The sequence below is a fragment of the Bradyrhizobium australafricanum genome, assembly GCF_020329495.1.
GTDB classification, from domain to species: domain Bacteria; phylum Pseudomonadota; class Alphaproteobacteria; order Rhizobiales; family Xanthobacteraceae; genus Bradyrhizobium; species Bradyrhizobium australafricanum.
Window position 1 is genome coordinate 1 of the sequence record NZ_JAGKJL010000060.1, and the last position, 51,376, is coordinate 51,376.

General features: G+C 61.9%; 51 protein-coding genes and 1 pseudogene. 19 read left to right on the forward strand and 33 right to left on the reverse strand.

Going from position 1 to position 51,376, the window contains the following annotated elements; translation table 11 throughout:
- Nucleotides 1–281, forward strand: a 281-nt coding sequence (locus tag J6525_RS36280) for a transposase (RefSeq protein ID WP_225648221.1), incomplete at its 5' end; no start/stop codon positions are given.
- Nucleotides 282–452: 171 nt separating this feature from the next.
- Here the strand turns inward: J6525_RS36280 and J6525_RS36285 are convergent.
- From J6525_RS36285 to J6525_RS36320, 9 genes and pseudogenes are all read right to left on the reverse strand, one after another.
- A complete protein-coding gene (locus J6525_RS36285; protein WP_225648222.1) occupies nt 453–1,523 on the reverse strand; it encodes a threonine aldolase family protein in 1,071 nt (356 codons plus the stop codon).
- 17 nt (nt 1,524–1,540) lie between these two features.
- Nucleotides 1,541–2,080 carry an ABC transporter permease gene (locus J6525_RS47605; protein WP_376708606.1) on the reverse strand — a complete coding sequence of 180 codons (540 nt, stop codon included), beginning with the start codon at nt 2,078–2,080 and terminating at the stop codon, nt 1,541–1,543.
- A 345-nt stretch (nt 2,081–2,425) separates the two neighbouring features.
- Nucleotides 2,426–3,178: pseudogene (locus tag J6525_RS47610) on the reverse strand (ABC transporter permease); the annotation flags it as partial.
- On the reverse strand, nt 3,175–4,236 hold the full coding sequence (locus tag J6525_RS36295; protein ID WP_225648224.1) for an ABC transporter ATP-binding protein: 1,062 nt from the start codon (nt 4,234–4,236) through the stop codon (nt 3,175–3,177). The gene J6525_RS36295 and the pseudogene J6525_RS47610, both read right to left, overlap by 4 nt.
- A gap of 4 nt (nt 4,237–4,240) precedes the next feature.
- The gene (locus tag J6525_RS36300) at nt 4,241–5,215 is read right to left on the reverse strand and encodes an extracellular solute-binding protein (RefSeq protein WP_225648225.1); all 975 of its coding nucleotides are present in this window, start codon (nt 5,213–5,215) and stop codon (nt 4,241–4,243) included.
- Nucleotides 5,216–5,279: 64 nt separating this feature from the next.
- Entirely contained in the window at nt 5,280–6,350 is a 1,071-nt protein-coding gene (locus J6525_RS36305) for a pyridoxal-phosphate-dependent aminotransferase family protein (RefSeq protein ID WP_249796278.1), read from the reverse strand.
- Between the two features lie 104 nt (nt 6,351–6,454).
- Complete coding sequence (locus tag J6525_RS36310) at nt 6,455–6,952, reverse strand: LeuD/DmdB family oxidoreductase small subunit (protein WP_225648227.1); 498 nt, start codon at nt 6,950–6,952, stop codon at nt 6,455–6,457.
- Nucleotides 6,949–8,211 (reverse strand): 3-isopropylmalate dehydratase large subunit, encoded by a 1,263-nt coding sequence (locus J6525_RS36315; RefSeq protein WP_225648228.1) that lies wholly within the window; start codon nt 8,209–8,211, stop codon nt 6,949–6,951. Before J6525_RS36315 ends, J6525_RS36310 begins: the two co-directional genes overlap by 4 nt.
- Before the next feature lie 2 nt (nt 8,212–8,213).
- Entirely contained in the window at nt 8,214–8,894 is a 681-nt protein-coding gene (locus J6525_RS36320) for an RraA family protein (protein ID WP_225648229.1), read from the reverse strand.
- Nucleotides 8,895–8,985: 91 nt separating this feature from the next.
- Here J6525_RS36320 and J6525_RS36325 point away from each other — a divergent pair, with 91 nt between their 5' ends.
- Complete coding sequence (locus J6525_RS36325; RefSeq protein ID WP_225648230.1) at nt 8,986–9,720, forward strand: IclR family transcriptional regulator; 735 nt, start codon at nt 8,986–8,988, stop codon at nt 9,718–9,720.
- 342 nt (nt 9,721–10,062) lie between these two features.
- On the opposite strand, the gene J6525_RS36330 is transcribed toward J6525_RS36325, so the two are convergent.
- The 5 genes from J6525_RS36330 to J6525_RS36350 all read right to left on the reverse strand — a co-directional run bounded on the left by J6525_RS36330 (nt 10,063) and on the right by J6525_RS36350 (nt 15,281).
- Entirely contained in the window at nt 10,063–10,644 is a 582-nt protein-coding gene (locus J6525_RS36330) for a hypothetical protein (protein ID WP_225648231.1), read from the reverse strand.
- Nucleotides 10,645–10,858: 214 nt separating this feature from the next.
- Nucleotides 10,859–12,208, reverse strand: a complete 1,350-nt coding sequence (locus J6525_RS36335) for an IS701 family transposase (protein ID WP_225648232.1) — start codon at nt 12,206–12,208, stop codon at nt 10,859–10,861.
- Nucleotides 12,209–12,247: 39 nt separating this feature from the next.
- Nucleotides 12,248–12,652, reverse strand: coding sequence for a M48 family metalloprotease (locus J6525_RS36340; protein ID WP_225648233.1), 405 nt, complete (start codon nt 12,650–12,652; stop codon nt 12,248–12,250).
- A 234-nt stretch (nt 12,653–12,886) separates the two neighbouring features.
- On the reverse strand, nt 12,887–14,098 hold the full coding sequence (locus J6525_RS36345; RefSeq protein ID WP_225648234.1) for an ABC transporter substrate-binding protein: 1,212 nt from the start codon (nt 14,096–14,098) through the stop codon (nt 12,887–12,889).
- A 43-nt stretch (nt 14,099–14,141) separates the two neighbouring features.
- On the reverse strand, nt 14,142–15,281 hold the full coding sequence (locus J6525_RS36350; protein ID WP_225648235.1) for an acyl-CoA dehydrogenase family protein: 1,140 nt from the start codon (nt 15,279–15,281) through the stop codon (nt 14,142–14,144).
- A gap of 81 nt (nt 15,282–15,362) precedes the next feature.
- Here J6525_RS36350 and J6525_RS36355 point away from each other — a divergent pair, with 81 nt between their 5' ends.
- The 4 genes from J6525_RS36355 to J6525_RS36370 are packed head-to-tail and all read left to right on the forward strand — an operon-like array spanning nt 15,363 to nt 20,551.
- Nucleotides 15,363–16,229, forward strand: a complete 867-nt coding sequence (locus J6525_RS36355) for a FadR/GntR family transcriptional regulator (RefSeq protein ID WP_225648236.1) — start codon at nt 15,363–15,365, stop codon at nt 16,227–16,229.
- A 57-nt stretch (nt 16,230–16,286) separates the two neighbouring features.
- Nucleotides 16,287–17,096 (forward strand): enoyl-CoA hydratase/isomerase family protein, encoded by an 810-nt coding sequence (locus tag J6525_RS36360; RefSeq protein WP_225648237.1) that lies wholly within the window; start codon nt 16,287–16,289, stop codon nt 17,094–17,096.
- A 13-nt stretch (nt 17,097–17,109) separates the two neighbouring features.
- Nucleotides 17,110–19,347 (forward strand): acyl-CoA dehydrogenase family protein, encoded by a 2,238-nt coding sequence (locus tag J6525_RS36365; RefSeq protein WP_225648238.1) that lies wholly within the window; start codon nt 17,110–17,112, stop codon nt 19,345–19,347.
- A gap of 10 nt (nt 19,348–19,357) precedes the next feature.
- On the forward strand, nt 19,358–20,551 hold the full coding sequence (locus J6525_RS36370; protein ID WP_225648239.1) for a CaiB/BaiF CoA transferase family protein: 1,194 nt from the start codon (nt 19,358–19,360) through the stop codon (nt 20,549–20,551).
- A 21-nt stretch (nt 20,552–20,572) separates the two neighbouring features.
- On the opposite strand, the gene J6525_RS36375 is transcribed toward J6525_RS36370, so the two are convergent.
- Nucleotides 20,573–20,983: a MarR family winged helix-turn-helix transcriptional regulator gene (locus J6525_RS36375; protein WP_225648240.1), complete on the reverse strand. Its 411-nt coding sequence runs from the start codon at nt 20,981–20,983 to the stop codon at nt 20,573–20,575.
- A 290-nt stretch (nt 20,984–21,273) separates the two neighbouring features.
- Here J6525_RS36375 and J6525_RS36380 point away from each other — a divergent pair, with 290 nt between their 5' ends.
- The 7 genes from J6525_RS36380 to J6525_RS36410 all read left to right on the forward strand — a co-directional run bounded on the left by J6525_RS36380 (nt 21,274) and on the right by J6525_RS36410 (nt 28,161).
- A complete protein-coding gene (locus J6525_RS36380) occupies nt 21,274–21,600 on the forward strand; it encodes a hypothetical protein (protein WP_225648241.1) in 327 nt (108 codons plus the stop codon).
- 13 nt (nt 21,601–21,613) lie between these two features.
- Complete coding sequence (locus J6525_RS36385; protein ID WP_225648242.1) at nt 21,614–22,933, forward strand: Rieske 2Fe-2S domain-containing protein; 1,320 nt, start codon at nt 21,614–21,616, stop codon at nt 22,931–22,933.
- Nucleotides 22,930–23,895, forward strand: a complete 966-nt coding sequence (locus tag J6525_RS36390; RefSeq protein WP_225648243.1) for a PDR/VanB family oxidoreductase — start codon at nt 22,930–22,932, stop codon at nt 23,893–23,895. Before J6525_RS36385 ends, J6525_RS36390 begins: the two co-directional genes overlap by 4 nt.
- Before the next feature lie 27 nt (nt 23,896–23,922).
- A complete protein-coding gene (locus J6525_RS36395; protein ID WP_225648244.1) occupies nt 23,923–25,146 on the forward strand; it encodes an ABC transporter substrate-binding protein in 1,224 nt (407 codons plus the stop codon).
- A gap of 53 nt (nt 25,147–25,199) precedes the next feature.
- Nucleotides 25,200–26,483 carry a CaiB/BaiF CoA transferase family protein gene (locus J6525_RS36400; protein ID WP_057017215.1) on the forward strand — a complete coding sequence of 428 codons (1,284 nt, stop codon included), beginning with the start codon at nt 25,200–25,202 and terminating at the stop codon, nt 26,481–26,483.
- Entirely contained in the window at nt 26,480–27,676 is a 1,197-nt protein-coding gene (locus J6525_RS36405) for a thiolase C-terminal domain-containing protein (RefSeq protein WP_225648245.1), read from the forward strand. The genes J6525_RS36400 and J6525_RS36405 overlap by 4 nt, the downstream gene beginning before the upstream one ends.
- A gap of 83 nt (nt 27,677–27,759) precedes the next feature.
- On the forward strand, nt 27,760–28,161 hold the full coding sequence (locus J6525_RS36410) for a Zn-ribbon domain-containing OB-fold protein (protein WP_225648246.1): 402 nt from the start codon (nt 27,760–27,762) through the stop codon (nt 28,159–28,161).
- A 219-nt stretch (nt 28,162–28,380) separates the two neighbouring features.
- Here the strand turns inward: J6525_RS36410 and J6525_RS36415 are convergent, their stop codons facing one another.
- Entirely contained in the window at nt 28,381–28,890 is a 510-nt protein-coding gene (locus J6525_RS36415) for a ParB N-terminal domain-containing protein (RefSeq protein WP_225648247.1), read from the reverse strand.
- 189 nt (nt 28,891–29,079) lie between these two features.
- On the opposite strand from J6525_RS36415, the gene J6525_RS36420 reads away from it, so the two are divergent.
- Nucleotides 29,080–29,874 (forward strand): enoyl-CoA hydratase/isomerase family protein, encoded by a 795-nt coding sequence (locus tag J6525_RS36420; RefSeq protein ID WP_225648248.1) that lies wholly within the window; start codon nt 29,080–29,082, stop codon nt 29,872–29,874.
- Between the two features lie 209 nt (nt 29,875–30,083).
- On the opposite strand, the gene J6525_RS36425 is transcribed toward J6525_RS36420, so the two are convergent.
- The 10 genes from J6525_RS36425 to J6525_RS36470 form a co-directional block, all read right to left on the reverse strand.
- On the reverse strand, nt 30,084–30,503 hold the full coding sequence (locus J6525_RS36425) for a DUF2000 domain-containing protein (RefSeq protein WP_057017218.1): 420 nt from the start codon (nt 30,501–30,503) through the stop codon (nt 30,084–30,086).
- Nucleotides 30,504–30,587: 84 nt separating this feature from the next.
- Nucleotides 30,588–31,406 carry an SDR family oxidoreductase gene (locus tag J6525_RS36430; RefSeq protein ID WP_225648249.1) on the reverse strand — a complete coding sequence of 273 codons (819 nt, stop codon included), beginning with the start codon at nt 31,404–31,406 and terminating at the stop codon, nt 30,588–30,590.
- 4 nt (nt 31,407–31,410) lie between these two features.
- Nucleotides 31,411–32,205 carry an enoyl-CoA hydratase/isomerase family protein gene (locus J6525_RS36435; protein WP_225648250.1) on the reverse strand — a complete coding sequence of 265 codons (795 nt, stop codon included), beginning with the start codon at nt 32,203–32,205 and terminating at the stop codon, nt 31,411–31,413.
- 108 nt (nt 32,206–32,313) lie between these two features.
- Entirely contained in the window at nt 32,314–33,516 is a 1,203-nt protein-coding gene (locus J6525_RS36440; RefSeq protein ID WP_225648251.1) for an ABC transporter substrate-binding protein, read from the reverse strand.
- A 93-nt stretch (nt 33,517–33,609) separates the two neighbouring features.
- Entirely contained in the window at nt 33,610–34,380 is a 771-nt protein-coding gene (locus tag J6525_RS36445) for an enoyl-CoA hydratase/isomerase family protein (RefSeq protein ID WP_225648252.1), read from the reverse strand.
- Between the two features lie 31 nt (nt 34,381–34,411).
- On the reverse strand, nt 34,412–36,412 hold the full coding sequence (locus tag J6525_RS36450; RefSeq protein WP_225648253.1) for an ATP-binding protein: 2,001 nt from the start codon (nt 36,410–36,412) through the stop codon (nt 34,412–34,414).
- A gap of 15 nt (nt 36,413–36,427) precedes the next feature.
- Nucleotides 36,428–38,035: a carboxyl transferase domain-containing protein gene (locus J6525_RS36455; protein WP_225648254.1), complete on the reverse strand. Its 1,608-nt coding sequence runs from the start codon at nt 38,033–38,035 to the stop codon at nt 36,428–36,430.
- 167 nt (nt 38,036–38,202) lie between these two features.
- Nucleotides 38,203–38,619, reverse strand: a complete 417-nt coding sequence (locus tag J6525_RS36460; protein WP_225648255.1) for a Zn-ribbon domain-containing OB-fold protein — start codon at nt 38,617–38,619, stop codon at nt 38,203–38,205.
- A complete protein-coding gene (locus J6525_RS36465) occupies nt 38,619–39,800 on the reverse strand; it encodes a thiolase C-terminal domain-containing protein (protein ID WP_225648256.1) in 1,182 nt (393 codons plus the stop codon). The genes J6525_RS36460 and J6525_RS36465 overlap by 1 nt, the downstream gene beginning before the upstream one ends.
- Nucleotides 39,797–41,338, reverse strand: a complete 1,542-nt coding sequence (locus J6525_RS36470) for a class I adenylate-forming enzyme family protein (RefSeq protein ID WP_225648257.1) — start codon at nt 41,336–41,338, stop codon at nt 39,797–39,799. Before J6525_RS36470 ends, J6525_RS36465 begins: the two co-directional genes overlap by 4 nt.
- A gap of 132 nt (nt 41,339–41,470) precedes the next feature.
- On the opposite strand from J6525_RS36470, the gene J6525_RS36475 reads away from it, so the two are divergent.
- The gene (locus J6525_RS36475) at nt 41,471–42,280 is read left to right on the forward strand and encodes an enoyl-CoA hydratase/isomerase family protein (RefSeq protein WP_057017228.1); all 810 of its coding nucleotides are present in this window, start codon (nt 41,471–41,473) and stop codon (nt 42,278–42,280) included.
- Nucleotides 42,281–42,382: 102 nt separating this feature from the next.
- Here the strand turns inward: J6525_RS36475 and J6525_RS36480 are convergent, their stop codons facing one another.
- Nucleotides 42,383–44,329, reverse strand: coding sequence for an AMP-binding protein (locus J6525_RS36480; protein WP_225648258.1), 1,947 nt, complete (start codon nt 44,327–44,329; stop codon nt 42,383–42,385).
- A gap of 69 nt (nt 44,330–44,398) precedes the next feature.
- Between J6525_RS36480 and J6525_RS36485 the strand changes: the two genes are divergently transcribed.
- Nucleotides 44,399–45,211, forward strand: a complete 813-nt coding sequence (locus J6525_RS36485; RefSeq protein WP_225648259.1) for an enoyl-CoA hydratase/isomerase family protein — start codon at nt 44,399–44,401, stop codon at nt 45,209–45,211.
- Between the two features lie 7 nt (nt 45,212–45,218).
- Here the strand turns inward: J6525_RS36485 and J6525_RS36490 are convergent, their stop codons facing one another.
- The 4 genes from J6525_RS36490 to J6525_RS47070 form a co-directional block, all read right to left on the reverse strand.
- Entirely contained in the window at nt 45,219–45,983 is a 765-nt protein-coding gene (locus J6525_RS36490) for a TetR/AcrR family transcriptional regulator (protein WP_225648260.1), read from the reverse strand.
- A gap of 471 nt (nt 45,984–46,454) precedes the next feature.
- The gene (locus J6525_RS47065; protein WP_312010025.1) at nt 46,455–46,823 is read right to left on the reverse strand and encodes a recombinase family protein; all 369 of its coding nucleotides are present in this window, start codon (nt 46,821–46,823) and stop codon (nt 46,455–46,457) included.
- 1,059 nt (nt 46,824–47,882) lie between these two features.
- Nucleotides 47,883–48,044 (reverse strand): DUF2934 domain-containing protein, encoded by a 162-nt coding sequence (locus J6525_RS36500; RefSeq protein WP_225648262.1) that lies wholly within the window; start codon nt 48,042–48,044, stop codon nt 47,883–47,885.
- Between the two features lie 134 nt (nt 48,045–48,178).
- Complete coding sequence (locus J6525_RS47070; protein WP_283848663.1) at nt 48,179–48,301, reverse strand: hypothetical protein; 123 nt, start codon at nt 48,299–48,301, stop codon at nt 48,179–48,181.
- Between the two features lie 155 nt (nt 48,302–48,456).
- Between J6525_RS47070 and J6525_RS36505 the strand changes: the two genes are divergently transcribed.
- On the forward strand, nt 48,457–48,831 hold the full coding sequence (locus J6525_RS36505) for a hypothetical protein (RefSeq protein ID WP_225648263.1): 375 nt from the start codon (nt 48,457–48,459) through the stop codon (nt 48,829–48,831).
- Between the two features lie 769 nt (nt 48,832–49,600).
- Here J6525_RS36505 and J6525_RS36510 read toward each other — a convergent pair.
- Entirely contained in the window at nt 49,601–49,810 is a 210-nt protein-coding gene (locus tag J6525_RS36510) for a hypothetical protein (RefSeq protein ID WP_225648264.1), read from the reverse strand.
- 197 nt (nt 49,811–50,007) lie between these two features.
- Here J6525_RS36510 and J6525_RS36515 point away from each other — a divergent pair, with 197 nt between their 5' ends.
- The gene (locus J6525_RS36515) at nt 50,008–50,181 is read left to right on the forward strand and encodes a hypothetical protein (protein WP_225648265.1); all 174 of its coding nucleotides are present in this window, start codon (nt 50,008–50,010) and stop codon (nt 50,179–50,181) included.
- 129 nt (nt 50,182–50,310) lie between these two features.
- The gene (locus J6525_RS36520; RefSeq protein WP_225648266.1) at nt 50,311–51,063 is read left to right on the forward strand and encodes a TetR family transcriptional regulator C-terminal domain-containing protein; all 753 of its coding nucleotides are present in this window, start codon (nt 50,311–50,313) and stop codon (nt 51,061–51,063) included.
- Between the two features lie 125 nt (nt 51,064–51,188).
- On the opposite strand, the gene J6525_RS36525 is transcribed toward J6525_RS36520, so the two are convergent.
- On the reverse strand, nt 51,189–51,376 hold a 188-nt coding region (locus tag J6525_RS36525; RefSeq protein ID WP_225648267.1), incomplete at its 5' end, for an ATP-binding protein.

A 51,376-nucleotide genomic window follows, 5' to 3' on the forward strand; every position in this document is an offset into this window, starting at 1 on the left:
AGGGATTACCTGCCCAGGTCGTCATGGCGGATACGGCTTATGACGCCGATCACTTGCGCCAGGCGATCGCTGCCAAAGGCGCGCTCGCCGTCATCCCCAACAACCCGTCACGTGCGCTCAAATATCCGCTGGACAAGCATCTCTATGCCCAGCGTCATCTCGTCGAATGCTGCTTCTCAAAACTCAAGCAGTTCCGCCGCGTCGCAACCCGCTTCGAAAAGACCGCCCGAAATTACCTGGCCGTCGTTACTCTCGCAGCCATCGTCTTATGGATGCGATAAATGTCCACACCACCTAGTGTTCCTCACGGCATTCGGCCGTTCGGGAGAAGCTGAACCAACTACAGTCGACGATAGAGTTAATGTGGGGTTTGGGTCGCTCCCTGTTCGCATGGGCTGCACTTTGTCCGCCACACTGCTCTTTTATGTTCATCAACAGGGGGCGCGCAGGCGTCACAAGTCAGCTGATGTTAGTCCCGTGACCGCGTGACGGACGAGGGCAATGACCTCATCGGCCTCCTGCTCGGTGCTGTCAAAGCGGGCGACGAACCGGATCACCTCGTCGCCTCGTCGCGCGAATTGCAGCCCGTTCGCCGCGAGCCGGTCGATGGCTAGTGCGGGCAGCTTGGCGAAAATCAAATTGGCTTCCACCGGAGCGACGAGCCGAACGTCAGGCAGTGCGGCGAGTCCTGCTCCAAGGTAGGTAGCCACGGAATTGGCCTTTGCCGCGAGTCGTAGAAAAAGGCGATCCTCGACATAAGCGAGCAGCTGTGCGGACGCATAACGCATCTTCGACGCGGTCTGTCCGGCGCGGCGAAGCCGATAGGACAGGGGTTCAACAAGGTCGTGGTCGAAGACCACGATCGCATCCGCTGACATCGCCCCGTTCTTGGTTGCTCCAAACGACAGGATGTCGACGCCCGCTCGCCAGGTCATATCGGCCGGGCTGCAGCCGAGCCGCGCCAAGCCGTTGGCGAACCGGGCGCCATCCATGTGCAGCGACAGATTCTTGTCACGGGCGATTTCGCCGATCGCGGCGATCTCGGCGAGAGGGTAGACCGTCCCATATTCGCTGGCCTGAGTGATCGACACCGCATCGGGCTGGGCGCGATTGCGGACTCCCCAAGCCGCCCCGGTAACCGCCTCGCGCAGGATTGGTGGCTCGATCCGAAAATGCCGGCCGGGCAACGTGAGAAGCTTTGCGCCACCTGTAAAGGCTTCGGTCGCGCCGCCTTCCGCCGTGTCGATATGTGCTTCCTTGTGACAATAGATCGCGCCGTAGGGCCGCACGCAGGCTGCGAGCGACAAAGCATTGGCTGCCGTGCCGGTCGAGACTGGGAACACCGCGACCTCGGTCTCGAACAGCGTCGAGAAGCGCTGATTCAGCAATTTCGAATAATCGTCGTCGCCATAAGCGGCGGCTGAGCCACGATTAGCCTCCTCGATCGCTCGCAGTATCTCAGGGCTGACCGGCGCGACGTTGTCGCTGCGAAAATTCGGGAGCGCTTTGGTTGCTTCGTTCATGCCGTCCTCGGCCGCCGTCAGATCACGGTCGTTTCGTGTTTGCTTATGCGCCAGTTGATCAGGAGCAACGGGAGTGCGGTGACCAGGATGAGCACCGCGGCTGCGGCGGCTGCGAGTCCCGCGCCAGTGCCCTCGATGGCATGGTACATCACGACGGTTGTGGTGACCCAGCCGCTCGCATAGAGCACGATAGTTGCGCTCAACTCGGAGGCTGCGGTGATCCAGACCAGCACCAGCCCGCCGACAAGACCCCTCGCCATCAGCGGCACCGTCAGAGTCGCGAAGGTTTTGCTCGGCGAGACCCCGAGATTGATTGAGGCTTCCTCGAGCGAGGGATCGAGTTGATGCACGATCGCTGAGGACGACCGGATCGCGAAGGGCAATTTGCGGACGACGTAGGCGATGACCAGGATCAGCCAGCCGCCGGTCAAGATCAAAGGGCCGCTGTTGAACGCGATGATAAGTCCGATCGCCAGGATCGTACCGGAAACCGCAAACGGCACCATGCCGACGAAATCGAGCAATCCTGACAAGCGCGAGCGGTGCCGGGCCACCACGTAGCCGATCGGAGCGCCGATCAGCATAGTGGCGATGGCCGCAATGCTGGCGAGTATCAGCGTGTTGAGCAGCGGCCGATAGGAGCCCGACAACAAGGTCGCGTAATTGCCCAATCCGAACTCCCAGGTCAGCACGGGGCCACGGAAGCGCAGGACGGAGATCATCAACACGGCTGCAAAAGGCAGCAGCGAGGCAATCACAATGCCCCAACTCACGACCGTAGCCACCAGCCGCGGTCCCGGTGTCAGCGGCAGCTTCGCGGCCGCACTGCGGGCATTGGTTGAGAAGCGGCGCTTGCCGAGATAGTGCCGTTGAACGACAAGCGCGAGCGCCGTGCAGGCGATCAGGAGCACGCTGAGCACACCCGCAGCAGCCGGATTGGCGTCAGATTCGCCGGCGAACAGCTTGAAGATGTCGACGGCCAGGAACGGGCGGTCCTCAGCCAGCACCGCTGGCACGCCGAAATTCTCCAGCGCCTCAATGAACACCAAAATTCCGCCGGCAAGTATCGCCGGCATCACGATCGGCAGCAGCACGGTGCGGATCACATAGGACCGTGAACCGCCGAGATTGCGGGCTGCCTCCTCCATCGAAGCATCGACGGCCTGGAAGCCGGCCATCACGGGCATGACGACGTAGGGATAGAGAGTCAACGTGAACACGATGACGATGCCGGGTAGGCCATAGATCGAGCCGATCGGGATGCCGAGTCCGCGCAAGGCGCTAGTGATGACGCCGGCATGACCGAACAGCAGCACGAGCGCATAGGCGCTGACGAAGGAGGGCAGGACCAGCGGCAGGGAGGCAAGCGTTAGCAGCAGTGCGCGGCCCGGTATGTCGATCCGGGCAAGACAGAAGGCGAGCGGGATGCCGATCGCGCATGTGAAGGCCGTCGCGAGCGCGGCGCAGAGCAGACTATTGCCGATGCCGCCAAGGTAGTATCGGCTCTTCACAATCGCCGCAAAATTCCCAAGCGTCAGCCCGCCTGTGCCGTCGATCCGTATGCTCGCATCCAGAACGAGAGCCAGCGGGTAGAGCAGAAAGACCGCGAGCAGCACCAGCGCCGCCAGCGCCACGATGGTGGCAAAGCGTTTCATGGCGCCGGATACGCCGTGATCTGGGCAGGATCGTAGGCAAGGGTGAGCGGCGCGCCGGGCAAGACATCAAGTACCTGGCCGCCGAGCGCTGTGATCCGTAGCTGGGTGCCGTCCGGCAAGGTTGCGTGGAGACGCTGCATCGGGCCCAGAAATTCGCGTAGCGCCAGACGTGCCTGGACGAGCGGACCCTCGGAACTGCTTCCCAGCCGCAGGGCCTCCGGCCTGACCGACAGCAACACCGGTGCGCCCGGTGACGCTACCTCGCCTCTGACCGAGAACTCCGTTCCGGCCGCCGCGACAGGGGTGTTGCGGCCATCGAAAGCGCCGGCGATGCCCGGCACCACATTGGTCGAACCGAGGAACTCGGCGACGAACGCAGTCTGCGGCATCCGATAGATGCGTTCGGGCGTGTCCACTTGCTCGATCTTGCCGCGACGCAAGACGGCGATGCGGTCGGAGATGGCGAGCGCCTCCTCCTGATCGTGCGTCACGTAGATCGCAGTGAGGCCGAGCGCCTGCTGGAGCTGTCGGACCTCGATTCGCATTTCGGTGCGCAGTTGCGCGTCGAGATTGGAGAGAGGCTCGTCGAACAGGAGCACGGCGGGTTCGATCACGAGCGCGCGGGCGATCGCCACGCGTTGAAGCTGGCCACCGGAGAGCTGGTGTGGCGAGCGTGGACCGTAACCTGCTAGGCGCACCCGCTCGAGCGCTTTGTCGACACGCGATGCGATCTCGGCAGCCGGGACCTTCCTGGCCTTCAGCCCGTAGGCCACGTTTTCGGCGACGGTGTGATTCGGGAAGATCGCGTAGTTCTGAAACACCATGCCGGTGTTGCGGCGATGCGCGGGTACGGCATCGATGCGCCGGTCGTCGAAGGAAATGGATCCGGATTCGACATCCACGAAGCCGGCGATCATGCGCAGCAGCGTCGTCTTCCCGCAGCCCGAAGGCCCGAGCAGCGTGAACAGCTCGCCGTGCCTGATGTCGAGCGAAATGTCGTCCACGGCCCGCACCGCGCCGAAGGTGCGGGTCAGACTTTCAATCCGAATCCTGGTCATGGGATCAGCGCGTGTTCTGGATCGTGGTCTTCAGACGCGCGAGGGTGTCGCGCCGGGCCGCTTCCCATTTGGCGTCGTCATAAGGCAGCACCTTGATCGCCCGGAAGGGCAGCATCCCGGGTGCGACTGCCTCGAGCTCGATATCTTGACGGGCAGGGCGCCGGAAAGTCGCTTTCAGCAACATCTCCTGAACTTCTTTGCTGGCCAGGTAGTCGACCAGCCGCTTGGCGGGCCCGGGGTTCGGTCCGCCTTTCAGGATGGCCGCGCCCTCGACGCCCGCATATGTGCCCTCGGCCGGATAGGTGACGCTCACTGGCGCGCCATTATGGGCCCACAAGAAGCCGGCATATTCGAGGGTGATGCCAAGTGGATATTCGCCGCTACCGATCCCGTCGAACACCTGGGTCGAGCGGTTGAGCACCTTCGCATTGGCAAGCAACCCGTCCATCCTCGTCCAGGCCGCGTCATCCGCACCCCACAGCGACAGAAGTGTGGTCGCGGCCGCATATGAGAATCCCGAATTGGCCGGGTCGGTGAAAGCGAGCTTGCCCTTCCATTTCGGATCGAGGAGGTCGGCCCAGGATTTGGGCCCGCTGGTCTTGTCGATCGCCTTGGTATTCTGCCCGATCACAACGACCTGGATGTTGGTGCCCAGCCAAAGGTCGTTTGGATCGCGGAATTGGGCCGGCACGACTTCGCGGCCCGTGGCCGGGTAAGCCTGAAGATGTGGACTCGCCAGCCGCAGCAGCGTCGCATTGACACCCCAGATTACGTCACCCTGCGGATTGGCGGACTCAGAGGCGACACGGCGTACAAGGACACCCGATCCGGTCGAAACCACGTCGACTTTGATCCCCGTCGCCTTGGCGAAGCCTTCGGCGACAAGCTTGTTCACGGTGTCGTCGTTGGCCGAATAGAGCACGACGCTCTGCTGGGCCGCGGCCAGCCCGGCCGCGAACAGCGATACCGCGAGGGCCACGACTCTGGCGAGGACGGAGGCAGGACATCTCATCATGGTTCGCCTTTATCGGTTCAATCGTCGCTCATGTGGTGGCAGCGAGGTACACGGTGGCCGCCTTGAGCCCGGTGCCCGGCTCAATCGGCAAGCCGAGCTTCGTGAGTGAGTCTTCAAGATGCAGAAGGTCGGTCAGAATGGTCCCCGTGCTCAAAGCCCCCATCGTGCCAAACCGGATGACACGGCCAGAGAGACGGTTGCGGGCGCCTGCGATCACCGTGCGGTGATCCTGGTAGAGCTGCCGGACGATGGCTCCGCCTTCGAGCCCGTCTGGGACCTTGAAGACCACGACCGTGCTCGAGCGCGGCCCATCGCGGCAAAAATCTGCTAGTCCGAGCGCCGCGCCGCCGGCGCGCAGCGCGGCTGAGAGCTTCTTGTGGCGCTCGAGCACATTGGCGAAGCCTTCCTCATGCATCATCGTCAAGGCCTCTCGCAGACCGTAGATGAGGCTCACCGGCGCCGTGAATGCGGTCTCGTTCTGCTCTGCGGATTTCAGCGCGCGACGGAAATCCCAATAGAAGGTCGATCGCTGCTTGTCCTGCCCGATCACGCGCCACGCCTTGGCGCTCACGCTGGCAAGTGCGAGGCCGGGCGGGCACATCAAGGCTTTTTGCGAGGCTGAGACCACGATATCGACGCCCCATTCGTCCTGCCGCATCTCGATGCCGCCAAGACCGCTGACAGAATCTGCGATCAGCAGCGTTGGCCGGTTGCGCACGAGCGCGCCGAGCGCTGCGAGATCGGCCACGATCCCGGTTGAGCTCTCATTGTGCACGGCGACGACGGCGCAATAGGTGTGCTCGCGCAACCGGGTCTCCACCGCGGCGATATCGATCGCCTGGCCCCATTCGATCGCGACCGTGTCGACCGTGATGTTCATGGCCTTCGCGATGGCGGTGAAACGCTCGCCGAACTGACCATGCTCGATCACAAGGATCCGGCTGCCGGGTCCGGCTACGTTGACGAGCGCGGCCTCCATGACGCCTGTTCCGGAACTCGCAAAGAACAGGACATGGTTTGTCGTCCCCAGGATTGGACGGATCATCTTCTCCGCCTCGCCGATCGCGGTCCGGCATTCGTGACCGCGATGGTTGACCATTATCCGGGCCAATGCATGCCGCACCCGCTCGGGCACCTCAGTTGGACCGGGAAGCCGAAGACGGTAACCTGTCGAGGCGATGGCGGAGGAAGTCTCTGTGGCCGTCATAGCTTGAAGTCACCGTTCTGACGCATGTAGGGAACCAGGCCGCCCGCGCGCAGGATCGCCAGCATGATCGGTGGCAGAGGATCCGGGCTGAGCATCTCGCCACTACGTTCGTTGCGGATCGCGCCGCTGCCGTCGTAGATCAGGATGTCGCCCTCACTAATCCCGCCGGTATCGCAGACGAGCGGCAGCAGGCCGTTGTTGATGGCGTTGCGGTAGTAGGTCCGCGAGAATCCTCGAGCCAGCACTGCCGGAATGCCGGCGCCGAGCACTGTCGTGACGGCGACCTCCATGGCCGAACCGCAACCGAAATTCTTGCCCGCCACCAGGATGTCTCCGGGCTGTACAGAAGCTGCGAAGGCAGGATCGACATGTTCGAACAGGAATTGCTTCAGAATGGCGGGATCGAGGCTCTCCCGCTTGCGGCTCGAGCTGATGATCGAGTCGGTGTTGACGTCGTCGCCAACCAGTCGCGCGCGTCCCCGCAGAGCTGTCATCGCGACTCCTCGCGGGGATCAGTCACCACGCCGCGTGTTGCCGTGGCTGCGCAGGCAGCCGGGGAGGCGAGGTAAATCGATGCCTTGGCGTTCCCCATGCGGCCCTTGAAGTTGCGGTTGGCCGTCGAGATCACCGAAACCCCGTCTGCCGGGATCACTCCGCAGGTCCCGCAGCAGGAGCCGCAACCCGGCTCGACCACCGTCGCGCCGAAGCCGACCAGGGCGTCGAGCGTGCCGTCGGCCGCCATAGCGTCGCGGACCTCGCGCGATGCCGGCGTGACCACGAGCTGCACGCCGGGCGCAACGCCTCCACCCGCCTCGAGCACGGCGAGGGCCTGATGGAAATCGCGTAGCCTGCCGCCCGTGCAGGTGCCGAGATAGACCATCTGCACCGGCGTACCGGCCACATCCTCGAGTGGCACGACCTGATCCACCAGATGCGGCAACGCGATCTGCGGCGGGAGTGCGTCGAGCGCGATCTCCACGGTCCGGGTGTAGCGGGCATCCGGATCCGATGCGATCGGTTCGAAGGCTTGGCCGGTGCGACCTTCCAGATACGCGACGGTCTCTTCATCGGCCGGGAAGATGCCGGTCTTCGCCCCCATCTCGACCGCAAGATTGCTCAGGACGAGGCGGTCCTCCAGCGTGAGCGTGGCGAGGCCGGGCCCCGCGAATTCGAGCGCCTGATAGGCCGCACCGTCGGCGCCGAGTCGGCCCGCGAGCGCCAGCGCGACATCCTTCGCATAGACGCCGCTCGGCAGTTCTCCGGTCAGAACGACGCGGATCGAGTCAGGGACGCGCAACCACATCCGGCCGCACAGCATGATTGCGGCAAGGTCGGACGAGCCGATCCCGGTCGCAAAACAATTCAGCGCCCCGTATGTCACGGCGTGGCTGTCGGCTCCAACGACCAAGCTGCCCGGCAGCGCGCGGCCGGTCTCGACGATGAGCTGGTGGCCGATTCCTTCGCCGGCCTCGTGCAGTGTGACGCCGAAGCGTTTGGCGAAGTCTCGCATCACGCGATGCAGTTCGATCGTTTGCGGGCTCGCGGGCGGCACGTAATGGTCGAGCGCAAAGACCAATCGCGCGGAATCGTGCACGTTCTTCCCGCCCATCGCCTTGAAATAATCGAGCGCCATCGGGACTGAACCGTCGGTACCGAGCGCGCAATCGACCTCGCAGACCACGAGGTCCCCGGCCTGCGCATCCTGCCCGGATTTTCGAGCAAGTATCTTCTCGGAGATCGTACGCCCGGCCATCGTTAGACCTCTGGCATCTCGCAGCCGAGACGGCGGAGCGAGGCGTCGACCCAGCTACGATCGAGCGTACCGGCTTCGATCGCCGCCATTTGCTTGGTCTCGGCAGCCCCCTTGGCTTCGGCGGCCTCGATCACCGCTCGGCAATCGTCGACGGCAACTGCGAGGACGCCGTCGTCGTCGCCCAACACCAAATCGCCGGGCAGTATGACCATGCCACCGATCGCGATCGGCCCGTTGATCTCGCCCGGACCGTCCTTGTATGGACCGCGATGGGTGACACCCGCTGCGAATACGGGCAGCGGGTTCGCCCGGATCGCAGCGGCATCGCGGATCGCGCCATGGATGACGACGCCGGCGACGCCGCGCCTGGCCGCCTGCGCGAGCATCATCTCTCCGAAGATTGCGTTGCTAAGGTCGCCAGCCGCATCGACCACGATGACGTCGCCGGCAACTGCCATGTCGAGCGCCTTGTGAACCATCAGATTGTCGCCGGGGCGGGTCTTCACGGTCAGAGCGGGACCAGCCATGCCACCGGCCGCATGCATGGGCCGGAGCGTCGCGCCGCCCGAGGCCATGCGTGACATCACATCACTAATATTGGCGACCGGAAGGGCGCGAGCCCGCTTGATCCATTCGTCCGCGACAGCGCGCTTGCGGGAGTGGATCCTGAACCCTACGGCCATACCGAACCCCATTGAAAATGGAACGCCGTTACGCATAGTGTAATGGTGATACGCCGAGGTCAACCCGGAATCGGCGGAACAGGGGATTTCGATGCCGAAAACGCAGGGGGTCGCCGCCGTGCAGCGCGCACTGGCGATCTTGGATACGTTCGCTGGAGCCGGCTCGCGCAGCCTGGCCGACATCGCCAAGATCACGGGTTTGGCAAAACCAACGGTGATGCGTTCGCTGGTATCATTGGACGAAGCCGGCTACGTCGTCCGCCTCAGCGACGGCCGCTACGCACTCGGTGCGAAGACTTTCCAGCTCGGTACCACCTATCGGGCCAATTTCAATCTCGAACAGCATGTGCTGCCGGTGCTTCAGCGGCTAAGCCAGCAGACGTTGGAGAGCAGCGCGTTTCACGTGCGCGAACGTGACAGCCGGCTCTGCCTATTTCGGGTGGATTCGCCGCAACTAGTACGCGACGTCGCACGGCTCACAAATCTCGCGCCGCTTGATTTGACCTCGACAGGACAAGTGCTGAGGATGGCCCGTTGGGCGGACCGGGTAGATGACGGCGTGCACATCTTTGTCAGCTCCGGAATTTACGACGCCGTGACGGCCTCTCTCTCCACCGCTGTCTTCGGCCACGACAGAGCACTGGTGGGGGCCATGACGGTCAGCGGCCCCGTCGAACGCATACGTCGCGCCGATCTCGGGGCGTTGGCGGCCCGGCTCACCGACGCCTCGCATCAGCTGTCGCTTGTGCTCGGCGCGCCACTGCCCCGGGAGGTCGGCGCGCCGCGCATCATCAGCTTACCATCGGCGGAAACCGGCTCTCCCTGAACCTCCTCCAGTTTGAGCTGTTTGGCGGAAGCTTGCCCGAGCTGGGTGGTGATGGATTGGAGCGAGAGCTCAAGGGTTTCAATTGGTTAGAGAGCTGCGTGTGCACACGGTGGTGCACCGAGAGATGCAGAAAAATCCATCAAGAGCACGTTCTTGCCGGTCTGAAGCCGCTCAGTACGAATCGAGCGTACCCGTGCCAACGTGGGCTCATCGAGGCCCGTTTCGACAGCAAATGGCTTGGTCACCTCGTGAGTCTGAAGGCGCGCAAAGAGCGCCTGAAGGGCAGGCTCGGCACTCAATTCGCATCCTTTTCCCTGACAGAGGGAAATTCCCCACCGCTCTTTATGGGTCTCCTGGTTGATCATCTTTTTTCGGCCTTCCGCCCCCAGCAGCGGCCGGGATCGGTGGCGTGACCAAAATAACTTTGTAGTACTTCGCGCCGTCAGGGTCCGTCTCCTCAGCTTGCAGCACAAACTGATCCGCTGCTCCCTTTACTGACGTTCCGTCTATGGCATCGAACTCAATTCGGTCGTAACGGCCGCCGGTGCTAGAAGCTCCGGTCAAGCCTGTGTAGATCGCATCGCAGACAGCTACATGATTTGCAGCCGTTAAGGCGTCAAGCCCACTAATATTCGCCTTGTCGATGAACCAAGTCCATCTTGATATCGCGTTCGGCGCGGCCTTATCCTTGTTCTTGACTGGAAGAAAGCATTTGTTGTCGGGCCTGCGGGCGTGCCCGTGCTTTATATTGTTGGTGAGCCACAACAGGTCCTTATCTGTCTTGAAATACTCTTGGATCAACTGATTCTTGGGATCAACCATCGGATGTTGTGTACGAATGTCGTTAAGTCGGCTGCCACAAAATTCGTGATTGAAATGCTGGATGAGCATGCGTGTTCCGACAGTTCTGATCAGCGCTCCCATTTGCTCTCTCCAATGCCAGCAGACGAACTCTGCTGAATGCTAGAATAGAATTGAAGAACTCGTTCGTTCACCTCTTTATCGTCGCTATTTGCTCCGCATTGACATTGACGTTGCACCACGGCGATCTCGCAGGCACCTCGCAAGGTTAATTTTTTTGCTCTGCTACCAAACAGGCTCGCACTACTTTGGCAGATTGTGTTTTCGCCGCTGTTTTTCAGGGATTTCCTTTCGGCAATATGGGCACTGCTGAGGCGGCGGCCGAAGGATGAGATCGACGATGGCGTGACGTACGGCTGGCATGGTTGGCTGAGGCGGAGGCCCGTTGATTCTTTTTTTTCCGCCCCGCGTATGCGAGGCGACGATGTTGCAGGAAGGCGTAGGCAATCATTGTCATCAAGGCGTGGCGATGAAGACCTTGCCATGACCGCCCTTCGAAGTGATCAAGTCCAAGCTCCTCCTTCAGCTGTTGATGCGCCTGCTCACAAATCCACCGTGCCTTGATGGTGGCGGCCAGCGTGCGCAGATCCGTCGCCGCCGGAAGATTGGCGAGATAGTATTTCTTCTCCCCGGAGGCACGTTGCTCACCAATGAGCCAGGCTTCGTCGCCTGGCAGATGCTGCTGACCTTTATCCCATATTCGCTGCGGAGGGCCGTCGGCGGTGCGGACACGGAGAGCAGCAAATCGAGCTTTGAGCCGACCTTTCGTCCCGCTACGCCAACTCAGGGTTTTCCATTTGGCGCTGGCCAGCATTTGTTCGGCCGCAATCGATAAGATATCGGGCACGTGGTGCTTTCGTGGTTTGCCACGGACTTTGGTGATCGGCCAAATGAGCTTCACATCGACCGGATACACTTTCTGGTGCCGAGGGATACCGACAGCCCAGGTCAGCCCGCGCTCTGTTAGCCCTTGTCGAAACGGTGCGCTGAGGCCGTATCCTGCATCCGCCAGCACACATCCAAAGCGCATGTTGGCTGCCATCGCGCGGTCAATCTCGGCCAAAGCGATCTCCGGCTTGGACCGTGGCGTTCGGTGTTCGACTGGCACGCGAGCGCGCTTCAAACGAGACATGTCGCTTGTCCAGCTGTCAGGCAGAAAGAGACGTAACGCGACCATCACTGGCACTTCGCCGCGTGCAAGCGTTAAAGACACCAGCGTTTGGCAATTTGCGGTTTTACCGAGAGCCGACGCGTATTGAGCCGCAACACCGACCGATCGCTCACCCTTCTTGGGAAGTGAGGTGTCATCGATAACCAGCATCGCATCCCTGCCGCCGACAAGTCGGTCCGCCTGGTTGAGCAGCTCCGTCTCCAGCGGCGTCGCATCCCAGACACCGTCCGCAATGAAATGGTGCAACTGGTCGTAGTTGCTCGTGGCAAGGCGTTCCGCCATCGGCTGAACGCTCTTGCGATCGCCCGGACCGATCAATCCCGCAACATACAGAGGACACATCCGCTGCCGGGTCTTATGACCCAGCCGGTCCAAGAACGGCATTAGCCAGCGTTCGAGTTCGTCTTCCCATCTCGGCATGGTCAGCCCTCCAAGAGCCGACCACCCATGAATCATTGAAAAATTGATTCGGGAATCCTATAAAACGCGGCAAAATCAACAATCTGCCAAAGTAGTGCTAGGCATGCCTGAAACTGCAGCCCAATGGTCCGCTTGCGCTTCGCTAGTCATCCAGGTCATGGCCGGGTCGTAGGGCGCTCCCCCAAGATGGTGTCCCGTCTCATGTGCCAAGGCGAGCGCCAATCCGGCGCGCGTAATAGCAGGCTGCCGCACCAAACCGCCATAGAGATAGACGTTGCGCTGCTCTCCCAGTCGCCAAGCCTGCGCGTTTATTAGTGGCGAGTCCCAGATCAAGGTGTATGTGATCTGCGGAAATTTCCTTGCAAAACGGACGACGAGTTCTTCGGTCAAACGCTTGCGCCGCGCGTCTGCTTTGCGCGCGGCCTGTTGGACTTCAATGGGCCAATCCAAAAAGCACATACTGAAAAACTTCCGGCACAATAAAAACATTCTCCTCAAAGCTAGCGACAGAAGCAATCGCTAAGTTGAGGGAGCAGATGATGCGCCCCAACGTTGAGGTAGGATGGGCAAGAGGCAATCATGGCAGTAGTTATTGCGTCTAGCCCGTTGGGTTTGATCGGAAATCGGGTTTTACGGCGCGGGGCGGCTAGGCCAATTTATTGGGCTTTGCCGCGGCGCGAGCCTTGATGGCTCTCGCCCGCAGTCTGGTCTGGTCTAGTCGGCCGATAGAGGGGCGCCGGTCAAGGACCAGCTTTCTCCGTCAAATGTCGCAATCCGCAGAGCTCTGAAGGGTGTGTAGTCTCCGGGCCGGGTACTGATCGCGACGCCAGGGAGCATCATCGGCAATCGTTCGCCATTCAGCGAGGTAGCCTGCTTCATGAGGTTCTCGCGGGTCAGGTCGTCGCCGCATTTGCGCAGAGCCAGCTCCACAGCGTGCACGTTCATATAGGCCACGAGCACGGAATAGTCGTCCGGATTGGCTGAAGGTGCGTACGCCTTCAGGAACTCCTTGTAGGCCTTGACTTCATCATCATTTGCCCAGGCTGGATCGCCCGGTTGCTTGAGGAATTGCGTTGTGACCAGTCCTTTCGATGCTTCGAGGCCTGCGGGCTTCAGGATAGTTTCGACCGACGCGGTCGAGCCGCCGATCACGTGCAGGGGCTTCCAGCCGAGCTCGTAAACCTTGCGGATCGATTGCGCGGCGGCCTTCGACGACGACTGCTCGATCAGGGTGTCGACGCCGGCGGCCTTCAGCTGCACGATCTGCGAGTCGATCGTCGGATCGGCGAGCTCGTAGGAGGCCTGGGCGACGATCAGCTCGGCCTTCGGACCGAGGCCGGCGCGGAGGCCCTTCAGGTAGTCCTTGCCATAGTCGTCATTCTGATAAAGCACGCCGATTCTGGCGTCCGGCTTTACGGTGAGGATGTATTTGGCGACGACGCGGCCTTCGGTTTCGAAGTCGGGATAGAGCGGGATAGTCCAGGGAAATGCCTTGGGATCGTTGAAGCGGCGTCCGCCGGCGGTGATGAACAGCTGCGGCACCTGCTTGGCGTTCAGGTACTTCTGGATCGCGACGTTGGGCGCGGTGCCGATCGTGCCGACCTCGGCCAATATGCCGACGTCCTCGATCAGCTTGCGTGATTGTTCGACCGCTTTCGGCGCGCTGTAGGCATTGTCGAGCTGCGTGAAGTTGATCTTGCGGCCGTTGATGCCGCCTTTGGCGTTCAGCATCTCGAAGTAGCCGACCACCGCCCGCCCGGCGCCCGCGCCGAACGCGGATGCGGGGCCACTCAGCGGCGTCGATTGGCCGAGCTTGATCTCGGTATCGCTGGCACCGGGACCGTAGGCTTTCTGAGCATAAGCAGGTACCGCCAGAAGTGCTGACAGCGCGCCGGCTATCAGCGCCCGGTTGATGATGTGGTTCAAGTTCGTTCCTCCCTATATTGCTTCTTCTTGAACTCGATCTGCACTAGCGCAGTAGCTCGCGGGCGATCACCACGCGCTGGATCTGGTTGGTGCCTTCAAAAATCTGGGTCAGCTTGGCATCGCGCATCATGCGTTCGACCGGATAATCCATCGTGTAACCGTAGCCGCCGAAGATCTGGACCGCGTCGGTCGTCACCTTCATGGCCATGTCGCTGCCGACGCATTTGGCCATGCTTGCGAGCACGTTGAGCCGCTTCCAGTCGCCGGCATCGCCGGCGCGGGCACATTCGTAGACCAGCGCGCGGGCCGCCTCGATCTGCATGGCCATGTCGGCGAGCATGAACTGCACGCCCTGGAACTCGGCGATCGGTTTCTTGAATTGCTTGCGCTCCTTGGCGTAGGCGACGCAGGCATCCAGTGCGCCTTGTGCGAGGCCGACGGATTGCGCGCCGATGGTCGGCCGGTTGAGGTCGAGCGCGCGCATCGACGCGCGAAAGCCCTTGCCTTCCTCACCGACGAGGTTTTCGGTGGGGACCCGGACATTGTCGAAGAAGATCGGCGTGTTAGGCGCGCCGCGAAAGCCCATCTTGCGCTCGTGGCGGCCGAACGTGATGCCCGGCATTCTCTTCGGCTCGACGATGAAGGCGCTGATGCCGTCCGCACCGGCGCCGTCACTGGTTCGCGCCATGACCACGATGTAGTCGGCGGCGACACCATAGCTGCACCACTGCTTGCGGCCATTCAGCACATAGCTGTCTCCGTCCTTGCGGGCGCGGGTATTCAGCGCGGCGACGTCGGAGCCGGCCTGCGGCTCCGAGATCGCGATCGCAGTGACCACGCCGCCCTCGGCGATGATCGGCAGATACTTCTTGCGCTGCTCCTCCGAGCCGAAATGCAGCAGCGGCATGATGAACATCGTGTTGAGTGCCGCGATCGATGCGCAGGCGGGCGAGACCTTCGAGATCTCCTCGCGCGCGATGCAGGCCATGGTCAGGTTGCCATTCGGGCCGCCATAGCGCTCCGGCACCCAGAGCTGCATCAGTCCCATCTCGCCGAACAGCTTGACCAGTTCGAGCGGGAAGCGGTCGGTTTCGTCGATCTCGGCGGCGATCGGCGCCACGTGCCTGGCGACCATTCTGCGCACGTTGTCGCGGAACGCGACCTGCTCCTCGGAAAAACTCATGCGAACTCCCGTTTCGTTTTCTTTACCGGAAGCTAAAAAAGGGCTTCCATTGAATGGGTGATCCATTTAATAATTCACCGCATGAGCACCAAGTCAAGCCCTCGCGCGCCGCGGCGCTCCCGTGCCGCCTCGCCGAGCCGCCGGGAGCGGGCCACCGATCATCGTGCGGCCGGCTCGCCGGCCGCGCCGACATTCAAGCCGATTCACACCAGGCGGACGTTCGAGGAGATCTGCGAGCGCATTCGCGAGCAACTCGCGCTCGGCGTGCTGAAGCCCGGCGACAAGCTGCCGGCCGAGCGCGAGCTGGCTCAGCAGCTCGGCGTCAGTCGGAATGTGCTGCGGGAAGCATTGCGCAGCCTCGAAATGGCCGGCGTGCTCCGGCTGCAGAAGGGCGTCAAGGGCGGCGCCTTCATCCAGCAGGGCGACACCCGCCGCATGAACGAGGTCATGCGCGACATGCTGAGCCTCGGCACGATTTCGGTGCGGGAATTGTCGGAGGCGCGGGTCCACGTCCTCGACCTCGTGGTGCAGTTGGCTTGTGCCAATGCCCGCCGGGCCGATCTCGATGCATTGGAAGCCAATATCGAGCGGACGGAGCTTGCGACCAAGGAGGGGCGGCTGCTCGACCGGGTCGAATGTTCGCGCGAGTTCTACAAGCTGCTGGCGGCCTCGACCGGCAACAAGGTGATTGCGATGATCGTGGACTCGATCACCGAGATCCACATGCGCTTCGTCTACGCCAAGGTCGCTTCCAGCGGGGTCGCGATGGCACGGCTGGCCGAGAAGCGGCGGCAATTCCTGGCAGCCCTCAGCGAACGGAACGTCGATCTGGCAAGCCGATTGCTGCGATCGCATCTGGAATCCGTGCAGCGCATGCTCGAGCAGGATCCGGGCGCCATGTCGCTTCACGTCGCATTGGCGGATGTGCAGCCCGGGATGCGCCGCTAGCGCGCGCCTGCGTTGCCAATAATCAACAACTCAAACAGCGAAACAATGGAGGCAAACGTGTCCAATTACGCCAAATATGAATGCCTGACGGTCGAGGTCGCGGACAAGGTCGCGACCGTGACCTTGAACCGCCCGCAGGCGCGCAATGCCATCAATCAGAAGCTGATCCGCGAGTTGCGCACGATCTGGGACGACCTCGCCGACGATCACGCCGTTAATGCCGTGGTGCTGACCGGGGCGGGCGACTTCTTCAGCGTCGGTGGCGACGTCAAGGCGATGTCCGAGCGGCCCGGCGGCGACGTGCTCGAAGAGGGCGAGGTACACGATCCCATGATCAGCCGCCGCGGAGTCACCCGCCAGCTCGAGCTCGACAAGCCCATCATCGCGGCGATCAATGGCGATGCCATCGGCCTTGCGGCGACCCATGCGCTGCTTTGCGACATCACGGTGATGGCGGAAGACGCGCGGATCGGCGACACCCACGTCTCGCGTGTTGGCCTCGTCGCCGGCGACGGCGGCACAGTGATCTGGCCGCTGCTGGTCGGCATCAACAAGGCCAAGGAATTCCTGATCCGCGGCACGCTCCTGAAGGGAAATGAGGCGGAGCGGATCGGGCTGGTCAATCATGTCGCGCCGCGCGCGGAGGTGTTGGCCAAGGCCCGCGCGATCGCGGTCGAGCTCGCCAACGGTCCGACCTGGGCCATTCGCTGGACCAAGCTGTCGATCAATCAGATCGTCAAGGAGCGCGTCAACATGCTGCTGGAGGCGTCGATGGCGCTGGAGCAGGTGACGTTCGAGACTGCCGACCACAAGGAAGCGACTATGTCGTTCAAGGAGAAGCGGAAGCCCAGATTCGGCCAGGCATAGCGCGGGCCTCACCATGGCGGCGATCGAAGCGTCGAATGACGATGTCGCAGGAATGCTGCGCGATTCCTTGCGCGGTTTCCTGGACGAGCATTGGCTTCCACTCGGTTTGGCCGCATCGTCCTCGCCGGACGAGGTGTCGGCGATCTGGCGCAAGCTCGTTGGGCAGGGCGTCGCCGCGCTTGGTGCGGAGAGCGGCGAAGGCGGGCTCGCCGAAATCTTCGTCGTCATGGCGGAACTCGGCCGGGCCGGCTGCACGGCGCCGATGTGGTCTGCGGCGCTCGCTAATCTTGCGATCTCCGGATCGCAGGTCGACGTCGCGGTGGATCTGCTGGAGCGGCTGCAGTCCGGGGAGGCGACCGTCGCCTTCTCATTCGGTGCGCTGGATCCGGACGCCGGCACAGGAGCGGTTGAGGTCACGGACCTCAAGGCAAAGGGCGTGCTTCGTTTTGTCGAGGCTGCCGGAGACGCGACGCATCTTCTGGTCGTTCTAGACCAGGCCCAGCTTGGGCTGATCAATCTTGACGGTTCCGGTGTCGAGTGCGTCGCAACCCGCGCGATGGGAGCGTGGGGACTCTACGAGGTCCGGCTGAACGAAGCGCCGCTCACGCGCATTCCCATAGATACAGTCGATCTCGACCATCTCCGCATCAAGGGCAGAGCGATGTTGACCGCGCGTGCCTATGGCGCTGCGCGGCGTGCCTTTGAGCTCGCCGTGGACTACGCCAAGGAACGGCACCAGTTCGGGCAGCCGATCGGCAGGTTCCAGGCCATCCAGCACAAGCTGGCCGACTGCCTGATTGCGCTCGAAGGCGTCAGGTTGATGCTCGACCATGCCGCCAGACTGCATGACGGCGGCGAGGGCGGCTGGCGCTACTTCGCCGATTGCGCATCGGCGTTCTCCGGTCATGCGCTGCGGCAGGTGTCGCTGGAGGTCCAGCATACGTTCGGTGCGATCGGTTATGCCGAAGAGCACGAGGCGCCAATCCACTTCAAGCGCGTGCATCTCGATACGATCGCGCTTGGCGGCGCCTCGGATGCCAAGAGCAGGCTGGCAGCGCGGCTGCTGGATGCGGGCGGCGTCGGGCTGCCGCAATATGACCTCGGGGCCGCTGGAAATGCGTTTCGCGAGCAGATCCGGCTCTGGCTCGAGCAACACTGGACTGGAGATACGAAGCAAGCATTCGACGGAAGACCCTTCGCCGAGCGTGAGTTCGATGCCGGCTTCGCCCGCGACATCGGTGAGACCGGATGGATCGGGCTCGGATGGCCAGAGCAATTCGGCGGCCAGGCGCGCTCGCCGCTGGAGCAGATCGCCTTCATGGAGACGATGGAGCGGGGCGAGGCGCCGCGGATCGGCGCGGCGATCCAGGCCAATGCGCTGATGATGTTCGGCACGGCAGCGCAGCAGCAGAAATACCTTCCGGAAATCCTGCGTGGCGAAGCGATGCATGGCATGGGCTACAGCGAGCCGCAGGCAGGGTCGGACCTTGCGGCGCTGCGCACCAGTGCGGCGAGAGACGGCGATCACTGGTTGATCAACGGCCAGAAGATCTGGACCACCACCTGGTGGGGCAAATACATGTTCCTCGCCGCGCGGACCGACAAGGACGCGAAGCCGCCGCACGCCGGCATCAGCATGTTCATCGTGCCGATGGATGCGCCGGGCATCACGATCCGTCCATCAGCAACAATGTATGATGGCACGTTTGCCAACATCTTTTACGACAATGTCCGCATCCCCTCCGAGAACCTGGTCGGCGAGGTCAATGGCGGTTGGAAAGTGTTGACCGGCGCGCTGGCCTTCGAGCGCGGGCTGGTTGGTGGCGGGATCGTCCTGAAGGTCGCGCACGCCTTCGAGCAACTGCGTTCGCATGTGATGGCGAAGCAAGGTGATCGGTCTCTCGCCGATGATCCAATCATCCGCGACAGGATGGCGACCTTGGCGTCAGAGATCGAGATCGGCCGTCTCTTGATGATGCATTGCGCCGAACTTGCCGCCGACGGCGTGACGCCGCCGGAATATGGCGCGATCAGCAAGGTGTTCTCCGGTGAGCTGATGGAACGCTTCGGCGAGGCTGCGCTCGACATTCTTGGCATGCGTGCCGCGCTGTCAGAGCAGATGCCGAGCGCGATCGACAACGGTCGCTTCGAGCAAAACCTGCGGCATTCGCTGATGTGGGTCATCAGCATCGGGACCAACGAGATTCAGCGCAGTCTGATCGCCCAACGCGCGCTCGGGCTGCCGAGATAGGAGAGATCGGATGCAGAAGGATGACGACAGGGCGCCGCTCGCCGGCGTGCGCGTGCTCGATTTCTCGATCATGGTGGCGGGGCCGTATTGCGCGCGGCTGCTCGCCGACGTCGGCGCCGAGGTCATCAAAATCGAACCTCCGGAAGGCGATGACATGCGGTTGCGAACGCCGCTGCGCGAAGGCTACAGCACCTATTTCGGCCAGCTCAATGCCGGCAAGCGTAGCCTGGCGCTGGACCTGAAGAATGCCGACGCCATCAGGCTCGTACATCGCATGGTCGCGGAGGCGGACATTCTCGTCGAGAATTTCCGCCCTGGCGTGATGGACCGCCTTGGCCTCGGCTACGAGACGCTTTGCGAGATCAACCCGCGCCTCATCTATTGCTCGATCTCGGGTTATGGCCAGTCGGGCCCAGTCGCCGAGCGCGCGGCTTATGCGATGATCGTCCATGCCGAGAGCGGATTCGATCGCTCCCTGATGCGCTATGCCGGCGATCGGGAGCGTCCCGCGCCGGGCGCGATTTTTGTCGCCGATATCCTCGGCGGCATCTTCGGCTATTCCGCGATCCAGACCGCGATGGTGCAGCGTACGCGCACCGGGAAAGGACAGCGCGTCGATGTAGCCTTGATGGACTGCATGTTGAATCTGCTGGTCTATGAGCTTCAGGAAGCGCAATTCCCGATCCGTTCGCCGCGCCCGACCTATGGGCCGGTCCGCGCGCGCGATGGCGATATTCTGATCGCCCCGGTCACGCCGCGTAATTTCGCGGCGCTGTGCGAAGTGACCGGGCAGGAAGAGCTGGTGAACGATCCGCGCTTTTCGACCATTCCAGCGCGCGGCGCCAATTGGACCGCCATGATGCAGGTGATCGAGAAATGGACCGAACGCCACACCGTTGCTGAATGCATCGCGGCGCTGGATCGCGCCGGTGTTCCCTGCGCCGAGTACCGGACGCCGGGCGCGGCGCTGACCGATGCCCATTTGCGCCAACGTGGGGTGTTTGGGACCGTCTCGGACGGGGCAGGTGACTTCATCGGCGTCAATGCGCCATGGCAGATGTCCGGGGCCGATACGCCGATGGGACGTCGAGTTCCCGGGATCGGCGCGCAGCGGGACGATGTGCTGTCGCGGATCCTGGGCCTGTCGCCGGACGCAATCGCGACGCTCGCCGCTGCGGGCACGTTCGGGAAGGTGCAGGCGTAGGGCCGCTGGACGCCGGCGATTTCACGTATCGGCCGGACTGTCCGGCGGCGGAGCCTTCGCGATCGCCAGCAGGCATTTCAGGAAATGCGCGCGGTCCTCCTTGCGAAGGGGGGCCAGCATGATGTTTTGCAGCTCGGCGGCGGCCGGAATGACGGCGAGAAGCGCTTCCTCGCCTTTAGCCGTGATCTGCACCTGGAGCGAGCGGCGGTCGTCCGGATTGTCTTTCTTCGAGACCAGTCTGCGCGCGACCATGCGCTTCAGCATTTCGCTGAGCGTGTTGCGGTCGCAGCTGATCCGTTCGGCCAACACGGAGGGGGTTAGAGGACCTAACTGATACAGCGCCATCAGCACACCGAACTGCCGCGGCGTGATATCGCTCTGGCGCGTCATGCTTTGATAGAGCCCATCGTAGCGGGCCTCCAGCAGACGCAACAGGAATCCGACACCACCCTCGAGCTGCCAGTCGCGTGCAACGTCTGCCGCCGAGGTTGTCTGCTTGCCTTTATCGGCTGCCATGCCGTTGTCTGGATCCCAGCTGCGTTCTGCGAATTGCGTCCTAGCCGTTAGCAGCTTGGCTGATCGTCCTCAACCCTGTGGCGAACCACGTCACCAGCCTCTTCTGAGGGAGACAGGGTCGCCCTCGGCTCTTGTCAGCCTTCCGATAATATAGTACGTATACGTATCAAATGCGATGCGAAGACGTCGTTCAGGGAGGTTGAAACTTGGACCTGCGTGAGCTGCTGTCGATTCCCTATTTGCTTGAGGCGGAGGCAGTCGAAACCGAGCCGGGGCAGTGGCGGGTTCGCCTTGCCTATCCGGAGCTGCCGGGGTGCACGGCTGAAGCCGCCGTCGTCGAGGACGCTCTGCGCGAGCTCGAGCGGCGGCGCATCGAATTGATCGTCCGACTGGTGGAGCAGGGCAAGCAACCTCCCATTCCACGCCAGCCGCTCACCGCATCCGATCCGCTCTGGACCGCCCAGGATCTCGGACTGTCTGACCGTGTCGCCGCGCTTCTCGGCGGCGCGGCAGGCCCGGCCACACGCAATTGAAGGAGGCAACCCCATGCTCTCGCGCGAAGACAATGAACGGCTGGTGAGGGTCGGCAAGGGAACGCCACTCGGCGAACTTTTCCGCCTGTACTGGATTCCTTTCCTGCCGTCGGCTGATCTCGCCGCGGACGGGCAGCCGAAGCGCATCCGGCTGCTGGGCGAGGATCTCGTCGCCTTTCGCGATTCCGAGGGGCGCATCGGGCTGGTCGACCAGGCCTGCCCGCATCGCGGAGCGCCGCTGGTCTTTGCGCGAAATGAGGATTGCGGGCTGCGCTGCGTCTATCACGGCTGGAAATTCGACGTCACCGGCGCCGTGACGGACATGCCGGCAGAACCAGAGCGCAGCCGCCTCAAGGAGCGGGTGCGGATCAAGGCCTATCCCTGCAAGGAGCGCAACGGGATGATCTGGACCTATATGGGTCCCGACCAGGCTGAGCTTCCGCCGCTGCCGAACCTCGAATGGAATCTGGTGCCGGCCGAGCAGGTGCACATCTCGGTTCGCGTCCAGGAGTGCAATTGGCTGCAGGCGGTCGAGGGTGAGATCGATTCGGCGCACGCGCCGCTGCTTCATGGACGACTGGATGCGCAGGGCACGACGAGCGCCTGGATCCAGAAGCGCGACCTGCGCCCGACCTTCGAATGCATTAAGCAGGATTTCGGCATGAGCATCGCCGCGCGGCGCAATTACGATGCCAACACGCTGTACTGGCGGGTCAACCAGTTCCTGCTGCCGTTCTATACGCTGGTGCCTCCGCTGTCTCCGTTCCCGGATTTGAGCGGGCACGCCTGGGTCCCGATCGATGACGAGAACACACTCTGCATCATGTTCTCCTATCATCCATCGGAGCCGCTGCTGGAGAAAACCCGGCAGGTCTTCGCCGAAGGACACAAAGGCCGCGAGAGTGGTCATGCCAGCCGCCATGCGCTCGTCCAGCACCCGGTGACGGTCCCATACGCAGGCTACTGGACGAAATACAATCCGAACAACGGCTTTCAGTTCGACTACGAGGCGCAGCGGACCACCTGGTTCTCGGGCCTGCCGGGGCTCTGGGTGCAGGACGGCGCCTGCCAAAGCGGCGTCTCGCCGATCTTTGATCGCACCAAGGAGACGCTCTGCTCAAGTGATACCGGCATCGCGATGACGCGACGTTTCATTCTTGAAGCGCTTGGCGCCTATCGCGATCACGCGATCAAGCCCAAAGGAGTCTTGGACCCGGACGTGTTCATGGTGCGAGCGGTCTCGCTGCGGTTGCCGCCGGAGGATTTGTGGGTTGACGTCGGCGCGCCGTTCATGCGTGCGAAGCTTGGCGCCGATTTCGGGTACGAGCTGTGAGCGCATTCAAACACACGGCTGGTGCGCTGGAGGTGCTGGTCAAGCGTATCGGATATGAGGCCGAGCGGATCAATTCGTATGAGCTGATTGCCCCGACGGGCGGCGAACTGACGCCGTTCACGGCCGGGAGCCACATCGACCTGCATCTGCCGAACGGCATGATCCGCAGCTATTCGCTGGTAAACGACCAATGCGAGCGGCACCGGTATGTCATCGCGGTGAACAGGGATGGCGAGAGCCGGGGTGGATCCAGCTTCGTCCACGACACCGTCAGGGTCGGGAACATCATAAGGATCTCCGAGCCGCGGAATAACTTCGCGCTCCGTGAGGAGGCCGACCATTCTGTCCTGATCGCCGGGGGCATCGGCATCACGCCGCTGCTGTCGATGATCCGACGGCTTGAGGCGCTTGGACGTCACTGGGAGCTGTTCTATGCCGCGAGGACGCGCGTCGCTGCCGCATTCCTCGACGAACTCGGCACGTATCGATCGAGGGTACATCTCGATTTCGACGACGAGCGATCGGGACGGGTGTTCGATCTCCCGGCGCTCGTCAGGAACGCACCGCCTCGCGCGCATCTCTACTGTTGCGGTCCGGTGCCCATGCTTGAGGCGCTCGAGGCGGCGACGGCCGGTCGCCCGGCCGATCACGTACATGTCGAATATTTCAAGGCACGGGAAGCTCCAGCCACCGAAGGTGGCTTCGACGTCAAGCTGGCGCGAAGCAACCGCACCATCGCAGTCGAGGCCGGCAAGACCATTCTCGATGCGCTGCTGGAGGCCGGGATCGCCGCGAACTATGCCTGTACCGAAGGTGTCTGCGGCACCTGCGAGACGCGCGTGCTCGAGGGCATACCCGACCATCGCGACCAGTTCCTGAGCAACGAAGAGCAGGCGGCGAACAAGAGCGTCATGATCTGCTGCTCGGGCGCCAAGTCCCGGACGCTTGTGCTCGATCTCTAACACAACAACATACGACGGGTGGAAACAATGAAGTATCTTTCGCAGATAGCCGGAATAGCTCTCCTGGCCTTTTGTGCCGGTTCGCCGGCGACGGCGGTCGCCGCGCGGTCTCTGAAGATCGGCGTGCTCAACGACGCGTCCGGCCCTTACTCGGACAATGCCGGCGAAGGTTCGGTGACAGCGGCCAAAATGGCGGCCGAGGACTTCATGCGGCTTCATCCGGATTTCAAGGTCGAGATCGTCTCGGCGGACCACCAGAACAAGGCTGATGTCGGCGCCGCCATCGCGCGCCGCTGGATCGATCAGGAGAAGGTCGATGCGGTCGCCGACGTGCCGAACTCGGCCGTTGGGCTGGCGGTCAACGAGGTCATGCGCGGCACCAAAGCGGCGCTGATCGCATCGAGCGCGGCGTCGTCCGACCTGACCGGGAAATACTGCTCACCCAATACGATTCGGTGGACCTTCGATACCTGGGCGGCCTCTCACACCATCGGCGCCTATCTCGTGCATCACGGCGGCAAGAAATGGTACTTCATCGCCACCGACAATGCGCTCGGCAAATCGATGGTGCGCGACGGAACGGCGGTGATCGGTGCCGGCGGCGGGACCGTTCTCGGATCGGTCAATGTACCGATCAACAATGCGGACTATGCCTCGTTCATCCTGCAGGCCGAAGGCTCGGGCGCCGACGTGATCGCGTTCGCGACCGCCGGTGGCGACACCGTCAGCCTGATCAAGCAATCCGCCGAGTTCGGGCTGAAGCAGAGCGGGCGCACCTTCGCCGCGCTATTGACCACCACCAACGATGTCGAGTCTAGCGGGCTTGCGGTCGGGGAGGGGCTGATCATCACGCAGCCGTTCTACTGGGACCTCGACGATGCCAGCCGCGCCTGGTCGGCCAAATTCGGCGAGCGGCAGCATGGGCAGTCGCCGACCGCCTTCCACGCCGGCGTCTATTCCTCCGTGCTGGCCTATCTGAACGCGGCGCAGGCGGCGGGAACCAATGACGCGCCGGCCGTGATCCAGAAGCTGAAGGAGAAGCCGATCGATGACGCTTTGTTCGGGCCGGTCGTGGTGCGCGCCGACGGCCGCGCCATCCACAACATGTACATCTTCAAGGTGAAGAGCCCGAGTGCCTCGAAGAGCAAGTGGGACCTGCTGGATCAGGTCGGCGCGCTGTCCGTGCCGGAAGCCTTCCGGCCGCTCGACCAGGGCGGTTGCTCGCTCGTCGACCCGCCGAAGAGCAATTGACGACGACGGCCGCGATCCTTGGATCAACACTGCTCAAATTGACGGATATCCCGATGCTGGATCAGCTTGAAGCCGACTTCCCCGAGCACACGCCTCGTCCCGCCGGCGCGCCAAGAGCGCTCGAGGGGATCCGGGTGATCGATTTCTCGCATTTCATCGCGGGGCCGTTTGCCACCATGATCCTCGCCGACATGGGGGCCGAGGTGATCAAGATCGAAGCGCCGGGCCGCGGCGACGATCTGCGCCGTTATCCCCCGGTGCATCCCGATCTCAGGCACGGTGCGCCGTTCCTGTGGACCAACCGGAACAAGCGCAGCGTCGCCCTCGATCTCAAATCCCTGGAGGGCCTGAAGATCGCGCGCGAGCTGATCGCGACGGCGGACGTCCTTGTCGAGAATTTTTCTGCGAGCGTGATGGCACGGCTGGGGCTCGACTACGAGAGCTGCCGCAAGATCAAACCCGAGATCATCTACTGCTCGGTGTCGGCCTATGGCCGCGACGGGGCATTTTCGGACCGGCTTGGCTTTGATCCGATCGCGCAGGTCGAGAGCGGCTTCGTGTCGATGAACGGCTATGCCGACCGCGAAGGCGTGCGGGCTTTGTCGCCGGTGATGGACATCAGCACTGCGATGATGGCCAGCAATGCGATCCTTGGCGCCCTGTTGGCGCGCGAGCGCAGCGGGCACGGCCAGGCCATCGAGGTGTCATTGTTCGAGAACGCCGTCCTGATGACCGGCTACGCGACCACGCAGTCGCTCTTTAGCGGTGCCGATCCGAGGCGAAGCGGCAACACCAGCCCGGACACGTGTCCGTCGGGTGTGTTCCAGGCCAGCGATTGCTCCTTCTATATCAACTGCGGCAACGACAAGATCTTCCAGCGCCTGACGGCGCAGGTTCTCGAGCGCGAGGATCTCGCGGGGGCCGAAATCTATGCAACCGGCCCCGATCGAATCCGCCGGCGCGAGGAGTTGTTCGCGATCCTCGGCGATGCCTTTGCCCGGCAGCCCTGGTCGCACTGGCAGTCGCGGATGCGGGCGGCCGGCGTGCCCTGCGGCCAGCTGCGCACCGTCGGCGAGGCGATCCGTTCGCCCGAGGCGAGGGAGCGCGGGATCGTCACCCGGATCCCGCATGAGACGGTGGGGTGGGTGCCGAACGTGAACCTGCCGATCCGGTATTCGCGGACACCGATCGTGGATCCCGTTGCGGCACCGGCAGTTGGGCAGCACACCGAGAATGTGCTGCTTGAGTTGCTCGGCTACGACAAGACGGAGATCGCGCGCCTTGCCGGAGGCGGAGCCTTCGGCAGCGAGGCTTCGCGACAGGATGCCAAACCGTGACCGGGCGCGCGCGAGACGAGCGGACGCTGCGGGGCCGTGTGGCCGTGATCGGGATCGGTGAAACCGAATATTATCGTCATGGCGCTTCTCCCGATCCGGAATTCAAGCTCGCGTTGAAGGCGATCCTCACGGCTTGCGAGGATGCCGGGCTCGATCCCCGCGAGATCGATGGCTTCTCGTCCTACAGCGACGATCGCAGCGAGGCGTCACGGCTGGCTGCGGCGCTGGGTACGCATCGACTGCGCTCCGCGACCATGCAATGGGGCGGGGGCGGCGGCGGTTGCAGCGCGGCGGTTGCCAATGCGGCCGCCTCGATCGTCGCGGGCCTTGCCGATTGTGTCGTGGTGTTCCGCTCATTGGCGCAGGGCCAATATGGCCGTTTCGGACAGGCAGCCGGGATTCACACCGTTTCGGGCGAACGGTCCTATCTGATGCCCTATGGGGTGCTGGCTCCCCCGCAGCGCTTTGCCATGCGGGTGCAACGCTACATGCACGAGCATGGCGTGCGACAGGAGGCTTTGCGCGCGATTGCGCTCGCCTCCTATCATCATGCCCAGGCCAACCCGCGCGCGGTGATGCGAGGCAAGCCGCTGGATATCGAGAAGTACGATGCCTCGCGCTGGATCGTGGAGCCCTTCCATCTTTACGATTGCTGCATGGAAAATGACGGCGCAGCGGCATTGGTGCTGGTATCGGCAGAGCGCGCCAGCGACTTCCGGCACAAGCCGGCCTATCTGCTCGGTGCGGCCTTCGGATCCGGACATCGTGCGGCGGCAACGGCGCACAATGCGCCGCTCTACGCCACCGCGAACTTCGGCACCGTTGCATCCGATCTGTACCGCATGGCCGGGGTAGGGCCGTCAGATGTCGGTGTGGTCCAGGCGTACGAGAACTTCACCGGCGGTGTCGTGATGGCGCTGGCGGAGCACGGCTTCTTCAGGCCCGAGAAGGCCAACGACTTCCTGACCTTCGACAATTTGATCGCTCCATCCGGGAGGCTCCCGCTCAACACCAGTGGCGGCAACCTTGCCGAATGCTACATGCACGGCTTTGAGCTGGTGCTTGAAGCGGTTCGTCAGGTGCGTGGCGCGTCGGCGAGCCAGGCTCGACGAAATGATGTGGCGCTGGTGATCGGCGGCCCGATGGTGACGCCGGCCAGCAACCTCATTCTGGGTTCAGAGGCGACGCTATGAGTGGGTCTTCACGTGCGCACTATCTTCCTGCCGGGTTGCCCATTCCGGTCAGTGACCCAGATGGGCTTTCGGCGCCGTATTGGATGGGCCTGCGGGAAAACCGCCTGCTGGTGCAACGCTGCGCCCGCTGCCGTTCCTGGCAGTTCGGGCCTGAATGGATTTGCCACAATTGTCATTCCTTTGACCTTAGGTGGACGGACGTCGAGCCGACCGGCCGCATCTACAGTTGGGAACGCGTGTGGCATCCGTCACACCCGGCGCTAAAGCAGCACGGCCCGTATCTCGCGCTGCTCGTCGAGCTACCACACGCCGGTGGCGTGCGCATGGTGGGTAATCTGCTGGGCGATCCGCGCCAGACCGTGGTCATCGGAACTGAGGTTGGAGGAGTCTTCGAACATCACCCGGAGTCCGATCCATCCTTTTCGTTGCTGCAATGGCGGCTGAAGCAAGGCGCTGACCGGGTGGACGGTCACTCGACCGGCTAACAAGTTTTGTGGATTGGCAAGAATAATCCAGACGCAGACGAGCCGGACCCGGTGTGTCGACGTTATTTCTCTTGGCTTAAGCTGGCTCAAACGAGCGCAGGATGGATGGGGCGAAAGTTCAAGTATTGCTGTGACTTAGAAGATCGCTTGAGCAGCGAGAGATCAAGAAAAATCCATCGCCAGCTAGATGACGTTGGATGCAGGACCGAAGGCGGGCAATCAATAACGGCCACCGTCGCGCTTCTGCTGGGCGATCCAATCCGACAACGTCTTTTTCGGCGTCGGCGCTGAGGTCCGGCTTGGCGATGTTCTCGGGTTCTCGCCCGCGCCCCTTGCCGAGCCGGCTCGCTGCTTATCCGTCCGGTTCAAGGCAGCACTCGAACTTTCTGCAGCTTCCTTCTCGAGACGCAGCTTTTTCAATCGCGCCATCTTGTCGCGTTCCGCATCTGCTTCGGGTCCCTCGGACAAGAGCGTCCTTTGCTGAGCATCCTCCGCCGAGACCACGATGCCCACAACCGTCGTCTCTCCAAGCGCCTTGCAAGCTTCGAGCCGCTGTAGTCCCTCGACCAGAACGAAGCGGTCTTCGTCGGGCCTGACGAGAATGGGGGTTTGTTGTCCGATTTCCAGAATGCTTCCAGCGATCTCCTCGACGACTTGAGGCTTGATTGCCTTCCTTCTTTTCACGGGAACGTAGATCTTCTCGATTGGGAAGCTTTCCGGCTTGGGCATAACGTCTACTCCGCTGTACAGGCCCGTCCGAAACGTATGCCGGGGGGGCAGGATTTTAAGAATGAACCGCGCGGCTGCAATGGCAATCTTAGCGCGCCGAGGCTTGATCGGTGCGGGAGCCGGGCGCATTCTGAGCGGTGCAGCGCCAACGCGTGATTGTCCGGCGAGCGGTTGCAGTGAGAGTAGGCTATGCGCCTTGTTTCCATCCAGGATCACGACGCGATCCGTGTCATCACCTATGCTAACGCCCCATTCGGCACCATGACGGCCGTCGGGGCGGCTGAGATGTTCGATGCGGTAGCCGCTGCAGGGATGGCCCTATCGGTCCGGGTCATTGTCATTACAGGGGGCCTACCAGGCATCTTCATCCGTCACTACGACGTTGCGGAACTCTCCGAGGCCGCTGATGCGATTGAGCGCGGAGCGTCTCGCGCCCCGTCGTCGCCTGGTCCTCGGCCACCTGGTTTCCACGCGCTGACGGATGCGATTGCAGCCGTCGACAAGCCGGTCATTGCGGCAATCAATGGCCTGTGCATGGGAGGTGGCTTCGAGCTTTCGCTGGCATGCGACCTGCGCATCGCCGGGAGCAGTGTTACGGCGATCGGGCTTCCGGAAACGCGCATCGGCATCTTTCCGGGTGGTGGCGGTACACAGCGTTTGCCCAGGATCGTTGGAGAGGCCAGGGCGCTCGAGATGATCCTTCGTGGCCTGACAGTGACGGGACAGCGCGCGCACGAAATCGGAATTGTGCATGAGGTCGTCGCCGATCCGCTCGCGCGTTCTCTTGAGATCGGCGCTGAGCTATCGGGCCGAAGTGCCGAAGGCCTGGCCTTTGCCAAGCGCCTTACCCGGTCAGCTCTCGACCGTCCGTTGGCCGAAGGCCTGGCTGACGAGCGCAAAAGCTTTTCCACCGTGATGAGGACAGCTTCGGCTCGGGAAGGCCTGCGGGCCGGCCGACCACCAGCCGAAATCCAGAAGCTCTAATGTCACACGGCTCCCCTTGAGGTAGCCGGACGCTCGCACTCGAGGGCTTCCCGGTGAGCTTCAAACGTGGCTCACGAGGGCTGAAAGTCTTAATCTCCCAACGAGAGCACCTCGCAGCTATGCTTGAGCGGGGATGGCGCCATGGCGTAAGGGTACACGACCATGCTCATGATGAGGTCAGTCCTCAGGTTCACGACGGGGCGTTATCTTCAGCGCAAGAGCTTCAAATTGCCGGTCAGCGACCGAACCCATTTCTCGGGCCCGTAGAAGCCCAAGCCGTCAATCGTCTCGTTCGAGAGCGCGCGCAGCGGAAATTCGGCGAGATAGTCCTCAAAGCGGTGGAGTCCCCTGGCGAATTGAGGAAAGGGGACCAAAACGGCGCCGCTTGCCAATGGCTGCGCGCGCGTCAGCAGTACGGACAGCGCTTCGGGCGTGGCTTGCAGAATTGGTACCGGACGGTTTGCACTGGTCCAGACGGTGAGCCCGTTACCGTCGGTCAAGAGGTTTCCTCCGAGGTCCGGCTCTGCGGCGCCGATACCGATGCTCAAGGCCGCAACTGTGTTCGCAATCAACCCAAGCGGCAAGGCTGGATTCACAACAATGGCGATGCGCGCGCTGGCGGTATTCATTCGGAAACCATTCCTGCAGCCGGGTAAGTCCCAGTACACCTCGATGCTTCCCTGCCGAGAAGCTTTCCCTGATCGTTGCTGCAGTCATTCGATCAAGATGTCTGGCGCTAGCTGGCTGGCAGGATCTATTGCATAGACCGACAGGTCGTCGACACCCCGCGCACGCAAAACCTCCTCGTCGATCAAGGTCTTGCCCGAAAATGCGCGACTGTCTTGCGTAACGATGAAGTGTGCCGCATCGGCCATGATTGAAGGCGAGCGGCTGCGGCGATAATCCGACTGGTAGTGCACACGCACGGCGTCGGTCGCAATCATGGTCTTTGGCCAAAGAGCATTAGCGGCAATTCCAAACGATCGAAATTCCTCGGCCAGCGCCAGAGTGTACATCGTCATGCTGTACTTCGAGGTGGCGTACGCCGGATACTTGCCGAGCCAGATTGCCGACTTCGGCAGTGGCGGTGACAAGGTGAGAACGTGGGGATTTGACGACCGCTTCAGGTGCGGTACAGCATGATAGGCACAGATGTAGGTCGCCCTGCCGTTCACGGCACTCAGCAAATCGAACTTTTTGGCCGGAGTATCGAGCAGGCCGGTCGGACTGATGGCGCTGGCATTGTTCACGAGGATGTCCAACCCGCCGAATTCCTGAACCGTCCTTTCGATGGCGTTTGCGAGCGCATCGGCGTCGCGTACATCGACACGGAGGGGAAGGGCGGCGGTACCGAGCTTACGAATGTCCTCGGCCACTGTATGGATAGTTCCGGGAAGAGTTGGATGGGGCTCGCTCGATTTGGCCGCGAGCGCAACTCGCGCTCCTTCCGATGCGAATTTGAGCGCAATCTCCCGGCCTATGCCGCGGCTCGCGCCTGTAATGAAAACGACCTTACCGTCCAGGGATCCCATTTTCTCACTCTCCTGCGAATATCGGCGGCCGCCTATCGTTGAACGCCTTCATGCCCTCGCGAAAGTCCGCCGAGGAGGCGCAGTCGACGAATGAAGCTAGCTCGGCCGACAGTTGTTCGTCGAACGTTGCGGTATCGGCGCTCCAGACCAGGGCTTTCACCGCACGGCTTGCGGCGGGCGAGTTATCGGCTAGCGCCCGCGCCATTCGGGTCAGCTCGGCCTCGAGCTCCTGCTCTGCACATACTCTCGTGATCAATCCGCGCGACAGTGCCTCGCTTGCGCTTATGCGGTCAGAGAGGAGCATCAACTCTAGCGCTCGTCTTGGCCCCGCGAGGCGCGTCAGCGAGTGACTCATGCCGCCATCGGCGGGAACGCCCAGCCGCCGGTAGGCCACTGAAAAATGCGCCGTGTCGGCGGCTAGAACGAAATCACAGGCCAACGCCAGGGACATTGCTCCGCCGGCGCAAGCCCCGTGCACCGCGGCGATAGCCGGCTTTCCTGAGCGTCTCAGTGAAACGAGTGCGTCGTGGAAAGCAGTGATGATGTCCATTGCAAGCCGCGGGAAGGTGGCGCCGGCAGCGGAGAAAGCTCGTAGGTCTCCGCCGACCGAGAAATTTGCTCCGCGGCCTCGGATGACGACGACCTTGACGCTGGCGTCACCTTCGAGGTCGAAGGCAGCTGCCCTGAGCGCAGTCGCCAGCCCGAGCTCGACCCCATTGCCTCGCAACGGCCGGTTCAGCCAAATCGTCCCGATCCTGTCGGCAACGACGAGTTCGATTGGAGATGGTGCTGTGGTCACGAACTGATCGTCCTTCTGATGTTCGGCAATGATTTGCCTTACTTGTTTCCCAAAAGCCGCCCGGCCAAGCAGTGGCCTTCGCTCGCTCTTTGCGCCGATCAGGTCGTTTCACTTCTTGAGAAGCGCGCACTTCGATTCGCTGACAGGCCGATACGCGTCTTCACCTCGGATTGTCTTGACGATCTCGAGATAGTCCCACGGCTCCTTGGAATCTGATGGCTTCTTTACGCGCGCCAGGTACATGTCACGGATCACCCGCCCGTCCTCGCGCAGCCTGGCGCCATGTACGAATGTGTCCTCGACCGGAAGTTCGCGCATCTTGGCCATGACCGCGGCGGGATCATCTGTTCCGGCGGCCTTGATCGCCTTGAGATAGTGCAGCACGGAGCCGTAGACGCCGGTGTGAATCATGGTCGGCATGACGTTGGTCCGGGCGAAGAACCTCTTTGACCAGGCGCGGGTCTTGTCATCCATGTTCCAGTAGGAGGCCGTCGTCATGTAAGTGCCTTGTGCGGCCTGCAGGCCGACAGCGTGCACGTCGGTATCGAACATCAGCAGGCCAACAAGCTTCTGGCCGGCCTGAACCAGGCCGAATTCACCGGATTGCTTGATGGCGTTGTCGGTGTCCTGGCCAGCATTGGCAAAGGCCACAACATCCGCCTTGGAGTTTTGCGCCTGCAGTACAAATGACGAGAAGTCGGCGGTGTTGGTCGGATGCCGCACGTTGCCGAGGACCTTGCCGTCCAGCTCCTTGATGAAGCGCGTCGCGTCTTTCTCAAGTTGCTGGCCGAACGCGTAGTCGGCGGTGACAAAAAACCAGGACTTGCCACCCTCCTTGATGACAGCCGACGCCGTCACTTTGGACAGCGCGTAGGTATCGTAAGAAAAATGTACGGTGTTGGGGCTGCACAATTCGTCGGTCAGGGAGCTCGCGCCCGGGCCGGACAGCAGCGCGATCTTGTTGCGCTCCCGCACCATGTTGTGAACGGCGATCGCAATACCCGAGTTCGGAATGTCCGCTACCGCGTCGACCTTGCCGTTGTCGAACCAGTCGCGAACGATCTGCAGGCCGACGTCGGTCTTCATCTGGTGGTCGGCGCTGACGATTTCGATCGGCTTTCCGAGTACTGTCGGGCCGAATTCCTCAACGGCCATTTTTGCTGCCTCGACCGAGCCGGGACCGCTGTTGTCGCGTCCCCAGCTTGACAGGTCGGTCAGCACGCCAATCCGGACCACGTCATTCGAGATTTGGGCGGAGGCGGTCGACGCTGTCGCAACCAGGATGGCCAGGGCCAGGAAATTCCTCTTCACGTGTTCTCCCTCATTTTTTTATCGGACAGTGGAATGGTCGGCCGCCCAGATGTCTGCGCGACGATGTGGTCGGGCCGAACGCAGCCGTTACAGCTACGTCTTATCGAATCGCGGCTCGCGCTTTTCCCGGAATGCATCGATGCCTTCGCGTGCATCGGCGTGCATCAGCAGGAACGGAAACCCATCGATCGCATGGCGCATCTCGTTGCCGCCAAGACCGCGATTGTAAAAGGACTTGGCCATCTGCACGGCAAGGCGGGGCTGTGAGGCGATGCGTTGCGCGAACGCGATTGCGTTGGCGAGAAGACGTTCGTCGGGAACGACGCGCGACACGAGCCCAAGACGACTTGCTTCCGCGGCGTCGACGGGCTCGCCGAGCATGCTCATCTCCTTGGCTTTTGCGCGCCCGACGATGTCCTGAAGCCGAACGATAGCGAAGCCGGGCAGCAGCCCGAGCTTGATCTCGGGTACGGCAAAGCGAGCGCTCTCCGCCGCCAGGATGAAGTCGGATGCAATGGCGAGCTCAAATCCACCGCCATAGGCTATTCCGTTGACCGCGGCGATCACCGGCTTGAGGGCCCGTTCGGGAGCGCTCAGGACCTCCATGGCGTCGATGAAGAACGCGCGCGCTTTCTCCGGATCGAATTCGAAGGTGCCGATATCGGCGCCAGCGCAGAATGCCTTGCCACCGGCGCCGGTGATGACGCTGACACGTACTGCATCGTCCTGGTCGGCCCGCTGTAGTCCTTCACGGATGCCTATGCGAATGCCGCTGGTCAGTGCGTTCAGCTTGTTGGGTTCGTCGAGCGTCAGGATCGCGATGTTGCCCTGAACATCATAATTTACACTTCCCAATCGTAACATGTGCGTTCCTGAAGGGTTCGTGAGGAGGTGGCTACTGCGGGATGAGGTCAGGCTCGACGACGGCGACGACGGCGTTTCGCTCGACGGTGTCGCCGGGTTTGAAGTGGACGGCGGTCACGACGCCGTCCACCTCGCTGGCAATGCGCAGTTCCATCTTCATGGATTCCATGACAACGGTCGGATCGCCTGCCTTCACGCGGCCACCGACCGTGACGTTGATCTTCAACACCACGCCGGTCATCGGGGCGCGCAGTTCGCCGCTGATCTCGGCGTCGGTGCTGATGTATCTGAGGTAGGGGATCGCGGTCATGGTATGGGCGCGGCGCGGATCGTGCACGAAGATCGCCTGTTCGTTCTGTACGATCCGCACGGTCTCGCAGCGCGCGTTGACTGCGGCGGCGAACATGTCGTCGGCAAGCGGCGAAAGCTGCACCCGAATCCTGTCATCGTCGACACCGATCAGCAGCGAGCCATCCGGCTGCAAGGGCGCAAAGCGGATCTCCGCACTGTCGCCTGCGGCCTCGAGGTGGAGAATGGGGATCGGTGACAAGCCGTCATCGGCTGCCGCCATCTGCCAGCCGGTTAGACTGTTGGACTGCCAGGGGTTGCTGGAAGCGGCCGCGCGCTGGCGCATCATCCAGAAATACGCACCAACCGCCAGCGCCTCCGGGTCAACGTCGCCAGCGGTGGCCGCAAGCGCATCGATCCGTTCGTCGATCAGACGGGTATGAAAAGTCGCGGCGCGGGTCGCGGGCAAGGCGATCAATCGACGGAGAAAATCCCGGTTGGTGACAACACCGAAGATCGAGGTTTCGCCGAGCGCGCGATCAAGTTGGTCGAGCGCCTGATCGCGGGAGGCGGCATGAGCAATCAGCTTGGCGAGCATCGAATCGTAATAGGGCGTAACGATCGACCCGCTTTCGACGCCAGTCTCGACCCGAATGCCGCTGGACGGGAACCTGACATGGGCGAGCTCTCCAGTGGATGGCATGAAGCTGTCATTCGGATCTTCGGCGCAGATGCGCGCCTCGATCGCGTGACCCTGGCACAACACTTCGCCCTGCTTCATAGGCAGGCCTTCGCCAGCGGCGATGCGGAGCATAGCCTCGACGATGTCGATGCCGGTAACCATTTCGGTTACGGGATGCTCGACCTGGAGCCGGGGATTGACCTCCAGGAAATAGTAGTCGGTGCCGGTGACGATGAATTCGACCGTGCCGACGCCACGATATCTGAGCCTGCGTCCGAGCCGGACGGCGTCGTCGAGGATACGCTGGCGTAAGGCGGAAGCCAGGTTGGCGGCTGGCGCTTCCTCGATCAGCTTCTGGTGGCGACGCTGCAGCGTGCATTCACGTTCGAACAGGTGGATCACGTTGCCGTCGCCGTCACCTGCGATTTGCACCTCGATGTGCCTGCCTTGCAGGATCAGTTTTTCGACGATCAGCCCTGCGTCGCCGAAAGCATTCCTTGCCTCACGCATCGCGGACTCGATTTCGTCGGCAAGTCCGTCGTAGGTCGAGATCGCCCGCATTCCCTTGCCGCCGCCGCCGGCCGCGGCCTTGAGCATGACCGGCAGTGCGAGCCGGCGGACGATGCGTTCGACTTCGAGGCGATCCTCGCTCGCAGCATCGCTTCCGGGTACCATGGGGACGCCGGCGGCGACGGCTTCCCGCTTCGCGGATGCCTTGTCGCCCAGCCGTTCAATGGTATCCGGCGTCGGTCCGATGAATACCAGTCCGGCTGCTTCGACCGCGCGGGCAAAGTCGGTGTTTTCGGCCAGGAAGCCGAAGCCAGGATGGATCGCCTCCGCGCCGGTGGTTTTCGCGGCGGCGATGACGGCATCGATCCGCAGATAGCTTTCCGATGCCGGTGCGCCGCCGATCCCGATGGATTCACCGATAACCCTGACGTGCAAGGCGTCGGCATCTGCGGTGGAGTGCACGGTGGAGACCGCAACGCCGAGCCGTTGGCAGGTGCGGGCGATTCGGCAGGCGATTTCGCCTCGATTGGCAATCAGAATTTTCCTGAACATGGCGGGCCCCTTCGTCTACATCCGGAACACGCCGAAATCGGTGTGCTGACGCGGGACGCGCCCGGCGAGGTCAAGCAACAGCGCCATCACGCTGCGAGTTTCGAGCGGATCGATCACCATGTCGCACCAGGTGTTGCGGGCGAAATTGTAGGCATTGGCGAAATCCTCGAACGTTCGCCGGGTCGGCGCCATGTAGGCCTCGCGCTCGGCGTCCGTCCAACTCGTGCCCTCGCGTTTGTGCACCTCGTCGCGAACCATCGCGAGCGTGGTCGCGGCCTGGTCGGGACCCATGATGGCGGAACGGGCATTTGGCCACATCATCATGGCATTTGGCCGGAACGCCCGGCCGCACATCGCGAGGTATCCCGCGCCGTAGGCATTACCCATGATGAGCGTGTATTTCGGGACATTGGCGCTTGCCATTGCCGTGATCATTTTTGCGCCGTTCTTGGTGATGCCGCCTTCCTCGGCTTCACGGCCAACCATGAAGCCCGTGACATCCGCCATGAACAGCAGCGGGATGTCGCGCTTGCAGCACAGCTCGATAAAGTGCGTCGCTTTCAGCGCGCTTTCGGAGAACAGCACGCCGTTGTTGCAGAGAATGCCGATCTCGAGGCCCATGATTCGCGCAAAGCCGGTCACCAGCGTATCGCCATAGAGCGGCTTGAACTCATGGAATTCACTGCCGTCGACGAGACGCGCAAGGACATCGCGATTATTGGTGGGAATGCGCGGATCCGAACTGATCAGGCCGTAGATCTCGTTGGGGTCGAAGTGTGGCTCGCGCACCGGGGCGACGGTCCGGGTTTGCCGGGGGATCTCGCCGAGACTGGCGACGATCTCGCGCGTGATGGCAATTGCATGGGCGTCGTTCTCGGCGAGATGGTCAGTGACACCGCTCACTCGGCTATGCATCTCGCCGCCGCCGAGTGCCTCGATGCCGACCTCTTCGCGGGTCGCCGCATAGACCAGCTGCGGTCCGCCTAGGAACATGGCGCCCTGGTTTCTGATGATGACGGTCTCATCGCTCAACGCGGGAATGTAGGCGCCGCCTGCGGTAGAGGGACCGTGCACCACCGCAATTTGCGGGATGCCTTCAGCCGACATCCTGACCTGGTTGTAGAAGATCGAGCCAAACTGGCCATCGTCAGGGAAGATATTGGGCTGGTCGGGCAGGTTGGCGCCGCCGGATTGGACCAGGGTCACGCAGGGCAGGCGGTGCTGCCAGGCGAAGCGCTGCGCACGAACATGCTTCTTGCAGGTGATACCATAATAGGTGCCGCCCTTTACGGTGGGCTCGTTGGCGATGATCATGCAGGGACGATCGGAGATCATTCCAACGCCGGTAATGATGCTGCCGCCGGGCGGCACGCCTTCGTACAGGCCGTCGCCAGCCAGCTGACAGAATTCGAGGAACGGTGATCCGGGATCGATCAGCGCCGCGATCCGCTCGCGCGGCAGCAGCTGATCGCGTTCCTTGTGAAGCTTGCGTGCCCGTTCCGGACCGCCCAGTGCTGCCGTGGCCCGGCGCCGCCTGAGATCCGCAACGCGTTCGGCGTAGGCGCTGCGGTTGCGGGCGTAGTCCTCGGTCGAGGTGACGACATCCGATTTCATGATTGCCATTGCGGGTGGTCCTGGCGGCTGCGCGGCAAGCCCGTCGGTGACCTGCCGCTGGTGTAAATCGACCGGTGGGTCGGCGGTGCGAGCGCCACAAAATCGAGGTGCTGCAAAATTCTAACAACTGTTAGAATCGATCGCGCGCGGATGCAAGCAGAACTCATGCGGATCCCTCAGGCTTTCCGGAAGCGCGGCAGAGTTATGTCGTCAGAGACCTGGTCGAATGCGAGCTCGACCTCCATGTCGAAGGTGACGTCCGCCGGATCGCTCCCCGTCAGGGTGCTGATCATGCGCGGCCCTTCATCGAGTTCGACGAGCAACACGGCATAGGGGACATCCGCCTTGAATGCGGGGCCGGGAGCCCGATAGACCACGCTGAAGGAGTGCACCTTGCCGCGGCCGGTCGCGGGCCTGTGCACGAGCTCATCGCCGCCGCATTCGCGACATGTGGTTTGCTGGTAGTACTGCACGTTGCGGCATCGGCGGCAGTGCTGCAGCAGGAGCTTGCCTTGTCGCAAGCCATGCCAGAATGCGGTCGTATCGGCATCCGGCGCGGGCAGGGGCTTTCGAGTGGAATTCTCGGATGCCATCACAGCGTTCCCTCAGTGCCCAGAATGGTCGTGGCATTGGTGGCGAATCCCGCTCCGAGGCTGTGCACCAGCCCAAGCGCGGCGCCGTCGACCTGCCGCTCACCGCATTGGCCGCGCAGCTGCGCGATGACCTCATGGAAGTGAAACAGGGCGCCAGGCATTCCGGAATGCGCGAATGACAGCAGGCCGCCATGGGTGTTGGAGGGTATTTGGCCGCCGTAGCTCATTTGTCCGTCGGCGACGAACGGGCCGCCTTCACCCTTCGGGCAGAAGCCGAGGTCCTCAAGCATCATCACCACGGTGCCTGTGAAGCAGTCATAGATGCCGGCGACATCGATATCGCGCGGCTGGTAGCCGGCCATCGCATAGGCCCGGCGGCTGGATTCGACGGCACCGGTCGTGGTCAGGGACGGCATCAGGAAGATGTGCTCGTGGGTGTAGCATTCGCCGCAACCGAGGACGACAATCGGCTTCTCGATCCCGAGGGCCTTCGCATGTTCGGCCGACGTGAGGACAAATGCCGCGCCGCCGTCCGAAATCAGCGAACAGTCGAGCTTGTGATAGGGCGTGGTGACCATGGGCGAATTCAGCACGTCCGCTGCGGTGATCGGCGCCGTCTGCTGCGCGCCGGGGGTCCGCACCGCGTGACGCCTGTGCACGACGGCGACCTCCGCCAGCTGCTCGGGCGTGGTGCCGAACTCCCTCATATGCCGGTGCGCGGTCATTGCGAAGGTGTTGGCAACCGGAATGCCGAACGGCATCTCGTATTGCTGATCCCGGCTTTCGGTGAGCGAACGCAGCGCCAGATCCGGCGTCAGCCCCGTCATCAGGCTGTCGGCTGCGACCAGCAGCACCACCTTGGCGAGGCCGCCGTGAACGGCGGCCGCACCAATGCTGAACATCGTCGCCGCCGTGGCGCCGGACACCTGCAACGTGTTTGAGAAGGTCGGACAGATTCCAAAATATTCGCTGAAGGCAACGCTGAAGCGATGGAACGGGGAGGCGAAGGCATGGCTCGACAGCACGCCATCCACCTGGCTCTTGGCGAGGCCGGCGTCGGCGAGTGCGTTTGCCGCGGCCTCTGCCGCAAGCGAGAGCGGACTGCGGCCTGGCACCTTGCCGACCGCCGACAATCCGATGCCGATGACGGCAACCTTTCCTCTCAGGCTGGTGTCGCTCATGTGGAGGCTTTCAGCAGGCGCTCGAGTTCGTGGCGCTGGACCTTGCCACTTGTCGAGCGAGGGAATTCACCCAAGGCAATGAAGCGGAATTCGCGTGGCCGCTTGTAGCTCGCCAGCTCGCGTCGGCACAGTTCGGTGAGCTCAGCTTCCGTCACTGCAGCTCCTTCGCTGCACGCGACAAAAGCGACGGGGGCCTCCCCCCACCTTGGGTCAGCAGCGCGGACGACTGCGACTTCCGCGATCCGATCGTCGCCTAGCAGGACGCGTTCGATTTCGGCGGGATAGATATTCTCGCCGCCCGACTTGATCAGGTATTTGGCGCGGTCGACGAAATCGAGCGATCCGTCGGTGTTGCGCCTGAACACGTCGCCCATGTGAAACCAGCCGCCGCGGAAGTCGCGCGTGTTAGTCTCGTCCGCGCGCCAATAGCCGGAGAATAGTGTCAGGCTGCGGATGGCCAACTCGCCGGGCTCGCCGAGCGCGACCTCGTTGTCGGAGGTGTCCACCAGCTTGATCTGGCAGAACGCATTTTGCCGCTTGGACAGGCTGGCCGGCACATCGCCTGGCGCAATCAGCGCGCGCGTCGCCGGCGGCAGGCCGGTCTCGGTCGAGCCGAAGCTGTTGAGATAGGGGGCGCCGAGCATTTCGGTGACCTCGGCAATGGCGTGCGGGGCGACCAGATCCGCCATGGCTCCGCACACCCGCACTCCCTTCACCTTGATGCGTTGCGCTTTCAGACCATCGATAAGAGCCTCTACCATGCCGGGAATGAGGACCAGCCAGCCGATGTCGTGTTGGGAAACGGCCGTCAGCAGCGGTTCAAGCTGGAAGCCGTCGATCACAACGACAATTCCGCCGCGCAGCAGGGTGGCGAGCGCATGATCGGTCGAGGCCATGTGGAACAGGGGGGCCCATGCGACGAATGTGTCGTGCGGAGCGATACCGAGTTCGGAGGAGAACACCAACGCCCGCATGACCATCGCGCGGTGCGAAATCACGGCACCTTTCGGCAGGCCGGTCGTTCCGCTGGTGTAGAGAATGACGAGCCCATCTTCCGGTTGGGCGACAGACGGGGGTCCCCGCCCGTCCGCTCGCGCGAGTTCGCTTTCGTATTGAGGTCCGATCTCCAGGACTGGATTCGCCTTGGCGGCCGGCGGAAGGCTTGCCGCGAGGTCTCCCTCGACCAGCAGCAGCTTGGGCGACACCAGTTCGATGCAATAGGAGAGCTCGCGCTCCGACAACCGCCAGTTAAGGCAAGCCGTGATGATCCCGAGATTGGCGGCCGCCAACTCGATCTCGAGATATTCGGGACGGTTGCGCGACAGCAGGCCAAGCCGGTCGCCGCGTTGCAGGCCCCGCGCGGCAAGCAGGACGGTCAACCGACGGACCCGGTCGCGCAACTCCCCATAAGTCACGTGCCGGCCGCGGTATTCGATCGCAGGCCTGTTGGCATGAAGCTCCGCGCAGGCCTCGAACAGTGCACCGACGGTTCCGATGCCGGATCCGCCGCCTGTCTGGATACTGAGCCCGGTTTCCATCAACGTTTCCTCGAGCGCTGTCTTTCGACATTCTTGTTTCGAGCCAGTGCTTGCGCCGGCCGACTACAAATTCTAACATCTGTTAGAAATAATTGGTAGCGCTTCTTAGGCGCCAAAAGCGGGAAGATCAATATGTCCAATCGGTACGCGGCCTACACGAGGTTGAAGCTCGACTATCCGGCTGAAAGGATCCTTCGGATCACTTTCGACCGACCGGAGACCTATAACTCCGTCGACGCCGAGACCCATACACAGCTCACTCACATCTGGAGAGACATCGACAGCGATCCCGACATCAGCGCGGTGATTGTCACGGGGGCGGGCAAGGCATTCTCGGCCGGCGGCGATTTCGAGTTGATCAAGTCACTGCTCGACAATCCGGCCGCGCGGATGGCGACCTGGAAAGAGGCCAAGGATCTCGTCTACAACGTCATCAACTGCAACAAGCCAATCATCTCGGCGATCAACGGCGTCGCCGTGGGCGCCGGCCTCGTCGTCGGGATCCTTGCCGACGTGTCGATCTGTGGCAAATCGGCGCGGATCGTGGACGGCCACACCCGGCTCGGTGTCGCCGCTGGCGACGTCGCCTGTATCATCTGGCCGCTGCTCTGCGGACTGGCGAAGGCAAAGTACTATCTGCTCACGTGCAAGCCGCTGTCGGGTGAGGAAGCCGAGCGGATCGGCCTGGTTTCGCTGTGCGTCGAAGATGCGGAGCTGCAAGGCATCGCATTGGAAACGGCGCAGGATCTCGCCACCGGTGCACAGAGTGCGATCCGCTGGACCAAATATGCGTTGAACAACTGGCTTCGCGTCAACGGACCGCTGTTCGACACGTCAACCGCCCTCGAAATCCTCGGCTTTGCCGGCAATGAAGCCCGCGAAGGCCTGGCCTCGCACCTTGAGAAGCGCAAGCCAGCTTTCCCCAAGGACTGCCCGATCTAGGATCGTCTGATCCCCGTCAAGGCAACCGACCTGAGTGGTTGCCTTGATGTCTGGCTTCACGCCATGCGACGTCGCCTGGACCGGGCCAATCCGGGCCGACAGCTATCCCTTGAGCTTCTGACGGATATGGTCGATCGCCTCGGGGTTGGCGAGCGCCGACAGATCGCCGGGGTCCTTGTCTTCGAAGACTGCGCGAAGCACGCGGCGCATGATCTTCATGTTGCGCGTCTTCGGCAGGTCATCGACCAACAATACCCTTTCCGGGCGGTACGAGGTGCCCATTCCGTGCACCAGGGCCTGGGCAAGCTCTTCCGACAGCGCGCGGAGGTCTTTCGCACCAGGGCTCGGCACGCAAGCACAAACGATAGCGGAACCTTTGACTGGATGCGGGACGCTGAAGACGGCAGCTTCCGCGACCTTGCCGGTTGCGGTCAGCACGCCCTCGAGCTCTGCCGGACCGACGCGCTTGCCCGAAATCTTGAGGGTGTCGTCCGAGCGGCCAAGAATGTAGTAGAGACCGTCCTTGCCGCGCATGGCAAAGTCGCCATGCACCCAGATTCCCGGAATCGTATTCCAGTAGCTCTCGAGATAGCGCTGGTCGCCCTTCCAAAGGCTCTTGGTGAGCCCGATCGATGCATGACGCAGCACCAATTCGCCGACCTCGCCGTCGGGGACAGGGTTACCCGCCATGTCGACGATATCCGCGCCGACTCCGAGGGCCGGCCGGGAGAACGAACATGGGTTCATTGGATGGTTCGGGGTGCCGGTAAAGATGCAGCCGCCGACTTCCGTTCCGCCGGAGATATTGATGATTGGGATCTTTGACTTGCAGACGTGTTCGAAGAACCATCGCCACGGTGCCTCCGTCCAGGCCTCGCCGCCTGAAGCAGTCATTCGCAGACTCGAGAGATCGTACCGTTCGACCTCCTCGCCATGGCGCATCATGCCGCGCACGATGGTCGGTGAAACACCGAGATAGGTGACCTTGTGATCGGCGATCAGGCGCCAGAAGCGTCCTGTATCGGGATAATCGGGCGTCCCCTCGGCCACGAGGAGTCTGCCGCCAGCGAAGCTTGGAATGCAGGCGCACATCGCGCCTACCATCCATCCCATGTCGCTGAAGAAGAAAAACAGGTCCTTTGGCTTGAAGTCGCCGCAGATGATCATATCCCGCGTCACCATTGAGCCGATGAAGCTTATATGCGTCCACACGCATCCCTTTGGTTCACCGGTCGTACCTGACGTGTAGAGAAGGATAGCGGGATCTTCCGCGTCCATCTCGACGGTCGGAAGGTTTGCCTCCTCCTTGGCGATCTCATCCCACCAGTGGTCGCGTCCCGCCTGGATGGGGGTGTCGATGCCGAGCCCGCCGCGGTTTGCCACGATCACATGCTGGACGGTTGGTGCGGTCTCCAGGGCCTCGTCGAGAACCGATTTCAGCGGAGCCGGCGCGCCTCGGCGCCAGGTACCGTTCGCGGTGATGACGGCCTTCGCTTCACCGTGGTTGAGCCGCGCCCTGATCGGGTCGGGACCGAAGCCGGAGAACAGGGGCATCACGATCGCCCCGATCTTCAGGATTGCAAAGAAAGCCATAAAGGTTTCGGGCAGGTTGGACATGTAGATCGCGACGACATCGCCCTTGCCGATTCCGAGCTTGCGCAGACCCGATGCTAGCCGTTCGACAGCGGATGCGAACTCGGCGTAGCTTAGTCGCCGCTGCTCGCGTCTGTCTTCGCCTTCCCAGGCCAGGAATGTCTTGTCCCAGACTTCAGTCCCGCGGTGCTTGTCGATGCAATTGAGGACGATGTTCGTGGTCCCGCCAACGCACCAGCGCGCCCACGGTTCGCCCCGTGCAAGATCAAGGATCTTCTCGGGCTTGCGATAGAAGCGAACGTCACAGAACCCGAACACTTCCTGCGCGAGCCAGGCTGGATCGATGTCGGCCTTGGCCGCCAGCGTGTCGTAGTTCGGCTGCCCCGTGGCGCGAAGAAACGCGCTCAGGTTGCTCTTTTCCACCAGTTCCGCGGGGGGCGTCCAGAGATACGCCATCTTGCTTCCTCCTGCCTCAAGAGCTGCGCCATGTTCTTGCATCTGGCGTGCGGCGATGTATTCTAACAAATGTTAGAATTCAAGGAAGAAGATATCGTGGGTGAAAAAGAGCAAGTCAGCTATTCGGTCGAAGAGGGCATCGCGACCGTTACCATCGACCGTCCCGAACGCAGGAACGCGCTCTCGGTTGAGGCGATGAACGGCCTGACTGACGCCTGGGACGGGGTCGAAGCCGACGCCTCCGTCCGCGCGATCATCCTCACCTCAGCGGATTGCGGGGTATTCTGCGCTGGGCTGGATCTGAAGCAGGCCGCGGAAATCCGGGCGAGGGACGGCGTGGACATCCTGACGCTGATGCGGGATCCCATGCAGCACGCGATGCAGAAGGTCTCCAAGCCCATCATTGCTGCCATGACGGGATCTTTGATGGCCGGCGGGATGATGCTTGCGCTGAAGTGTGACTTGAGGATCGGGTTACGCGGCACCCGTGCGGGAATAACCGAGGTCAAGATGGGGCGCGGGTCCCCGTGGGCGGTGCCGATGCTTTGGATGGTGCCGCAACCCCTGCTGATGGAGATGGTTCTGACGGGCGAGACGATCGCGATCGAACGGCTCGCGGAGCATGGTTTCGTGAACTCGCTTGAGGATACACCAAAGGCCGTGCGCGAACGTGCGCTTGAGCTGGCGCGGAAAATCGTCGAGGGCGCGCCATTGTCGGTCAAGGCGGCCAAAGCGAGTGTGCTTGCCGCGATGGACCTGGGGCTTGCGCAGGGCCTCGTCGCGGCCGAGCGCCTGCATCAGGAAGCCTATGCCAGTCTCGATGCGATCGAAGGGCCGAAAGCGTTCGCAGAGAAGCGCAAGCCGGTCTGGCAGGGCAGATAAATTGGGATCAGGGCTTATTGACGCCTTCGAAGATCAGCGTCTCCGTGCGACGGGCCAATTCAAGCACGGCATCCCTGTTTTCCAGCCTGAACCATTCGATTGTCCAGTTGAGAGCCCCGATCACGAACATACGCAATGGTACCACCTCCATGTCGGCGCGGATCTCGCCAGCGCGCCGGGCATCGATGAAGAGCTGGTCCCAATATTCTGCGTATGCGCGCCGCAGCGGCCGGTGCGGCTTCTTCAGTTGCTCCGGCAATTGCCCGTAGATTCGAATGTTGGCTGAAGTGAAGTCGCTCGTCTCGAGGAGCGCGACGAGGTGGGCCTCGATCGCAAGACCGATCTTGCGCCGGTGCGATACCTTTCCGGCACGCTCGACCGAGTTCTTCACGGTCTCGAACACGTGGCGGAGGCCGCGGTCCAGCACCTCGTCGAGGATCTGCTCCTTGGAGTCGAAATGGTAGTAAATGCTACCGGCCTTGATCTTGGCCCTGGCTGCGATCTGGCGCAGGGTGGTGGCTGAAAATCCCTGTCGGCGAAACAGCTGGGCCGCGGAATGCAGGATGAGGTCTCGCGACCGCTCGGACTTAGGGGTTGCGATCGCAGAGGTTTTTTCAGGCTCGGCCTTGCGCCCTCGGCTGGTGGATGGGACTTTAGGCCGGCGCGCCGCCGGCCTCGGGCCAGACCGGTCACCGGAACGCAGGGATGACCGCACCGCCTTCATGCTTACCGCAAGCTCCATCTCGAAATATTGGCCTGCCGGCTCGTGCAACCAATGATCGCTGTCGAAGCAGATTCCGCTGCGTATGGCAACATCTGACAGAAGGCGCTAGCGATTGATCATTATCCATCGTCAGCCCTTTGCTCGGGCAGTGAGCGGGCCCCAGTGCTTTGCCTATGGTGCCGCTCGCTGGCGCCGTCCTGTTGAAACTTGCTCAACTTGGTCGGCGATGGTTAGAACGAGAACTTAGGTTTTTCAATTGGTTAGGAGGTTGCGTGCGCACCGGGAGGTCAAGAAGAATCCGACGACAGTCAACGCGACAGCGCCCGCGCGCAATCATCGCGCCAGATAATTCCAAGAGTAATCGCCGCACCGTCACTCCGGCGGCTGCCAAGCGCACTTCGCTTGCTTACCGCTTCGCTGCTCTCGCAGTGCCCTTCGGGAAGCTGCGGGAAGACAATGACTCTTTGGACCCACGACGTGTTAATTGTCGCGACGGGGAGGCTTGTTTCGAACACCTGGTTAATGCTTGGTCAATCGGCCTCGAGAGGGGGACTGCTCTAGCGTCACGTCGTACACAAGAACAAGATTGAAGTCGGCTCTCCGTGTCAGGATGTCGTCTATTAACGCCAACAATGCTGGTCGGTTGCTAATGCGGAGGCCACTGCGGCCTCGATCAAGATAAGTTCTGACGATCTTGATGTGACGAGCTGCCGCAAACGTCGCAATCATAGCGGCTTGGTTTTCTAGCGAATACCGCTGATGCTCAGTTGACATGCGGACATACTGAGCGGCGGTTTGCAAGCCTTGAGCGACTGAGGCGTCTTGAGAGGATGGAGCCAATGACATCGACTGCCTCCAAAGGTCGGTGCGCGGCGGCGCTATTGCCATTGAGGATATGATCTCCGTTTTCGTTGCGAATTGGAATTGCTGACTGACGATCGTGTCGACGGAGATATTTGGAAGCTAACTTGGAGGTGGGAGCAATACTTCAATTAAGAACCAGGTTCGTGGGTTCTCTCCAATGTCAAACAGAGCCGCTCGTTGGCGTCGCTTTGATGCGCGACCGCAGCCCTACTTGGCTTGGCCGGCTACGTTGTGAATCTGGAGAAGCAGCTCGTATTGGCGAGCTTTCTCCAACAGGGCATCTCGGACAGGACCTGGCGGAAGAAGCTCCGCTTGCTTGCGAGCTTGCGAGCTTCTCTTGCGCACTCCGCGCTAACTTCCTGCTCTCTGGTCATAGCTCGGTCTCCGCTCTTTTTCGGACAGCTGCCGCCAGACTTGCCGACGCCTTCGATATGCTTGCGGATCTCCTCTCCCGAATGCCAAACCCATGTCCGGCATTCCGGCTCGACTGGCGAATGCAACTTGTCCTTTCTTATTAACGGAAACCCAGGCGTCGCGTTCCTATAGCAACTGGCGAGTTGATTTGAGCGTTCAGGGGACAGGAGGTACATTCATGGCACAAGCAGCATAAAACGACCGGGCTCGCCTATTGGCAGAAAGGGCCCACGCAAATCGAACCCAAAATACAAGCTGCGCTCGCGTCAGCCGTGGACTGAGAAGGAAGTGAAGCGACTTCGATCACTGACGAAAGCGAACACGCCCACTGGGGTCATCAGCCTGAAGATGGAGCGCCCGCCCGGCTCGATCGCCAGCAAGGCGCGGCGCGAGGGCATCTCACTGAAGCCCATCAACCGGTCTCTCTACAATCGGCGGAAGAAGAAGACGAACAAGCGAGGCCGACGCTAGCCCTTACTGGGCGCGGTCTCATTGAGTAGCTCGCTCACATCCGCTGCTCGATCCCTGCATCGATATCCGCCGAGCTGTGCATTCGCCCCGCATGCCGGCGCCCGCACATGCAGCCGGTGGGTTCGTCGGTCCTGGCAAGGCGCGGATGGCTCTCGCAAACCCAGCCGAGACCGTGACAAATGGGACAATGCGGGTTGGTCACAAGGTGTCGGGGGTACGCAGTGGAGAGCCTTTATCCTCGTTGATCAACTCTTGCTCGGCTAAGTGCCAGAACTCTTCGTCTCGTCCTTCGGGCTTGCCGGCCTTTTCCCAGAGTTGGTAGGCACGCGCAGCTACAGCTTCATCAATCCGCTTGCTCATCGGACTTCTCCCAACCTTCAACGAGCGGGAGCTTCTTGCGTTCCTACTTCCTGGACAGGCCCTTGAACGAACTGGCTGGTAGTGGCCCTTCTGACGTGATGTCGCGATATTCGATGTCGGCGACGAACGATAGCTCAACCAATGTAGCCTTCGGTTTCCTGACTGGCTTCGTAAGCTTTGACGTCGTGCCATCGACTGTGTCCAGCTGCTTTCGGATTTGGCTGGATCCGCGACCAGCCGGTGACGACCTTGCCCATGTAAACCAGCTCCTTGCCATGGAGAGGACTTACAGTAGGGAGCCTTCTTTGCCGTCCGAGTTCCTACCTATCGTTCCGCTGCATCTCGCCGCATGGCCACCCGCCAACGGCGCGCATAAAGCGAACCTTCCATCTAGACATTGCTGAGAAAACTCTTGGCATTCGCGCTCGTTGGCATGTTCGCAATCTGCTATGCGGCAATAGCGCTCGAGCATCCGCTCAAGGTCAATAAGTCCTCCTCGGCCTTACTGGGGGCCGGGCTCCTGTGGACGGTCTACGCGCTGTCGACCGGCGACCATGATCGCCTAGGCGAGGAGTTGACCGAAACTATTGGGATGACGGCCAAGATCGTCTTCTTCCTGACGGGAGCCATGACCATCGCTGAGGTGATCGACGCAAAGCCCGGCCGTCAACTAAGACGGCCGGGCGAAATCAAATATGAACTCGATGAACGCTGCGAATATGCTGCGGTGCGGGCAAACTTCCATCCCGGAGGAATACGGCTGGAAGGCGGTGCTAGACGCACTTGAGTTGAGGCTGTTTAGCCGCCGGAACGAGGCACGAAAGCATCCATAGACGCTGCTATTCGGGTTGCCAATTCAGTAGCGGTCGGCGTGGACTGCTTTTCGAGCGGTAAGGCGACGGAATGCGCCGCCGCCAATCCGGCACCAGCGATACAAACAGCTATCGCAATTGCAGCGAGATGATCGATCCTCATGGCGATGGTCCTTGCATCGGCCCCATCAATCAACAGTACACTTTTGGAATTGGTTCCCGAGCGCGAGCGATTTCCTACCCGCGCCGGTGGAGCCCGCCACTCTGCAAGATCAATGCTTTGCTTCGGCTCTGTGCGCCCTAGACTCCTCATTCCATTTGCGATCAAAATTGGGGAACGAGATGCCTCGCCAGGACGTTAATTGGCCAATGAGACCGCCGCTCGCTGGTGAACAAACCGGCGCATGTCGCGGATAGCCAAAGGTCTTAGTAAAGACCCGCTGTCGTGAAAGCCAGCGCTCGCGCAAGATAGCCAAAGGCGGCGGTCTCCCGTTTTATTCAAATACGACAGCCGCCCCCGAGCAGTTGCGGGGCGCGTATTATGGCGTGATGGTTGCGTTTGTTCATTCCGAGCAGAGGTTTGTAATCCGCAGCCGCATCGACATCTACATCGACTACTTTTACAGATCGGCGAGATGCTGTGAGCGTCGCTGAAACCAGGGACGAAACTCTCACCCGCCTCAAATGGAGATCGACCGGGTTCGCGAGTGTAAGAGCGTCGCTCTCAATGAGCCGGGAGCCGCTTCAAGAGCGGGTCGGATTGACAGATCGCCTGTCTTGGGGATGCTTGTCGATGGTCCTCTTCGCGGCAGCAATCGCTTCCTGCGTACTCTGATAGGTCATCGTCCTGACGGTTTGACCGCCCCCGAGAGGCGTGATCTCGACCAGGAAACCGCCACCAGGCTGTTCGATGACCACTAGTCGGTGCGCCGAATATTCGAGTTCGTCTGCCACGTCCGCGGTTCCAACCCTGTTTCCAGACAAAACCGCCGCAGGGTTCTGACGTTCCAATAGAGCAGGCTCGACCCAGCGTCACCGCTCTCCGATCACGGCTCCACGATTATAGGTTATCGACATGTCCCAAATGGGCTAAGTCTCCGTCGCAGTCGCGGCGTGTGGAATGTTGGACGTCAACTCGCATGATAAGTGGCATGACGACCAAGACGCCTCATTTTCAGCCGGAGAAGACAAAAGACGGTCGCTGGTTTGTGGCAGTCAAGACAGGCAATGGGCAGGATTCTCACATCGGAGATTTTGATACGGAAGCCGACGCGGAGCGCTGGATTGCAACCAAAGCGAAGTACTGGCCTGGCAGAGAGAGCTGAAGTGCCGGGCTCCTCTCTCCTGCGAATGCAGGCAATGCTAGCTTAATCAAGGCCAAATATCGGAAAATGGTTTGCATCGTTCCTGAAGCTTAACGGGAAAAACCAGCGTGGTTTTTGCGATCCGGCACCTTGCTTCAGCGCAAAAGCTCTCGCATGGGCGCGGGTGCGAAATTGAATGGACATTCAAAGAAATTCGATGATTTAGTATGCCCGGTGAGCCGGGAAGAGGAGATCGTCTGTTTGCAGAAGACGGAAAAACGGGCGCGGGGACGCCCGGTGGGATCGTCCGATCAGGAAGCAAAGCGACAAGAGTTCGTGATCGCGGTCATGAAGGCGATCGCGGAGCGCGGCTACAAGGACGTGACAGTGGCGACCATTTGCGAGGCGGCCGGCTTTTCGCGCGGTCTGATCGGGCACTATTTTCCAGGGAAGGACGCGTTGTTGCTTCACGCGGTAGGGGAAGTGGCCAAGGATTTTGAATTGGCGACGAGAGCTGCGGCGGAGGCGGCCGGCCAAGATCCGCTGGACCGCTTGCACGCTATCGTCAACGCAAGTTTTCGGGCGCCCGTGTTCACGCCGGAAAGGGTCCTGGTCTGGGTCGCTCTGGCCAGCACGTCGCGTTGGTCTCCTGATCTTGCCGAGATTTATCACAAGCTGAACCGGCCTTATCGCCGTGGCTTGGCCAACCTTATGCAGCGCGCCGCGAATGCGCGGGGTGCCAAAGTCAATCCCGACCGTCTTGCGATCACGCTCACTCAGCTTACCGAAGGTCTGTGGTCCGGCTGGGCTGCCGATCCAAAAACGATATCCGCCGCGGAGGGAGAAGCGGCTTGTCACGACCTTCTCGACGCGTTCTTTCCGCCAAGAAGAGTGGCAAACTAAGGAGCTTGTAGCTAACTGCGTATTTCGCAAAAACGGGACAGCGGTTTCGCTAACTGACGGACAGCAGTTTCGCTAAATCGCGGACAGCGTGGCGGCGCTGGCTTTTGGTTGCCTGGTTGTTGAAGTCAGTTGATATTCGTTTCGCTGTTTTCGACGTCGGTCAAGGGGCGCGCGGCTTTTTTCCTTCGCATGCTGTCGCCTTCGAGGGCGATACGGTGGGAGTTGTGGATGATCCGGTCGAGGATAGCATCTGCGATGGTTGGCTCGCCGATCATGTCGTGCCATTGGGCAACGGGCAGCTGAGCGGTAATCA

Bases quoted from the DNA above. Each gene is read 5' to 3' on its own strand.
- J6525_RS36285 (WP_225648222.1), bottom strand. From the start codon at position 1,523: ATGAACGAAGCAACCAAAGCGCTCCCGAATTTTCGCAGCGACAACGTC.
- J6525_RS36295 (WP_225648224.1), bottom strand. From the start codon at position 4,236: ATGACCAGGATTCGGATTGAAAGTCTGACCCGCACCTTCGGCGCGGTG.
- J6525_RS36305 (WP_249796278.1), bottom strand. From the start codon at position 6,350: ATGGTCAACCATCGCGGTCACGAATGCCGGACCGCGATCGGCGAGGCG.
- J6525_RS36310 (WP_225648227.1), bottom strand. From the start codon at position 6,952: ATGACAGCTCTGCGGGGACGCGCGCGACTGGTTGGCGACGACGTCAAC.
- J6525_RS36315 (WP_225648228.1), bottom strand. From the start codon at position 8,211: ATGGCCGGGCGTACGATCTCCGAGAAGATACTTGCTCGAAAATCCGGG.
- J6525_RS36320 (WP_225648229.1), bottom strand. From the start codon at position 8,894: ATGGCCGTAGGGTTCAGGATCCACTCCCGCAAGCGCGCTGTCGCGGAC.
- J6525_RS36325 (WP_225648230.1), top strand. From the start codon at position 8,986: ATGCCGAAAACGCAGGGGGTCGCCGCCGTGCAGCGCGCACTGGCGATC.
- J6525_RS36330 (WP_225648231.1), bottom strand. From the start codon at position 10,644: ATGGGAGCGCTGATCAGAACTGTCGGAACACGCATGCTCATCCAGCAT.
- J6525_RS36335 (WP_225648232.1), bottom strand. From the start codon at position 12,208: ATGATTCATGGGTGGTCGGCTCTTGGAGGGCTGACCATGCCGAGATGG.
- J6525_RS36350 (WP_225648235.1), bottom strand. From the start codon at position 15,281: ATGAGTTTTTCCGAGGAGCAGGTCGCGTTCCGCGACAACGTGCGCAGA.
- J6525_RS36355 (WP_225648236.1), top strand. From the start codon at position 15,363: ATGAGCACCAAGTCAAGCCCTCGCGCGCCGCGGCGCTCCCGTGCCGCC.
- J6525_RS36365 (WP_225648238.1), top strand. From the start codon at position 17,110: ATGGCGGCGATCGAAGCGTCGAATGACGATGTCGCAGGAATGCTGCGC.
- J6525_RS36370 (WP_225648239.1), top strand. From the start codon at position 19,358: ATGCAGAAGGATGACGACAGGGCGCCGCTCGCCGGCGTGCGCGTGCTC.
- J6525_RS36385 (WP_225648242.1), top strand. From the start codon at position 21,614: ATGCTCTCGCGCGAAGACAATGAACGGCTGGTGAGGGTCGGCAAGGGA.
- J6525_RS36395 (WP_225648244.1), top strand. From the start codon at position 23,923: ATGAAGTATCTTTCGCAGATAGCCGGAATAGCTCTCCTGGCCTTTTGT.
- J6525_RS36400 (WP_057017215.1), top strand. From the start codon at position 25,200: ATGCTGGATCAGCTTGAAGCCGACTTCCCCGAGCACACGCCTCGTCCC.
- J6525_RS36410 (WP_225648246.1), top strand. From the start codon at position 27,760: ATGGGCCTGCGGGAAAACCGCCTGCTGGTGCAACGCTGCGCCCGCTGC.
- J6525_RS36415 (WP_225648247.1), bottom strand. From the start codon at position 28,890: ATGCCCAAGCCGGAAAGCTTCCCAATCGAGAAGATCTACGTTCCCGTG.
- J6525_RS36420 (WP_225648248.1), top strand. From the start codon at position 29,080: ATGCGCCTTGTTTCCATCCAGGATCACGACGCGATCCGTGTCATCACC.
- J6525_RS36425 (WP_057017218.1), bottom strand. From the start codon at position 30,503: ATGAATACCGCCAGCGCGCGCATCGCCATTGTTGTGAATCCAGCCTTG.
- J6525_RS36430 (WP_225648249.1), bottom strand. From the start codon at position 31,406: ATGGGATCCCTGGACGGTAAGGTCGTTTTCATTACAGGCGCGAGCCGC.
- J6525_RS36445 (WP_225648252.1), bottom strand. From the start codon at position 34,380: ATGTTACGATTGGGAAGTGTAAATTATGATGTTCAGGGCAACATCGCG.
- J6525_RS36450 (WP_225648253.1), bottom strand. From the start codon at position 36,412: ATGTTCAGGAAAATTCTGATTGCCAATCGAGGCGAAATCGCCTGCCGA.
- J6525_RS36455 (WP_225648254.1), bottom strand. From the start codon at position 38,035: ATGGCAATCATGAAATCGGATGTCGTCACCTCGACCGAGGACTACGCC.
- J6525_RS36460 (WP_225648255.1), bottom strand. From the start codon at position 38,619: ATGGCATCCGAGAATTCCACTCGAAAGCCCCTGCCCGCGCCGGATGCC.
- J6525_RS36465 (WP_225648256.1), bottom strand. From the start codon at position 39,800: ATGAGCGACACCAGCCTGAGAGGAAAGGTTGCCGTCATCGGCATCGGA.
- J6525_RS36470 (WP_225648257.1), bottom strand. From the start codon at position 41,338: ATGGAAACCGGGCTCAGTATCCAGACAGGCGGCGGATCCGGCATCGGA.
- J6525_RS36475 (WP_057017228.1), top strand. From the start codon at position 41,471: ATGTCCAATCGGTACGCGGCCTACACGAGGTTGAAGCTCGACTATCCG.
- J6525_RS36480 (WP_225648258.1), bottom strand. From the start codon at position 44,329: ATGGCGTATCTCTGGACGCCCCCCGCGGAACTGGTGGAAAAGAGCAAC.
- J6525_RS36485 (WP_225648259.1), top strand. From the start codon at position 44,399: ATGTTAGAATTCAAGGAAGAAGATATCGTGGGTGAAAAAGAGCAAGTC.
- J6525_RS47065 (WP_312010025.1), bottom strand. From the start codon at position 46,823: ATGGCAATAGCGCCGCCGCGCACCGACCTTTGGAGGCAGTCGATGTCA.
- J6525_RS36500 (WP_225648262.1), bottom strand. From the start codon at position 48,044: ATGAGCAAGCGGATTGATGAAGCTGTAGCTGCGCGTGCCTACCAACTC.
- J6525_RS47070 (WP_283848663.1), bottom strand. From the start codon at position 48,301: ATGGGCAAGGTCGTCACCGGCTGGTCGCGGATCCAGCCAAATCCGAAA.
- J6525_RS36515 (WP_225648265.1), top strand. From the start codon at position 50,008: ATGACGACCAAGACGCCTCATTTTCAGCCGGAGAAGACAAAAGACGGT.